The 55,290-nt window shown below is 72.1% G+C and carries 59 protein-coding genes (1 of these 59 only partly in view); 37 read left to right on the plus strand and 22 right to left on the minus strand.

The window, feature by feature from the left end; all coding sequences use genetic code 11:
• Together OTB16_RS22830 and OTB16_RS22835 are read right to left on the minus strand one after the other, a co-directional pair.
• A protein-coding gene (locus tag OTB16_RS22830; RefSeq protein ID WP_267722397.1) for a hypothetical protein crosses the window boundary here: on the minus strand, positions 1-160 show its 5' portion. Its footprint begins 62 nt before the window's first position; the window shows 160 of its 222 coding nt (coding positions 1-160); it begins with the start codon at positions 158-160; its stop codon lies off the left edge, out of view.
• A 25-nt stretch (positions 161-185) separates the two neighbouring features.
• Positions 186-1,460: an inorganic phosphate transporter gene (locus OTB16_RS22835; RefSeq protein ID WP_267722398.1), complete on the minus strand. Its 1,275-nt coding sequence runs from the start codon at positions 1,458-1,460 to the stop codon at positions 186-188.
• 330 nt (positions 1,461-1,790) lie between these two features.
• Between OTB16_RS22835 and OTB16_RS22840 the strand changes: the two genes are divergently transcribed.
• Positions 1,791-2,921 (plus strand): alpha/beta hydrolase family protein, encoded by a 1,131-nt coding sequence (locus tag OTB16_RS22840; RefSeq protein WP_267722400.1) that lies wholly within the window; start codon positions 1,791-1,793, stop codon positions 2,919-2,921.
• Between the two features lie 169 nt (positions 2,922-3,090).
• Complete coding sequence (locus tag OTB16_RS22845) at positions 3,091-4,533, plus strand: hypothetical protein (protein ID WP_384132395.1); 1,443 nt, start codon at positions 3,091-3,093, stop codon at positions 4,531-4,533.
• A gap of 68 nt (positions 4,534-4,601) precedes the next feature.
• On the opposite strand, the gene OTB16_RS22850 is transcribed toward OTB16_RS22845, so the two are convergent.
• Together OTB16_RS22850 and ypfJ are read right to left on the minus strand one after the other, a co-directional pair.
• Positions 4,602-4,997, minus strand: a complete 396-nt coding sequence (locus OTB16_RS22850) for a VOC family protein (protein ID WP_267722402.1) — start codon at positions 4,995-4,997, stop codon at positions 4,602-4,604.
• Positions 4,998-5,077: 80 nt separating this feature from the next.
• Positions 5,078-5,968, minus strand: a complete 891-nt coding sequence (ypfJ, locus tag OTB16_RS22855; RefSeq protein ID WP_267722404.1) for a KPN_02809 family neutral zinc metallopeptidase — start codon at positions 5,966-5,968, stop codon at positions 5,078-5,080.
• 267 nt (positions 5,969-6,235) lie between these two features.
• On the opposite strand from ypfJ, the gene OTB16_RS22860 reads away from it, so the two are divergent.
• From OTB16_RS22860 to amaP, 8 genes are all read left to right on the plus strand, one after another.
• A complete protein-coding gene (locus OTB16_RS22860; RefSeq protein ID WP_267722406.1) occupies positions 6,236-7,834 on the plus strand; it encodes an ABC-F family ATP-binding cassette domain-containing protein in 1,599 nt (532 codons plus the stop codon).
• A 365-nt stretch (positions 7,835-8,199) separates the two neighbouring features.
• Positions 8,200-8,421: a helix-turn-helix domain-containing protein gene (locus tag OTB16_RS22865; RefSeq protein ID WP_030010789.1), complete on the plus strand. Its 222-nt coding sequence runs from the start codon at positions 8,200-8,202 to the stop codon at positions 8,419-8,421.
• 157 nt (positions 8,422-8,578) lie between these two features.
• Positions 8,579-9,358 (plus strand): enoyl-CoA hydratase/isomerase family protein, encoded by a 780-nt coding sequence (locus OTB16_RS22870; RefSeq protein ID WP_267722421.1) that lies wholly within the window; start codon positions 8,579-8,581, stop codon positions 9,356-9,358.
• A gap of 192 nt (positions 9,359-9,550) precedes the next feature.
• Positions 9,551-9,985: an Asp23/Gls24 family envelope stress response protein gene (locus tag OTB16_RS22875; RefSeq protein ID WP_267722424.1), complete on the plus strand. Its 435-nt coding sequence runs from the start codon at positions 9,551-9,553 to the stop codon at positions 9,983-9,985.
• Between the two features lie 44 nt (positions 9,986-10,029).
• Positions 10,030-10,239, plus strand: a complete 210-nt coding sequence (locus tag OTB16_RS22880) for a hypothetical protein (protein ID WP_267722427.1) — start codon at positions 10,030-10,032, stop codon at positions 10,237-10,239.
• Positions 10,240-10,246: 7 nt separating this feature from the next.
• Positions 10,247-10,639 carry an Asp23/Gls24 family envelope stress response protein gene (locus OTB16_RS22885; protein WP_267722429.1) on the plus strand — a complete coding sequence of 131 codons (393 nt, stop codon included), beginning with the start codon at positions 10,247-10,249 and terminating at the stop codon, positions 10,637-10,639.
• Positions 10,636-11,208 (plus strand): DUF6286 domain-containing protein, encoded by a 573-nt coding sequence (locus tag OTB16_RS22890; protein WP_267722432.1) that lies wholly within the window; start codon positions 10,636-10,638, stop codon positions 11,206-11,208. Before OTB16_RS22885 ends, OTB16_RS22890 begins: the two co-directional genes overlap by 4 nt.
• A gap of 7 nt (positions 11,209-11,215) precedes the next feature.
• Positions 11,216-11,773: an alkaline shock response membrane anchor protein AmaP gene (gene amaP / locus OTB16_RS22895; protein ID WP_267722434.1), complete on the plus strand. Its 558-nt coding sequence runs from the start codon at positions 11,216-11,218 to the stop codon at positions 11,771-11,773.
• A 43-nt stretch (positions 11,774-11,816) separates the two neighbouring features.
• Here amaP and OTB16_RS22900 read toward each other — a convergent pair whose 3' ends face one another.
• The 5 genes from OTB16_RS22900 to OTB16_RS22920 all read right to left on the minus strand — a co-directional run bounded on the left by OTB16_RS22900 (position 11,817) and on the right by OTB16_RS22920 (position 15,615).
• The gene (locus OTB16_RS22900; RefSeq protein ID WP_267722436.1) at positions 11,817-12,572 is read right to left on the minus strand and encodes an SDR family oxidoreductase; all 756 of its coding nucleotides are present in this window, start codon (positions 12,570-12,572) and stop codon (positions 11,817-11,819) included.
• Between the two features lie 9 nt (positions 12,573-12,581).
• The gene (locus tag OTB16_RS22905; RefSeq protein WP_267722438.1) at positions 12,582-13,367 is read right to left on the minus strand and encodes an SURF1 family cytochrome oxidase biogenesis protein; all 786 of its coding nucleotides are present in this window, start codon (positions 13,365-13,367) and stop codon (positions 12,582-12,584) included.
• Between the two features lie 116 nt (positions 13,368-13,483).
• Entirely contained in the window at positions 13,484-13,717 is a 234-nt protein-coding gene (locus OTB16_RS22910; RefSeq protein ID WP_267722439.1) for a hypothetical protein, read from the minus strand.
• Positions 13,718-13,844: 127 nt separating this feature from the next.
• Positions 13,845-14,822, minus strand: coding sequence for a DEDDh family exonuclease (locus tag OTB16_RS22915; RefSeq protein WP_267722441.1), 978 nt, complete (start codon positions 14,820-14,822; stop codon positions 13,845-13,847).
• A 157-nt stretch (positions 14,823-14,979) separates the two neighbouring features.
• Positions 14,980-15,615: a TetR/AcrR family transcriptional regulator gene (locus OTB16_RS22920; RefSeq protein ID WP_267722442.1), complete on the minus strand. Its 636-nt coding sequence runs from the start codon at positions 15,613-15,615 to the stop codon at positions 14,980-14,982.
• A 112-nt stretch (positions 15,616-15,727) separates the two neighbouring features.
• Here OTB16_RS22920 and OTB16_RS22925 point away from each other — a divergent pair, with 112 nt between their 5' ends.
• The 7 genes from OTB16_RS22925 (at position 15,728) to OTB16_RS22955 (ending at position 22,912) form a co-directional block, all read left to right on the plus strand.
• Positions 15,728-16,525, plus strand: coding sequence for an acetoacetate decarboxylase family protein (locus tag OTB16_RS22925; protein WP_267722444.1), 798 nt, complete (start codon positions 15,728-15,730; stop codon positions 16,523-16,525).
• 1 nt (position 16,526) lies between these two features.
• The gene (locus OTB16_RS22930; protein ID WP_267722445.1) at positions 16,527-17,411 is read left to right on the plus strand and encodes an SDR family NAD(P)-dependent oxidoreductase; all 885 of its coding nucleotides are present in this window, start codon (positions 16,527-16,529) and stop codon (positions 17,409-17,411) included.
• 10 nt (positions 17,412-17,421) lie between these two features.
• A complete protein-coding gene (locus OTB16_RS22935; protein ID WP_267722446.1) occupies positions 17,422-18,729 on the plus strand; it encodes an amidohydrolase family protein in 1,308 nt (435 codons plus the stop codon).
• Entirely contained in the window at positions 18,726-19,949 is a 1,224-nt protein-coding gene (locus OTB16_RS22940) for an amidohydrolase family protein (RefSeq protein WP_267722448.1), read from the plus strand. The genes OTB16_RS22935 and OTB16_RS22940 overlap by 4 nt, the downstream gene beginning before the upstream one ends.
• 201 nt (positions 19,950-20,150) lie before the next feature.
• A complete protein-coding gene (locus OTB16_RS22945; protein ID WP_267722449.1) occupies positions 20,151-21,140 on the plus strand; it encodes a sterol desaturase family protein in 990 nt (329 codons plus the stop codon).
• A complete protein-coding gene (locus OTB16_RS22950) occupies positions 21,137-21,841 on the plus strand; it encodes a lysoplasmalogenase (RefSeq protein WP_420717777.1) in 705 nt (234 codons plus the stop codon). Before OTB16_RS22945 ends, OTB16_RS22950 begins: the two co-directional genes overlap by 4 nt.
• Positions 21,842-21,868: 27 nt before the next feature.
• The gene (locus OTB16_RS22955; RefSeq protein WP_267722450.1) at positions 21,869-22,912 is read left to right on the plus strand and encodes a zinc-dependent alcohol dehydrogenase family protein; all 1,044 of its coding nucleotides are present in this window, start codon (positions 21,869-21,871) and stop codon (positions 22,910-22,912) included.
• 126 nt (positions 22,913-23,038) lie between these two features.
• Here the strand turns inward: OTB16_RS22955 and OTB16_RS22960 are convergent, their stop codons facing one another.
• A complete protein-coding gene (locus OTB16_RS22960) occupies positions 23,039-24,589 on the minus strand; it encodes a S8 family serine peptidase (RefSeq protein ID WP_267722452.1) in 1,551 nt (516 codons plus the stop codon).
• A gap of 257 nt (positions 24,590-24,846) precedes the next feature.
• Here OTB16_RS22960 and OTB16_RS22965 point away from each other — a divergent pair, with 257 nt between their 5' ends.
• From OTB16_RS22965 to moaA, 3 genes are all read left to right on the plus strand, one after another.
• Entirely contained in the window at positions 24,847-25,215 is a 369-nt protein-coding gene (locus OTB16_RS22965; protein WP_267722454.1) for a DUF485 domain-containing protein, read from the plus strand.
• On the plus strand, positions 25,212-26,840 hold the full coding sequence (locus OTB16_RS22970; RefSeq protein WP_267722456.1) for a solute symporter family protein: 1,629 nt from the start codon (positions 25,212-25,214) through the stop codon (positions 26,838-26,840). Before OTB16_RS22965 ends, OTB16_RS22970 begins: the two co-directional genes overlap by 4 nt.
• A 176-nt stretch (positions 26,841-27,016) precedes the next feature.
• Complete coding sequence (gene moaA, locus OTB16_RS22975) at positions 27,017-28,006, plus strand: GTP 3',8-cyclase MoaA (protein ID WP_267722457.1); 990 nt, start codon at positions 27,017-27,019, stop codon at positions 28,004-28,006.
• A 70-nt stretch (positions 28,007-28,076) separates the two neighbouring features.
• On the opposite strand, the gene OTB16_RS22980 is transcribed toward moaA, so the two are convergent.
• Both OTB16_RS22980 and OTB16_RS22985 read right to left on the minus strand, forming a co-directional pair.
• Positions 28,077-28,355: a hypothetical protein gene (locus OTB16_RS22980; RefSeq protein ID WP_267722459.1), complete on the minus strand. Its 279-nt coding sequence runs from the start codon at positions 28,353-28,355 to the stop codon at positions 28,077-28,079.
• Between the two features lie 136 nt (positions 28,356-28,491).
• Complete coding sequence (locus OTB16_RS22985) at positions 28,492-28,770, minus strand: DUF3099 domain-containing protein (protein WP_267722509.1); 279 nt, start codon at positions 28,768-28,770, stop codon at positions 28,492-28,494.
• A 241-nt stretch (positions 28,771-29,011) separates the two neighbouring features.
• Here OTB16_RS22985 and OTB16_RS22990 point away from each other — a divergent pair, with 241 nt between their 5' ends.
• On the plus strand, positions 29,012-29,290 hold the full coding sequence (locus OTB16_RS22990; protein ID WP_267722460.1) for a GlsB/YeaQ/YmgE family stress response membrane protein: 279 nt from the start codon (positions 29,012-29,014) through the stop codon (positions 29,288-29,290).
• Between the two features lie 118 nt (positions 29,291-29,408).
• Here the strand turns inward: OTB16_RS22990 and tyrS are convergent, their stop codons facing one another.
• Genes tyrS through OTB16_RS23005 form a run of 3 tightly spaced genes read right to left on the minus strand, consistent with a single transcriptional unit; the run spans position 29,409 to position 33,653 of the window.
• A complete protein-coding gene (tyrS, locus tag OTB16_RS22995) occupies positions 29,409-30,677 on the minus strand; it encodes a tyrosine--tRNA ligase (RefSeq protein WP_267722461.1) in 1,269 nt (422 codons plus the stop codon).
• Between the two features lie 52 nt (positions 30,678-30,729).
• Positions 30,730-32,133, minus strand: coding sequence for a metallopeptidase TldD-related protein (locus tag OTB16_RS23000; RefSeq protein WP_267722462.1), 1,404 nt, complete (start codon positions 32,131-32,133; stop codon positions 30,730-30,732).
• Positions 32,130-33,653 (minus strand): TldD/PmbA family protein, encoded by a 1,524-nt coding sequence (locus tag OTB16_RS23005; protein ID WP_267722463.1) that lies wholly within the window; start codon positions 33,651-33,653, stop codon positions 32,130-32,132. Before OTB16_RS23005 ends, OTB16_RS23000 begins: the two co-directional genes overlap by 4 nt.
• 184 nt (positions 33,654-33,837) lie before the next feature.
• On the opposite strand from OTB16_RS23005, the gene fabG reads away from it, so the two are divergent.
• The 3 genes from fabG (at position 33,838) to OTB16_RS23020 (ending at position 36,041) form a co-directional block, all read left to right on the plus strand.
• Positions 33,838-34,557, plus strand: coding sequence for a 3-oxoacyl-[acyl-carrier-protein] reductase (fabG, locus tag OTB16_RS23010; protein WP_267722464.1), 720 nt, complete (start codon positions 33,838-33,840; stop codon positions 34,555-34,557).
• Between the two features lie 5 nt (positions 34,558-34,562).
• A complete protein-coding gene (fabI, locus tag OTB16_RS23015; protein WP_267722465.1) occupies positions 34,563-35,333 on the plus strand; it encodes an enoyl-ACP reductase FabI in 771 nt (256 codons plus the stop codon).
• Between the two features lie 222 nt (positions 35,334-35,555).
• Positions 35,556-36,041 (plus strand): hypothetical protein, encoded by a 486-nt coding sequence (locus OTB16_RS23020; protein ID WP_267722466.1) that lies wholly within the window; start codon positions 35,556-35,558, stop codon positions 36,039-36,041.
• A 91-nt stretch (positions 36,042-36,132) separates the two neighbouring features.
• On the opposite strand, the gene OTB16_RS23025 is transcribed toward OTB16_RS23020, so the two are convergent.
• Complete coding sequence (locus OTB16_RS23025) at positions 36,133-36,804, minus strand: FadR/GntR family transcriptional regulator (protein WP_267722467.1); 672 nt, start codon at positions 36,802-36,804, stop codon at positions 36,133-36,135.
• Positions 36,805-36,870: 66 nt separating this feature from the next.
• Here OTB16_RS23025 and OTB16_RS23030 point away from each other — a divergent pair, with 66 nt between their 5' ends.
• From OTB16_RS23030 to OTB16_RS23045, 4 genes are all read left to right on the plus strand, one after another.
• Positions 36,871-38,178 carry a CynX/NimT family MFS transporter gene (locus tag OTB16_RS23030; protein ID WP_267722469.1) on the plus strand — a complete coding sequence of 436 codons (1,308 nt, stop codon included), beginning with the start codon at positions 36,871-36,873 and terminating at the stop codon, positions 38,176-38,178.
• A gap of 5 nt (positions 38,179-38,183) precedes the next feature.
• The gene (locus OTB16_RS23035; RefSeq protein WP_267722470.1) at positions 38,184-38,303 is read left to right on the plus strand and encodes an SGM_5486 family transporter-associated protein; all 120 of its coding nucleotides are present in this window, start codon (positions 38,184-38,186) and stop codon (positions 38,301-38,303) included.
• Between the two features lie 158 nt (positions 38,304-38,461).
• On the plus strand, positions 38,462-38,797 hold the full coding sequence (locus OTB16_RS23040) for a hypothetical protein (protein ID WP_267722513.1): 336 nt from the start codon (positions 38,462-38,464) through the stop codon (positions 38,795-38,797).
• A gap of 98 nt (positions 38,798-38,895) precedes the next feature.
• Positions 38,896-39,417 (plus strand): SixA phosphatase family protein, encoded by a 522-nt coding sequence (locus OTB16_RS23045; RefSeq protein WP_267722471.1) that lies wholly within the window; start codon positions 38,896-38,898, stop codon positions 39,415-39,417.
• Positions 39,418-39,522: 105 nt separating this feature from the next.
• On the opposite strand, the gene serB is transcribed toward OTB16_RS23045, so the two are convergent.
• On the minus strand, positions 39,523-40,722 hold the full coding sequence (gene serB, locus OTB16_RS23050; RefSeq protein WP_267722472.1) for a phosphoserine phosphatase SerB: 1,200 nt from the start codon (positions 40,720-40,722) through the stop codon (positions 39,523-39,525).
• Between the two features lie 405 nt (positions 40,723-41,127).
• Between serB and OTB16_RS23055 the strand changes: the two genes are divergently transcribed.
• Positions 41,128-43,704 (plus strand): ABC transporter ATP-binding protein/permease, encoded by a 2,577-nt coding sequence (locus tag OTB16_RS23055; protein WP_267722473.1) that lies wholly within the window; start codon positions 41,128-41,130, stop codon positions 43,702-43,704.
• 146 nt (positions 43,705-43,850) lie between these two features.
• Here OTB16_RS23055 and OTB16_RS23060 read toward each other — a convergent pair whose 3' ends face one another.
• Positions 43,851-44,519 (minus strand): transglycosylase SLT domain-containing protein, encoded by a 669-nt coding sequence (locus tag OTB16_RS23060; protein ID WP_267722475.1) that lies wholly within the window; start codon positions 44,517-44,519, stop codon positions 43,851-43,853.
• Between the two features lie 498 nt (positions 44,520-45,017).
• Here OTB16_RS23060 and OTB16_RS23065 point away from each other — a divergent pair, with 498 nt between their 5' ends.
• The 3 genes from OTB16_RS23065 (at position 45,018) to OTB16_RS23075 (ending at position 47,244) form a co-directional block, all read left to right on the plus strand.
• Positions 45,018-46,205 (plus strand): GAF domain-containing sensor histidine kinase, encoded by a 1,188-nt coding sequence (locus OTB16_RS23065; RefSeq protein WP_267722476.1) that lies wholly within the window; start codon positions 45,018-45,020, stop codon positions 46,203-46,205.
• Positions 46,198-46,848 (plus strand): response regulator, encoded by a 651-nt coding sequence (locus OTB16_RS23070; RefSeq protein WP_267722477.1) that lies wholly within the window; start codon positions 46,198-46,200, stop codon positions 46,846-46,848. The genes OTB16_RS23065 and OTB16_RS23070 overlap by 8 nt, the downstream gene beginning before the upstream one ends.
• Positions 46,849-46,998: 150 nt before the next feature.
• The gene (locus OTB16_RS23075; RefSeq protein WP_324290867.1) at positions 46,999-47,244 is read left to right on the plus strand and encodes a chaplin; all 246 of its coding nucleotides are present in this window, start codon (positions 46,999-47,001) and stop codon (positions 47,242-47,244) included.
• Between the two features lie 355 nt (positions 47,245-47,599).
• Here the strand turns inward: OTB16_RS23075 and OTB16_RS23080 are convergent, their stop codons facing one another.
• Positions 47,600-48,373, minus strand: a complete 774-nt coding sequence (locus OTB16_RS23080; protein WP_267722478.1) for a hypothetical protein — start codon at positions 48,371-48,373, stop codon at positions 47,600-47,602.
• Between the two features lie 180 nt (positions 48,374-48,553).
• On the opposite strand from OTB16_RS23080, the gene OTB16_RS23085 reads away from it, so the two are divergent.
• The 4 genes from OTB16_RS23085 (at position 48,554) to OTB16_RS23100 (ending at position 52,008) form a co-directional block, all read left to right on the plus strand.
• Complete coding sequence (locus OTB16_RS23085) at positions 48,554-49,348, plus strand: ABC transporter ATP-binding protein (RefSeq protein ID WP_267722480.1); 795 nt, start codon at positions 48,554-48,556, stop codon at positions 49,346-49,348.
• Positions 49,349-49,456: 108 nt separating this feature from the next.
• Positions 49,457-49,885: an NfeD family protein gene (locus OTB16_RS23090; RefSeq protein ID WP_267722482.1), complete on the plus strand. Its 429-nt coding sequence runs from the start codon at positions 49,457-49,459 to the stop codon at positions 49,883-49,885.
• 154 nt (positions 49,886-50,039) lie between these two features.
• Positions 50,040-51,017, plus strand: a complete 978-nt coding sequence (locus tag OTB16_RS23095) for an SPFH domain-containing protein (RefSeq protein WP_267722483.1) — start codon at positions 50,040-50,042, stop codon at positions 51,015-51,017.
• Between the two features lie 208 nt (positions 51,018-51,225).
• On the plus strand, positions 51,226-52,008 hold the full coding sequence (locus OTB16_RS23100) for a sulfite exporter TauE/SafE family protein (protein WP_267722485.1): 783 nt from the start codon (positions 51,226-51,228) through the stop codon (positions 52,006-52,008).
• Positions 52,009-52,068: 60 nt separating this feature from the next.
• Here the strand turns inward: OTB16_RS23100 and OTB16_RS23105 are convergent, their stop codons facing one another.
• From OTB16_RS23105 to OTB16_RS23115, 3 genes are all read right to left on the minus strand, one after another.
• The gene (locus tag OTB16_RS23105) at positions 52,069-52,572 is read right to left on the minus strand and encodes an HNH endonuclease (protein WP_267722486.1); all 504 of its coding nucleotides are present in this window, start codon (positions 52,570-52,572) and stop codon (positions 52,069-52,071) included.
• A gap of 149 nt (positions 52,573-52,721) precedes the next feature.
• Positions 52,722-53,255, minus strand: a complete 534-nt coding sequence (locus tag OTB16_RS23110) for a YbhB/YbcL family Raf kinase inhibitor-like protein (RefSeq protein WP_267722487.1) — start codon at positions 53,253-53,255, stop codon at positions 52,722-52,724.
• A gap of 60 nt (positions 53,256-53,315) precedes the next feature.
• A complete protein-coding gene (locus OTB16_RS23115; RefSeq protein WP_267722488.1) occupies positions 53,316-54,098 on the minus strand; it encodes a sporulation protein in 783 nt (260 codons plus the stop codon).
• Between the two features lie 136 nt (positions 54,099-54,234).
• Between OTB16_RS23115 and OTB16_RS23120 the strand changes: the two genes are divergently transcribed.
• Entirely contained in the window at positions 54,235-54,876 is a 642-nt protein-coding gene (locus OTB16_RS23120) for a DNA-3-methyladenine glycosylase (protein ID WP_267722489.1), read from the plus strand.
• The last annotated feature ends 414 nt before the right edge of the window (positions 54,877-55,290 follow it).

Consider the following 55,290-nt stretch of genomic DNA (forward strand, 5'->3'; position numbering starts at 1 on the left):
ACGCCCCGCTGCGGGCCAGGGTGGCGCTGCCGCCCTGCTCGGTGGCGGCCTCGTGCTTGGACAGGCCCACCAGGCCCAGGGTGAACAGGGCCACGAGGGCGACGGTGGCGGAGAGGCTGACCCCGAAGACGGAGCCGAGTGCTTCCCAGTCGATCTTCATACTGCCGTTCCTCTGCAGATCTCGGTCAGACCGCGGCGGCCGGAGCCGCCGGGGTCGTCGTCGCGGCCGGGATGGTGGCCCGGAGGTCGTCGTCCGCCACGGTCGCCGCCGCGGCCGCGGCGGCGGCGGTCGGCGGGACGGTGACGGCGGCCATGGCCGTGGTCACGACACCCGGCTCCGGCTCCGCGGCGCCGGCCGGCTCCACCTCGTTGACGTTGTTGTGGTCGACGACCTGGCGGCGCGAGATGATCCAGATGGCGAAGCAGGAGGCGACCAGGAAGACCGTGACGCCGGCGATGCCGATGTCACCGGTCCGCATGACCAGCTCCGCACCGGCCGCGACCAGGGCGGCGGCCGGCAGGGTCAGGCCCCAGGCGATGAACATGCGGGTGGCGGTGGACCAGCGGACCACGCCGCCCTTGCGCCCCAGACCGGCACCCATGACGGCGCCGGAGCACGCGTGGGTGGTGGAGAGGGAGAAGCCGAGGGACGAGGAGGCCAGGATGACGCTCGCCGCGGAGGTCTGGGCGGCGAAGCCCTGCTGCGGCTGGAGGTCGGTCAGGCCCTTGCCCATGGTGCGGATGATGCGCCAGCCGCCCAGGTAGGTGCCCATCGCGATGGCCAGGCCGGCGGACACGATGACCCAGACCGGCGGGTTGGCGCCGGCGGGCAGCGCGTTGCCGGCGACGAGCGCCAGCGTGATGATGCCCATCGTCTTCTGCGCGTCGTTGGTGCCGTGCGCGAGGGAGACGAGGCCGGCCGAGGCGATCTGACCGGCGCGGTAACCCTTCGCGGAGGTCTTCTCACCGACCTTGTCGCCGAGCTTGTAGGTGACCTTCGCCGCCAGCAGCGCGGCCAGGCCGGCCACCAGCGGAGCGGCGATCGCGGGGATGAGCACCTTGGTGAGGACGACGCTGCCGTTGACCGCGCCCATGCCGGCCGAAGCGACCGCGGCGCCGATCAGGCCGCCCATCAGGGCGTGCGAGGAACTCGAGGGCAGGCCGACCAGCCAGGTGACGAGGTTCCAGAGGATGGCTCCGACCAGGGCGGCGAAGATCACCTCTGGCTGGATGCCTTCTTCGTTGACCAGGCCCTTGGAGATCGTCTTGGCGACCTCCACGGACATGAACGCGCCGACGAGGTTGAGTACGGCGGACATGGCCACCGCCGTCTTGGGCTTGAGGGCGCCGGTCGAGATGGTGGTGGCCATCGCGTTGGCCGTGTCGTGAAAACCGTTCGTGAAGTCGAACACGAGAGCGGTGATGATCACGATCCCGAGGAGAAGCGTTATGTGCTCCATTTACCCAGGCTTCTGTTTGACGTCAGTGGTTCGGCGACCGTAGGCAACCTGGATGAACGGAAGATGAACTGACCCCGGCGGAGCGGTGTACTGGTGCGCTACCCGATCGGACTCTTCATCCCGATTACGGACTAGATACATCGATTAATGCACGTCAAAGCCGGGTGAATGCGCGCCTCCGCCAACCGGGCCGCCTGCCCCGGACGGCCGTCCCGTCACTCGGAAGAGAGCTAGGTCACTCCGCCCCGGCCTCCGCGAGCAGACGCCGCGCCGCTCGCGGAGCGACCGCCTCCGGTGGCCCCCCGGAGTCCGGGCGCCGACACTGGAGCCGTGCGTACCGCCACAGCGACGGCAGCGGCCGTCACCACCACGCTCCTGGGCGCCGGAGCGGCCGCGGTCGCGGCCGGCCGGTACGCCGCCGACGCGGCCCTGCGGCCCGAACCCGGGCGCCCCCTGCCCGGCGGCCCCCGGCTCAGCGTCCACTCCACCGCCCCCGGGCGGGTCGAACTGACCCGGTCCCTCGGCTCCCTGCGCCCCGGAACATACGGCCTGGACGCCCCCGGCGTGCACGCCGTCGTCGGCCCCGTCCTCCCCGACGCCCCGCACGGCCCCGACACCGTGGTCCGCCGGCTCGTCGCCGTCACCCACGGCAGCCTGGACCCCGGCACCCGGGTCACCCTCACCCCCCAGGTCCACCTCGGGAACCCGCGCACCGCGCTCGGGCTCGACCACGCCGACGTGGACGTCCCCGGGGAGCTGGGCGCGCTGCCCGCCTGGTTCGTGCCCGCGGCCCGGGACACCTGGGTCATCACCGTGCACGGGCTCGGCAGCGGCCGCGAGCACCCGATGGTGGTCATGCCCTTCCTCCACCGCCACCAACTGCCCGTCCTCGACCTCGCCTACCGGGGCGACCTCAGTGCCCCCGCCCCGCCCGACGGCCTCGGACACTTCGGCGAATCGGAGTGGCGGGACCTGGACGCCGCCATCCGCTACGCCCTGCGCTACGGCGCCCGCCGCGTGGTCCTGCACGGCTGGTCCACCGGCGCCGCCATGGCCCTGCGGGCCGCCGAGCGCTCGGCGCTCGCCGACCGGATCTCCGGGCTGGTGCTGGACTCGCCCGTACTCGACTGGCGCTCGACGCTGCGCGCGCTGGCGGCCGCGCGCCGCATCCCGGCCGCGGTGCTCCCGCTGGCGGTCCGGGCCGCCGAGAGCCGCGCCGGGCTGAGCGCCGACCGGCGGCCGCCGGGCGCCGACCCCGGCGCGCTGCGCGTCCCGGTCCTGGTCTTCCACGGTCCCGACGACACGCTCGCCTCCTGGGAACCCTCCCGGCGGCTCGCCGCCGCCCGCCCAGACCTCGTCACCCTGCACACCGTGGCCGGGGCCGGGCACGGGGCGATGTGGAACGCCGACCCGGCCCGGTACGAGGAGGCCCTGCGCCGCTTCCTCACCCCGCTCGTGTGAGCGCGCCTCGCCTGCGCCTCACCTGAGCCTCCTGTGAGGCACCGTCATGTGAAGGCCGTGTGGCAGTCGGGGTACGTCGGGTGGCTTGTCCGGGTCTGTTCCCCGGGCCGGTGGCCGTAGGGGCTGGTTCCGTTTGGGCTTTCGGCCAGTCACGGGCGAGACTGCTTCCGTGACGTCCCGAAAGCCTGATGAGCAGTTGGCTCGCGACTCCAGACTCCGACTCGTCTCCCCGCGTTCCGTCGCCGCGGCCCGCAAGGCGGTGACCGACCGGCGGACCAGAACCGCCCCGCGGCCTCCGGCCGGTACGCCCGCCACGGCGGACCTCGCGAACCGGGCCAGGGCCTCGCTCGCCGACGCCGTGCGCCTGACCCGCTGGGCCGAGCTCAACCTCGGAGCCGGTGACGGCGGCCGCCCCGCTCCCGCAGGCGCGCTGCCGGCCTCCGACGTCGAACGGGCCGCCGGGGAACTGAACCTGACCCACGGCCAGATCCGGGTCGGCTGGGACCGCGCCCGGCTCGCCGGCCTCGTCGAGGTGCACGGCGGCCACGCCCGCCCCGGCTGGCGGCTGCGTGCCTGGGACCGCGACGACACCGCCGTACTGCGCGGCTGGGTCGCGCTCTTCGACGCCTGGTCGCTGGTCCACCCGGCCCCCGCCGACATCGCCCCCGCGGCCGTCGCCGAGGTCGTCGAGGCGATGCCCCAGCTCCTCTCCCTCCTCCAGCTGTCGGCCGGCCCGGTGACCGTGCCCGATCTCCTGGACCTGCTGGGACAGCGCGTCACCGAGCTGCGCGACGAGCGGTGCGAGGTCCCGTACGGCGCGGAATCCGGCGCCGCGCCGGCCGACCGGGTCCCCGGACCCGCCCCCGTGCCCGCCGCCGAGAGCCGTCCCGTCCCGCTCGCCCGGCTGCTGCGCTGGGCGCTCGGCGGGCTCGCCGCCGTGGACGCCGTCACCCTCGGCCCCGCCCGGGCCACCCTCACCCCGCTGGGGAGCTGGGCCGTCTGGGTCAAGCTGGAGCAGATCTGCGTCGCCGCGCAGAGCCCCGCCGGGAACATCGAGCAGTCCGCCGCCGCCATGCTGCACGGCTGCGCCCGCCTCACCCCGGGCCCGGCCCGCGCCGAGTACAGGGCCTGGCTCGCCGCCCGTCCCGTCGGCCACGCGGTCAGCGAGCTCCTGCACGCCGCCCGGGGCGAGGACGCGCTGCTGCGCGGCCTCGCCTTCGAAGCGCTGCGCGTGGTCGGAGCCCCCGCGGAACCCGAGGTCCGCGCCGCGGTCCGCGAGGCCGCCCTGCGGCCCTACGCCCTGCTCTGGCTCGCCGAGCACGACGGGGTCGACCCGGACGAGGCCCAGCACGTGCTCACCGCCGAGGAGTCGACCTGGCTCTGGGTCGACACCGCGGCCGCCATCGCCGACCACGGCGAGGCGGAACTGCTGGCCCGCCACCTCGACTCGGCCGTACGGACCACCGTTCCGCGGCTGCTGGACGAGGTCCGCGCGGTCGGGCACCCGCGCACCGTGCAGGTCCTGGTGGCGCTGGCCGCGGCCCACCCCGACCCGGCGCTCGCCAAAGCGGTCCGCCGGGCCGCGTTCCAGGTGCACACCGGCGGCGCGTAGCCCCACCCGCGCGGGGGAGCGGGCCGGAGCCGGAGCGCGTACGCGCCGGAGCGGACGCGCCGCGGGTGTCAGACCTGCGGCGCGTACGTACCGAAGCTCCAGACGTTGCCCTCGAGGTCCCGGGCCATGTAGTCCCGCGAGCCGTAGTCCTGGTCGGTGGGCTCCATCAGGATCTCCACGCCGTGCTCGACGGCCCGCCGGTGGTGGCCGTCCACGTCGTCCACCACCACGTAGACCCCGGTGGGGCCGGCGCCTTCCATGGCCTTGTCGAAGGCCCCGCCCCGGCCCTTGCTGCCGAGCATCACGGCGCCGCTGCCGTACGACAGCTCGGCGTGCGCCACCGTGCCGTCGTCCCCCTCGTACACGGCGACCTGGTGGAACCCGAACGCCTCCGTCAGCTGCCGGATCGCCGCCTTGGCGTCGCGGTAGAGCAGGGTCGGACAGATCGACGGAACGCCTGCCATGACGATCACTCCCTCTCACTGGTGCATGTCATCGGCCGTGAATGTGACCCACGGCACAGCATGGCAGGCGCCGCCGACAGTCAGCGGAAGGTGTTGCACTGGGCCATGTCCCCGGTCCGGTAGCCCTGGTAGAACCACTGCTGGCGCTGCTCGGCCGACCCGTGCGTCCAGGACTCGGGGGTCACCCGGCCCTGGAACTTCTCCTGGATCCGGTCGTCACCGACCGCGGCCGCCGCGTCCAGGCCGTCCTTGATGTCCTGGTCCGTCAGGCTCGTGATCAGCGGCCGGCCCGTGGACTCGTCCGGGGTCTTCGTCGCGTTGTGCGCCCACACCCCCGCGTAGCAGTCCGCCTGGAGCTCCACCTTCACCGCGTTGCTGTTCGCGCCCTGCTGTCCGTCCTGGGCCCGCTGGAGCGTGCCGGTCAGGTTCTGGATGTGGTGCCCGTACTCGTGGGCGACGACGTACGCCTGGGCGAAGGGGCCGCCGCTCGCCCCGAACTTCGTCCGCAGCTCGTTGAAGAAGCCCAGGTCCAGGTAGACCTTGCGGTCCGCGGGGCAGTAGAAGGGGCCGACCGCGGAGGTGGCCGACCCGCAGGCGGTGCCCACGCGGCCGGTGAAGAAGACCGTCTGCGCCGGGCTGTACTGCCCGCCGCGCCGGGTGAACTCCTGGCTCCAGAAGTCCTGCGTGCTGTTGACCACCGCGACCAGCCTGCAGTCCTCCCGCGCGTTCGCGTCCTGCCCCGTCCTGCAGGCCTGCTGCACCTGGTTGACGGAGGACGCCGCCGGGTCCGGCTCCTCGTTCCCCGAGGACAGCCCCAGCTGCTCGGGGCCCACGCCGAAGAGCAGCCCCATGATCAGCGCGATGACGCCGACGATGCCACCGCCGACCGTGGCCCGTCCGCCGGGGATGCGGCTGCCGCGCACATCGCTGACCTCGGAGGTGTCCAGATTGGCGTTGTCGTCGAACTGCATCCCGCACCGCCCTCGCATCCACGTGCCGTGTCCGCCCTTGCGGCGAGTATCAACCTGTTCATCCTGATACGCGCACCGGTCGGCCGGTGCGTTCCCTGGGCCGAACGGGGGACGCGGCGGACCGGGCGCCCGTAGCCCGCATGCCCGGAAAGTAGTTGCGGACCCCCGGTAGAATGGTCCTCATGGCAAATCTCCTCGCGGATTAGCGGCGTCGAAGCATCGCGTCCTGCCCCCCTTCCGCCGTCCACACCGCCCTGGAGTATTTCCGTGATCACCGCCACCGGCGTCGAGCTGCGCGCCGGCGCCCGCGTCCTCATCGAGTCCGCCTCGTTCCGCATCGCCAAGGGCGACCGCATCGGCCTCGTCGGCCGCAACGGAGCCGGCAAGACCACCCTCACCAAGTGCCTCGCCGGTGAGGGACAGCCCGCCGCGGGCTCCATCGCCCGCTCGGGCGAGGTCGGCTACCTCCCGCAGGACCCGCGCACCGGTGACCTCGACACCCTGGCCCGCGACCGCATCCTGTCGGCGCGCGGCCTCGACGTCCTCATCAAGAAGATGCGTATGAACGAGGAGCGGATCGCCACCGGCTCCGGCGGCACCCGCGACAAGGCGATGCGCCAGTACGAGCGCCAGGAGACCGAGTTCCTGACCAAGGGCGGGTACGCCGCCGAGTCGGAGGCCGCGACCATCTCGGCCGCCCTCGGCCTGCCCGACCGGGTCCTCGGCCAGCCGCTGCACACCCTCTCGGGCGGCCAGCGCCGCCGGGTCGAGCTCGCCCGGATCCTCTTCTCGGACGCCGACACGCTGCTCCTCGACGAGCCCACCAACCACCTCGACGCCGACTCGATCGTCTGGCTCCGGGACTACCTGAAGAACTACCGCGGCGGCTTCATCGTGATCTCCCACGACGTCGACCTGGTCGAGACCGTCGTGAACAAGGTCTTCTACCTGGACGCGAACCGCTCCCAGATCGACGTCTACAACATGGGCTGGAAGCTCTACCAGCAGCAGCGCGAGGCCGACGAGAAGCGCCGCAAGCGCGAGCGCCAGAACGCCGAGAAGAAGGCCGCGGCACTGAACTCGCAGGCCGACAAGATGCGCGCCAAGGCGACCAAGACCGTCGCCGCCCAGAACATGGCCAAGCGCGCCGACCGGCTGCTCGCGGGCCTGGACGCCGTCCGCGTCTCCGACAAGGTCGCCAAGCTGCGCTTCCCCGACCCGGCGCCCTGCGGCAAGACCCCGCTGACGGCCGAGGGCCTCTCGAAGTCGTACGGCTCGCTGGAGATCTTCACCGACGTCGACCTGGCCATCGACAAGGGCTCCCGCGTCGTGATCCTCGGCCTCAACGGCGCCGGCAAGACCACCCTGCTGCGCCTGCTGTCGGGCACGGAGAAGCCCGACACCGGGCAGGTCACCCCGGGCCACGGCCTCAAGCTCGGCTACTACGCCCAGGAGCACGAGACCCTGGACCCGGAGCGCACGGTCCTGGAGAACATGCGCTCCTCCGCCCCCGACCTGGACCTGGTCGCCGTGCGCAAGACGCTCGGTTCCTTCCTGTTCTCCGGGGACGACGTGGACAAGCCCGCCGGGGTGCTCTCCGGCGGCGAGAAGACCCGGCTGGCCCTGGCCACCCTGGTCGTCTCCTCGGCGAACGTGCTGCTGCTCGACGAGCCCACGAACAACCTCGACCCGGCCAGCCGCGAGGAGATCCTGGGTGCGCTGCGCACCTACAAGGGCGCCGTCATCCTCGTCACGCACGACGAGGGCGCCGTCGAGGCGCTGGAGCCGGAGCGGATCATCCTGCTCCCGGACGGCGTCGAGGACCTCTGGGGGCCCGACTACCGGGACCTCGTCTCCCTCGCCTGACCGGGCGCCCGATCGGGGTTCCGCTTCTGATCCAATCCCTTATGGATCATTCGGCTCAGCGGTGATCCATCATCTGAGTGAGGCGGTCTCGTACCGTCGCGCGTCGTTCGACGGCCCCGGCCGCACTCCTCACAGTGCGCGGCCGGGGCCTTCCGCTTATCCCCGCCGCGCCCCTGACCTGCCGGTTTCCGCCGGGGGCTGCGCAGTGTGACGGAGGTCATGCAGCGGAGGAGGAGATTCCGTTCTGCTCGCGCGTCCACCCCTCGGGAAATGCCGTCGCACCGACCTTGCGGAATGGGTGGCCAGGAAGCGTGGGAGGGGTGATCATGAGAAGTCCAGAGCGCACTTCCCACGAGGAGGCACGGGTGGCCGAGACTCTGAAGAAGGGCAGCCGGGTAACCGGTGCCGCGCGCGACAAGCTCGCGGCAGACCTGAAGAAGAAGTACGACTCCGGTGCGAGTATCCGGGCGCTGGCCGAAGAGACCGGCCGGTCCTACGGATTCGTCCACCGGATGCTCAGTGAGTCCGGGGTCTCGCTGCGTGGTCGCGGTGGCGCGACACGCGGCAAGAAGGCCGCTACGGCCTGACTCCCCGGTCCCATCGGTTCCGACGATCCACCGTTTCACCGCTTCACTGAACCAGCGGTTCCTTCGGTGACCCCCGGTCGGCCCTCCGGCCGGCTGGGTGGTTACTGTGCAGTCACTTAGGCCGGTTGGCGGCCGACTGCACACCGGAGGCATACAGATGGCTCTGCTCGACAAGGACGGCGTACGACTCACCGTCGACGACACGGTCGCCACGGTGACACTGACCAATCCGGCCAAGCGAAACGCCCAGTCCCCCGCGCTCTGGCGGGCATTGGCCGAGGCCGGAAGGTCGTTGCCGGGCACCGTCCGGGTCGTCGTGCTGCGCGGCGAGGGACAGTCCTTCTCCGCCGGGCTCGACCGGCAGGCGTTCACCCCCGAGGGTTTCGAGGGCGAGCCGTCCTTCCTCGACCTGGCACGCGGTTCGGACGAACTGCTCGACTCCACCATCGCCGAGTACCAGGAGGCGTTCACCTGGTGGCGGCGCAATGACGTCATCTCCATCGCCGCGGTGCAGGGGCACGCGATCGGCGCCGGCTTCCAGCTCGCGCTCGCGTGCGATCTGCGCGTGGTCGCGGACGACGTCCAGTTCGCCATGCGCGAGACCAGCCTGGGCCTGGTCCCCGACCTGACCGGAACCCAGCCCCTCACCTCCCTCGTCGGCTACGCCCGCGCGCTGGAGATCTGCGCCACGGGCCGCTTCGTGCACGCCGAGGAGGCCGAGCGCGTCGGCCTGGCCAACCTCGTCGTCCCGGCGGACGAGCTCGACGCCGCCGTCCAGGACCTCACGACCGCCCTGCTGGCCCCGCCGCGGGACGCCGTGATCGAGACCAAGACCCTGCTCCGCGGCGCCCCCTCCCGCCCGTACGACGAGCAGCGCGCCGCCGAGCGCGCCGCCCAGGCCCGCCGCCTGCGCGACCTGGCGGGCCTCTCCGACTGACCCGACCGGCTCCACACCGGCCGCCCCGTCCCCCGTCCGAGGCGGGGCGGCGGGGCGGCGGCATGTCCGGGCCGGTGCGGGGCAGGTGCCGGATGGACCGGGTGCGGCCGACCGGCGTAGTCCCCGGTGCGCCGCGGGGGGTACGGGCCTACCGTGGTCAGGAGTCCAAGCTTCCACTTCTAAGGACAAGCGATGACTGAATCCGCAGCAGGGGGACACATCACCAAGGAGCCCGGCGACCGGGGCCGTACGACCGTCGCCGACGGGGTGGTCGAGAAGATCGCCGGACTGGCCGCGCGCGAAGTCTTCGGGGTACACGCCATGGGGAGCGGCACCGGCCTCTCCCGTACGTTCGGGGCCGTGCGGGACCGGGTTCCCGGCGGCGCCAAAGCGGGCGTGAGCCGCGGGGTGAAGGCAGAGGTCGGCGAGGTCCAGACCGCCCTCGACCTGGAGATCGTCGTCGAATACGGCGTGTCGATCCGTGACGTGGCCCGGGCGGTCCGTGAGAACGTCATCTCGGCGGTCGAGCGGATGACCGGCCTGGAGGTGGTCGAGGTCAACATCGCGGTCAGCGACGTCAAACTGCCCGACGAGGAAGACGAGGAGCCGGAGTCCCGGCTCCACTAGGCCGTGCCCCCCTCCACCACTTCGCTCCGGCGAGAGGAGCCCGCATGAGCATGGCGGTCGTCGGCCTGTTGGCCGGCATGGCACTGGGGTTCGCCGGCTATTTCGGCGGCTTCGGGGCCTTCCTGCTGGTGGCCGCCCTCGGCGCCATCGGCTTCGTCCTGGGCCGGTTCCTCGACGGGGACCTGGATCCTGGCGATCTGTTCCGCCCCCGCGATCGCGGCCGGGTCCGCGGTCGCGACGACCGGGACAGGTGAGGCCCCGATGAGCACGTCCAAGACCACCGCGTCGGGGGTGGACCCCGGGGACCGGGGAGCCACCCGCATCGCCGACCGGGTCGTCGCGAAGATCGCTGCCCAGGCCGCCCGGGAGGCGCTCGCGGCGCGCCCGGGCGGGCCCGCGGCCGGCCATCGCTCCGGGGCGGCGGCCCCGCACGCCACCGTCACGGTGCACCACGACATCGCACGGGTCCGGATCAGCCTGGAGCTCGACTACCCCTCCGACCTCGCGGCCCAGTGCGCGGCCGTACGCAGTCAGGTCGCCCGGCGGGTCGAGGAGTGCGCGGCGATGTCCGTACCCGAGGTGGACATCGACATCGAGCACCTGCACTCCACGCACACCCGGCTTCCCGCCGGGCGGGACCGGCGGCTGCGGTGACGGCCCCGCCGCCCCCCGCCGGCACCGCTCCCTCCGCGCGGCTGCGTTCCGCGCGGCGCGTCCCGGCCGCCCTCGCCGCCGTCGCGGTGATGGGCGCGGCGGGTGTGCTTCTGTACGACCTGATCGCGGTACGGGCCCACCGCCCGGGGATGAGCTGGCGCCGCTACCTCGCCCACCAGCTGGAACGGCAGACCCCGGCCGACCCGGGCGTGATCCTCGGCGGCGGCGTGCTGGCCGCGGTCGGGCTGCTGCTCCTGGTGCTGGCCCTCGCCCCCGGACTCCGGTCGATCCTGCCGATGGGCACGCCCGACCCGGACCGGGCCACGGGCGTACGGGCCGCGCTCGGCCGCAAGGACGCGGCCCAGGTGCTGCGGGACCGCGCCATGGAGGTGCCCGGGGTGCGGTCGGCCCGGGTGAAGGTGGGCCGCTCCCGCATCAGGGTCCGGGCCACCTCGCACTTCCGGGAGCTGGACGACGTACGGGCCGACCTGGACGCGGTGCTCGCCGTCGGCGTCGGAGAACTGGGTCTCGCGCACCCGCCGCGGACGCGCGTACGAGTGGGGAGGTGAGCGCGGAGTGCTCGGGGTGGTGAACCGGATCGTGCTGGCGGTGCTCGGGCTGGTCCTGATGGCCGCCGGAGCCGCGGTGCTGACGGGGTCGTGGCCGTTCGGCGGGCGCAAGGCGCCACTGCTGAGCGCCGCCACCCGGCAGCGGTACGGGCACGGCGAGGGCTGGTACTGGTGGGCGGTGGCCGCCGGGCTCGGGCTGTGCGTGGTGCTGGCGCTGTGGTGGCTGCTGGCCCAGCTCAGGCGCTCGCGCCTGCGGGCCGTGGCCGTCGACACCGGGGACGGGGCCTTCGCCCTGCTGCGGGGCCGGGCGCTGGAGGAGGCGGTGGCCGCGGAGGCCGGCGCCCTCGACGGGGTCGCCGGCTGCCGGGTCGCGCTGCGCGGCCGGCGCGGATCGCCCGCGCTGCGGGTCGCGCTGGAGCTGGAGCCGCACGCGGTGCCCGCCGACGCCCTGGCGGCGCTGGCGGGCCCGGTGCTGACGCACGCCCGTAACTCGGCGGGACTCCCGGCACTGCCGGCGGAGGCCCGCCTGAAGGTGACGTCCCACCGGGCCCGGCGGGTGTCGTGAACCGGGCCCGGCGGCTGCGCCGGGCCCGGGCGGGCACGGCCGGTCAGAAGCCGTGCCGGAAGCCCCCGTCGACCGGGAGCATGACGCCCGTCAGGTAGGACGCCGCGGGGGACAGCAGGAACGCCGCCGTGCGGCCGAACTCCTCCGGGTCGCCGTAGCGCCGCAGCGGGATGCGGGACTCGTTCCCCGCCCGCGCGGTCGCCGCGTCGCCGGACAGCGCGTCGAGCTCGCGCACCCGGTCGGTGTCGATGCGGGCCGGGAGCAGGCCCACGACACGGATGCCGCGCGGACCGAGTTCGACGGAAAGGGACTTCGCGAAGCCCGCGAGGCCCGGGCGCAGGCCGTTGGAGATGGTGAGGCCCGGGATCGGCTCGTGGACCGAGCCCGACAGGACGAATCCGATGACCCCGCCCTCGCCCAGCTCGGCGGCGGCCGTCCGCGCGAGGCGGACCGCGCCCAGGAAGACCGACTCGAAGGCCGCCGACCACTGTTCGTCGGTGTTGTCCGCCGCGGTGCCCGGGGCCGGGCCGCCGACGCTGATCAGGATGCCGTCGAAGCGGCCGAAGCGCTCGCGGGCGGTGGCGACGAGCCGTCCCGCCGCGGCCGGGTCGGAGTTGTCGGCTGCGACGCCGGCCGCGTTCGGGCCGAGCGAGGCGGCGGCGTCGGCCGCCCGCTTCTCGTCCCGGCCGGTCAGCAGCACCTTCGCGCCGTCGGCGGCCAGTTCACGGGCGGAGGCGTAGCCGAGGCCGCGCGTGGCCCCGGTGACGACGTAGACACGGTCTTTCAGTCCAAGATCCATGCCGACACGCTACGCCGTCGCGGGCTCCCGCTCGGCGGATCGGGCGGCCTGCTCGTCGAGGTCGCGCTTCTCGCGGCGTACGAGGATCACCCAGCCCACCGGGACCGCGGCGGTGAACAGCCACCACTGGACGGCGTACGCCATGTGGGGTCCGATGGAGTCGTGGTCGGGGTCGCCGATCATCCGGGGGCTGCCGTCCGCGGGGGCCGGACCGGTGAGTTCCATGTAGCCGCCGAGGACCGGCCGGCCCAGGTACTCCGCCTGCCCTGCGCTGTTGATCAGCATCACCTGACGGTCCGGAAGCCCCTTGCGGTCCTTGATCCCGCTGCTGCCGCTCGTCTCGTCGGCCTTCAGCCGGCCGGTGAGCGTCACCTCGCCCGCGGGCGCGGCGGGCACCGGCGGGAACGCCCGGGGATCGTCGCCGCCCGGCACCCAGCCCCGGTTGACCAGGACGGCCCGGCCGTCGGCGAGCACCAGCGGGGTCAGGACGTGGAAGCCGACCTTGTCGTCCCCGTCGGTCCGCATCCGCACGACGACCTCGTGCGCGGTGTCGTACGTACCCGTCGCGGTGACGGCGCGCCAGAAGTCCGCGCGGGGGACCCGGTGGCCGGGAGAGGTGACCTCGGTCACGGGGACCGGCTCGTCGCGCAGGTTCGCCTCGATGAGCTCGTTCTGCGCGACCCGGTGCTCATGGCGGTGGAACTGCCAGAACCCCAGCTTGATCGTCGCGGGGATGAAGGCCAGGGCGACGAGGGTCAGACACACCCACTGCCGGGTCAGCACAAAGCGGTACACGCCCACGACGGTACCCCCAGCCGGAGGGACCCCGGTGGCCGGGTGGCCGTCCGGGGTCCGGCCGGCGGGAGCCGCGCCGCGCGGGCGGGGCGGCCCCCGCCGGCCGGGGAGGGGAGTCAGACGCGGTCGACGACGCCCACCTTCCCTTCCGCACGGGCGCAGTGCGCCCCGCAGAACCACTGGCCCTCGACCTCGACGCCCTGCCCGATGATCTGGACCCGGCAGTGCTCGCAGATGGGCGCCATGCGGTGAATGGCGCAGGAGAAGCAGTCGAAGACGTGCACGGCGCCCTGCGCGTGCACTTCGAACGACATGCCGTAATCGTTTCCGCAGACCTCACAACGTGCCATGCGCCGAATGCTGCGCACGGCAGCGGAGCGGAACAAGATCCACCGGGGTGAGTCGCCGCGCCTGCACCCGGCCGGAGCAACGCGGCCCGGCCCCCGGCCGTGCGCCGCCGGCCCCCCGGCGCGGCCCTCAGTCCTGCGCGGCGGCCACGTCGCGCAGCAACTGCGTGAAGGCCGCCTCGTCGACGACGGGGGTGCCGAAGGACCGCGCCTTGACGGTCTTCGATGTCGCCGAGTCGGGGTCGTTCGTCACCAGCAGGCTGGTGAGCCGCGACACGCTCGTCGCCACGTGCAGTCCCGCCTCGACGGCGCGGTCCTCCAACAGCTCGCGGTCCACCGAGGTGTCGCCGGAGAAGGCGACGCGCATGCCCTGCTTCAGCGGCTTGCCGTCCTCGAAGCGGCCCGGGTTCGGGTGCGGGCACGCCGGCCGCCTGCGCGAGGGGCGCCAGCTGCCGCTTCCGTACGAGGCCTGGTGGCCCACCCGCGGGGTGACGGGGGAGTCCGACCACTCCGTCAGCGGCCGGCACTCCAGCAGGGGCAGCCGTACGCCGTCCCGGGCGGCCGCGTGCAGCGAGGGGCGGAAGGCCTCCGCGAGCACCCGGGCGTCGTCGAGCGCGTGGTGGGCGCGCTGCTGGACCACGCCGAAGTGCGCGGCCAGCGACTCCAGCTTGTGGTTGGGCAGCGGGAGGTTGAGCTCCTTCGACAGGGCGATGGTGCACAGCCGCTGACGGACCGGCGCGGTCGCGGCGGCCCGCGCGTACTCCCGGGCGATCATCTGCCAGTCGAAGATGGCGTTGTGCGCGACCAGGACGCGGTCCGCGAGCCGCCCGGCGAACTCCTCGGCGATGTCCCCGAAGAGCGGGGCGTCCTGGAGCAGGTCGCTGGTCAGGCCGTGGATCCACACGGGTCCGGGGTCCCGCTGCGGGTTGACGAGGGTGTACCAGTGGTCCTCGACATTGCCCTGCGCGTCGAGCCGGTAGACGGCGGCGGAGACTATCCGGTCGTCGCGAGCGAGCCCGGTGGTCTCCACGTCGACGACCGCGTACCCCTGTGGGTACGCGGTCGGCCACATCGTGTCTGCGGTCGTACGGTCGTCGAGCATGGTCACAGAGGATATCGGCCCCGACCGACAGCCTTGTCCGCGACGGGTGCGCACGGTCGCCGCGCGCCCCCCGGCCCGGGCCGGCGACGCGGTCCGGCGGCCGGGAGCCGTCCGAGTCCGCGGCCGTCAACGGGCTCTGGCGGCGGGCGGGATGCGCGGTGCCTCACCGGGGCGTTCCGGATGCCTCCGGGAGCAGGGCCGTGACCAAGGACTTCACCGAGATCAGGAAGATCCGCTCCGGATCGGCCGGGCGGGCCAGCGCACGGGCGAGGGCGGGATCGCGGGGCGCGGCGGCCGGGTCCCAGAGGTCGCTCTCGGCGGGGGACTGGGCGGGGGAGCGCTCGCGGTTGCGCTCGACGAGGAGGAAGCCGATGACCTGGAACTGGATCACGCGCACCGCGTCGGCCGCCCGGGCGCCGCGCAGCCCGGCGGCGTGCACCTCGTGGACGAGGGCCTGCTGCGCGGGCAGGAACATCCGCTCGGTGAGACCGCGTTCGTGGACCATCGCGATCAGGTGCGGCCGCTCCCGCAGTTCGCGGCGCAGGATCCGCGCCACCGACAGGATGCGGGCGCCGGGGGTGCGCCCGGCCGGGCGGATCGCGCCCATCTCCTCCACGGTCCGCTCCACGAGGGCGTCGAGCAGTGATTCGCGGTTGCCGACGTGCCAGTAGATGGAGGTCACCGCGGTGCCCAGCTCGGCGGCGAGTTTGCGCATGGTGAGGGCGGCCGGGCCGTGCCGTTTGACCAGGAGCACGGCGGCGTCCAGCACCTCCGCTCGGGTCAGTGTGCTTCTGGCCATCCCCGGTTCGCCCGTCTGTCGATCCGTCAGTTCTGTTGCGTGCAAGGGTATTTACCCTTCATCGGTGGCGGTGTAACTGTGTTACAGAACCGACCGAAGGGTGGTGCGAGAGATGGCACGCGTACGGTACGGAGCGCGGACCGAGGCCGAGATCGCGGCGTCGCGCGAGAAGAGCTCCAAGCTTCCCGACATCTGGTCCACGGGCGTGGTGGCCGTCTGGGAGAGCGACCCGGACGTGGTGGCGGCGGTCCTGCCGCCGCCGCTCAAGCCGGCCGACCGGCCCCTGGTACGGGCGAACATCAGCAAGGTCGACCTCCCCGGCTACCCGCTCGGGGCGGGCTCGGTGGCCGTCGCCGCCCGGCACGGCGGCGTCGAGGGCTGGTACCCGCTGGTCATGCCGATGACCCACGAGCGCGCGCTGATCGGCGGCCGCGAGGTCTTCGGCGAGCCGAAGAAGCTGGGCGAGGTCACGGTGGAGCGCGACGGGCTCGTCGTACGGGCCTCGCTCGCCCGGCACGGGATCGCGTTCGTGGAGGTCCGCGGGGCGGTGGACCGGGTGCTGCCGCTGCCCGAGCCGGCCCGCAAGACCGACTTCTACTTCAAGTTCTCCCCGGCCGTCGACGGCGCGGGCTTCGACGCGGATCCGGTCCTCGTCCACTGCACGCGCAACGAGAAGGTCCGCAAGCTGGAGCACATCACGGGTGACGTGGTGCTCCGGGAGTCGATGTTCGACCCCGTCGCCGACCTCCCCGTCCTGCGGATCGTGGAGATCACCATCGGCGAGAAGACCACCGACCAGCGGGGCCGGGTCGTCGAGCGGGTCAGCGCCCAGGCCCTGCTCCCGTACATCCACCAGCGCTACGACGACCCCCTGCAGATCCTCGACGGTCCGCCCGAGGGGAGCGTCTGACATGCGGCTCGAACCGGGACAGGTGGCCGTCGTCACCGGCGCCGCGAGCGGCATCGGCCTCGCGATGGCCCGCCGCTTCGCCGCCGAGGGCCTCAAGGTCGTCCTCGCCGACGTCGAGGAGGGCGCCCTGCGCAAGGCGGCCGGTGAACTCGCCGAGGACGGGGCCGAGGTACTGGCCAAGACCGTCGACGTCAGCGACCGCGACTGCGTGCTCTCCCTCGCGGACGCGGCCTACGACGCCTTCGGCGCCGTGCACGTGCTCTGCAACAACGCGGGCGTCGGCTCCGGCGCCGAGGGCCGGATGTGGGAGCACGAGCCCAACGACTGGAAATGGGCCTTCTCCGTCAACGTGTGGGGCGTCTTCCACGGCATCCAGGCCTTCGTCCCCCGCATGATCGCGGCCGGCGCCCCCGGCCACGTCGTCAACACCTCCTCCGGCGACGGCGGCATCGCCCCGCTGCCCACCGCCTCCGTGTACGCCGTCACCAAGGCGGCCGTGGTCACCATGACCGAGTCGCTGTACGCCCACCTCAGGGCGGAGGGCGCGGACGTCGGCGCCTCCGTCCTCTTCCCCGGACCGCACATGCTGCGCACCGGGCTGTGGGAGTCCCACCGCAACCGGCCCGACCGGTACGCGAAGGAGCGCCCGCGCAAGTCGCCGTACCGCAGCCTGGACCAGTACGAGGCCGCCATGAGACAGGCCGGGCACGCGGTGGAGTTCACCCCCGTCGAGGAGGTCGCCGAGCACGTCGTCGACGGCATCCGCGCCGACCGCTTCTGGATGCTCCCGGCGAGCGAGCACAGCGACCGGCAGATCCGCGCCCGGTCGCGGTCGATGCTCGACCGCGCCAATCCCGCCTACCTGGAAAGCTTCATCCTCGACTGAGGGGCCCGCCGTGCCTGACGAGACGCCTGTGCGAGACAACGCCGAAGACCCGTACCTGATCATCTCCTCCGACTGCCACGCGGGCCTGCCGACCGAGCGGTACCGCCCCTACCTGGACTCCCGCTTCCACCGACAGTTCGACGAGTTCCTCGGCCAGCGCGACGCCCGCCGCGCCGAGGCCACCCGCCTCGGCGTGCGCAACGAGGCCTTCGCGGAGAAGTGGTTCCACGACCACGAGGAGGGCCTCAAGGGCGGCTGGGACACCGGACAGCGACTGAAGGAACTCGACGGCGACGGCGTGGCGGCCGAGGTCGTCTTCCCCGACGCGGACGCCGTCGACAGCCAGACCGCGGCCCCCTTCGGAGTGGGCCTCGGCCTCTCCGGCGACCAGGACCCCGAACTCGGCATGGCGGGCGCGCAGGCGCACAACCGGTGGCTGGCCGAGTTCGTCTCGGGGACCCCCGAGCGCCACTGCGGCGTCGCCCTGCTGCCCATCACGGGTGAGCCGGACACGGTCGTCGCGGAGATCCACCGGGCCAAGGCGTCCGGGCTGGGCGCGCTGATGATCCCCGCGATGTGGGTCGACAAGGCGCCCTACCACGACCGCCGTTACGACCCCGTATGGGCGGCGGCGGCCGAGACGGGGATGCCGGTCGTCACCCACTCCGGATCCTCACCGCGCCACGAGTACGGCGACCACCTGGGCATCTTCGTCTCCGAGGTGACCTGGTGGCCCGCCCGGCCGCTGTGGTTCCTGCTCTGGTCGGGCGTCTTCGAGCGGCACCCCGGCCTGAAGTTCGGCGTCGCCGAGTCGGGCTGCTGGTGGCTGCCGAACCAGCTGTGGTTCATGGACCGCCTCTACCTCGGCGCCCACGGCGGCAAGAAGCTCTCGCCGTTCGAGGAACTGAAGCGCCCGCCCAGCGAGTACCTGGACCGGCAGGTGTTCATCTGCGCGACCAACACCAAGCGCAGGGAGCTGGCCCAGCGCTACGAGATCGGCGTGGACAACATCCTGTGGGGCTCGGACTTCCCGCACCCCGAGGGGACCTGGCCGAACACCCGGGCGTGGCTGCGGAACACCTTCCACGACATCCCGGTCGCCGAGACCCGGCGGATGCTCGGCCTGGCGGCCGCGGAGGTGTTCGGCTTCGACACGGACGCGCTCGCCCCGATCGCCCGCCGGATCGGCCCCCGCCCGGCCGACCTGGGCCAGCCCGCCGACCAGGGCGCGGTGGAGGCCTCCTGGTCCCGCTCCCGGGAGGTGGGCCGGCACTGGCTGACCGAGCACGACTTCCCGGTGCTGGGGGTGAACCCGTGAGCGGAGCGGACCGGTACACCGTCATCTCGGCGGACTGCCACGCGGGCGCCGCCCTGCTGGACTACAGGCCGTACCTGGAGAAGCGCCACCACGACGAGTTCGACGCCTGGGCGGCCGCGTACACCAACCCGTACGAGGACCTGCTCGCGGACACGGCGGACCGCAACTGGAACTCCCGGCGCCGGCTGGCCGAGATGGAGGCCGACGGGATCGTGGCGGAGGTGCTCTTCCCCAACACCATCCCGCCGTTCTTCCCCAGCGCCTCGCTGATGGCCCAGCCCCCGACGGCCGCGGAGTTCACCCTGCGCTGGGCCGGGCTCCAGGCCCACAACCGCTGGCTGGCGGACTTCTGCGCGGACGCCCCGGGCCGCCGGGCGGGCGTGGCGCAGATCCTGCTGAACGACGTCGACGCGGCGGTGCGGGAGATCCGCCGTACGAAGGAGGCCGGCCTGACGGGCGGCATCCTGCTGCCGGGCGCCCCGCCCGGCAGCGGGGTCCCGGAGCTCTACTCGGCCGCTTACGATCCGATCTGGGCGGTCTGCGACGAGCTGGACGTCCCGGTCAACCACCACGGCGGCTCGGCGTCCCCGCCGCTCGGCGACGAACCGGCCGCGCGGGCCGTCTTCATGGTGGAGACGACCTGGTTCTCGCACCGGGCCCTGTGGCACCTCATCTTCGGCGGCGCGTTCCGCCGCCACCCGGGCCTCAAGCTGGTCCTGACGGAGCAGGGCTCCGGCTGGATCCCGGGCGTGATGCAGATGCTGGACTACTACCACGGCCGCCTGGTCGCGGCCTCGGCCACGGCCGAGTCCAAGTTCGGCGCGGGCCTCGCCGACTCGATGGGCAAGGGCCCGAGCGAGGTGTGGCGGGACAACTGCTTCGTGGGCGCGAGCTTCATGCGCCCCCACGAGGTCCCGCTGCGGGACCGGATCGGCCTCGACAAGATCATGTGGGGCAGCGACTACCCCCACGACGAGGGCACCGCCCCCTTCTCCCGCGAGGGCCTGCGCATCGCCTACGCCGGCCTCCCGCGCGAGGAGGTCGCGGCGATGGTCGGCGGCAACGCGGCCCGCGTCTACGGCTTCGACCTCGCCCTGCTGGACGCGGTGGCCGCCGAGCACGGCCCGCTGGTCTCGGAGATCGCCGAGCCGCTGACCGAGATCCCCCCGCAGGCCACCAGCCCGGCCTTCGCCCCCGGCGGCTCGGTCCGCGTCTGGTGACACCGGGGGTGCCCCGCCGGAGCGGCCGCGCGGCCCGTCGTCAGGCACGTCGCGCACCGCTCCGGCGGGCCGGACCGGGCCCGCGGGCGGCGTCGTGGGCCGGTGCTCCCGCGGCTTCGGGTGAACCGCCGGTAACACCGATGAATACCGATCGGTAACAACCCCTAGCGGCACCCCGGAGAGCGCCTCTATGGTGCGGGCATGCCGAACCTGCCCGATGTCGTGCTGTGGTCCATACCAGCCTTCGTGCTGCTCACCGTGGTGGAGCTGGTGAGCTACCGGATCCATCCCGACGAGGACGCCGCCGGGTATGAGACCAAGGACGCCGTCACCAGCCTCGGCATGGGGATCGGCAGTCTCGTCTTCGACTTCCTCTGGAAGATCCCGATCGCCCTGATCTACGCGGCGGTCTACGAGCTGACCCCCCTGCGCGTCCCCGTGCTGTGGTGGACCGTCCTGCTGATGCTGCTCGCGCAGGACTTCCTCTACTACTGGCAGCACCGCGGCCACCACGTGATCCGCATCCTGTGGGCCTGCCACGTCGTGCACCACAGCAGCCGCAAGTTCAACCTCACCACCGCCCTGCGCCAGCCGTGGACCAGCTGGACGTCCTGGCCGTTCTACCTGCCGATGATCGCCCTCGGCGTGCACCCGGCCGCCGTGGCCTTCTGCTACTCGGTCAATCTCGTCTACCAGTTCGGGATCCACACCGAGCGGATCGGCAAGCTGCCGCGGCCGGTCGAGTACGTCTTCAACACCCCCTCCCACCACCGTGTCCACCACGCCTCCCAGGGCGGATACCTGGACCGGAACTTCGGCGGGATCCTGATCGTCTGGGACCGGATGTTCGGCTCGTGGGTGGGGGAGGGGGACAAGCCGATCTTCGGCCTCACCAAGAACATCAGCACCTACAACCCGTTGCGCGTGGCCACCCACGAGTACGCCTCCATCGCCCGGGACGTCCGCGCCGCCGACAGCTGGCGCGAGCGCGCCGGCCGGGTCTTCGGCGGCCCGGGCTGGCAGCCGGCCACGGCCGGGGTGCGGGCGCCGGCGCCGTTGTCGCCGTCGCCGTCGGCCAAGGCCCCGGCTCAGGCGGAGTCGCCGGCTCAGGCCCCGGTCCCGGTCCCGTTCCCCGTTCAGGCGACCGACGCCGCCGACGCCCCCCAGCCCGTACGGGAGACCACCGCGTGAGCACCGCAGAGTCGCCCGGCCGCCCCGCCCCCGCCCGGGCCGACGGCCGGGCATCCGCCGGGCGGGAGCGGCTCGGCCGGGCCGCCCTCGCCGGGTTCGCCCTGGCCACCGCCGCCGACCTCGGCTCCCTCCTCGCCGGCTGGGACCCCGGCCACCTGGTCTTCAAGCCGCTGCTGATGCCGCTGCTCGTCGCGTACGCGCTCACCCGCGGCGCGCCCCGGCTGCTGGTCGCGGCCCTGCTGTTCGGGTGGGGCGGGGACCTGGCGCTGCTCTTCGACGCGGAGCCGGCCTTCCTCGTCGGCATGGGCTCCTTCGCCGTCGGGCACGTCTGCTATCTCGTGCTCTTCGGCAAGCGGCCCGCGAACCCCCTGCTCGCGGGCGGGTACGCGCTCGCCCTCCTCGGGACCGTCGGCCTGATGTGGACCGACCTCCCCGCCGACCTGCGCATCCCCGTCGCCGGCTACAGCCTGCTGCTCACCGCCATGGCGCTGCGCTCCAGCGCCCTCGGGCTCCGGGCCGGCCTCGGCGGCGCGCTGTTCCTGCTCTCCGACACGCTCATCGCCACCGGGGTCGCGGAGTGGCCGCAGCTGCCCCGCCCGGACTTCTGGATCATGGCCACCTACCTGGCCGCCCAGTACCTGCTGGCCACGGGCGTCCTGGCCGCGGGGCAGGCGTACCGTAGGGAAGTCGTACGAGACTGAACCCCTGAGCCGGAGGACTGCACCACCATGCGCGCCACCGTCATCCACGCCCCGCACGACATCCGCGTGGAGGAGGTGCCCGACGCCGCGGTCCAGCGTCCCGAGGACGCCGTCGTCCGCGTCCTGCGCTCCTGCATCTGCGGCAGCGACCTCTGGGCCTACCGGGGCGAGGCCGCGCGCCAGCCCGGGCAGCGCATCGGCCACGAGTTCCTCGGCGTCGTGGAGGAGACCGGCTCCGCCGTGTCCGGCCTGCGCGCGGGCGACCTCGTCGTCGCGCCCTTCATGTGGTCCGACGGCACCTGTGACTTCTGCTCCGAGGGCCTCTACACATCCTGCGAGCACGGCGGCTTCTGGGGCTCGGTCGGCCACGACGGCGGCCAGGGCGAAGCCGTCCGCGTACCGCACGCCGACGGCACCCTGGTGAAGCTGCCCGCCGCGGCAGCCTCCGACGACCACCTGCTGACCGGGCTGCTCGCGCTCTCCGACGTCCTGGGCACCGGGCACCACGCCGCGCTGGGCGCGGGCGTGCGCCCCGGCTCCACCGTCGCCGTCGTCGGCGACGGCGCGGTCGGCCTGTGCGGGGTCCTCGCCGCCAGGCGCCTGGGCGCCGAGCGGATCATCGCGCTGGGCCGCCACACCGCCCGTACGGACATCGCCAAGCTCTTCGGGGCCACCGACGTCGTCGCCGAGCGCGGCGAGGCCGCCGAGGCGGCCGTGCGCGAGCTCACCGGCGGCCGGGGCGCCCACGCGGTCATCGAGGCGGTCGGCACCGAGGTGTCCATGCGCACGGCCGTGAACATCACCCGCGACGGCGGGGCGGTCGGCTACGTCGGCGTCCCGCACGGCAGCGGCACCGGCCTCGACCTCGGCATCATGTTCGACCGCAACATCACCCTGCGCGGCGGCGTCGCCCCCGTCCGCGCGTACATCCCGGAGCTGCTGGAGGACGTGCTCAGCGGCGCGATCGACCCGGCTCCGGTCTTCGACCGGGCGGTGACCCTGGACGGGGTCCCGGACGGCTACCGCGCGATGGACGACCGCTCCGCGCTGAAGGTCCTGATCAAGGCCTGACGCGAAGCGCGCGACGCCGGGCGACGGCGGGCGACGGCGGGCGCGCGAGCCCGCCGGACGTGCGGGAGGGCCGGGCGGGGGTGAGCCCCGTCCGGCCCTCTCACGTACCGGATACAGCGTGACGTGTTACTTGACGGCCTTCAGCGCGTCGACCACGCCGTAGCCGTAGTAGCCCGTCTGGCCCCACTTGCTCTCGCAGGTGGTGGCGTCGATCAGGACGCCCTTGGCGTCGTAGACCTGCGCCGGGCAGGCCGTCTTGGTGGCCTGGCCCTTGAGCATCGTCTGGAGCTGCGCGGGAGTGGCCTTCGGGTGCGCGCTCTTCAGGAGCGCCGCGACGCCCGCCACGTGCGGGGCCGCCATGGAGGTGCCCTGCTTGTAGCCGTAGCCGCCGGGGATGGTGGACAGGATGCGGCCGTTGGCGTCCGGGGTGCCCGGGACCTGCCACTTGTCGCCGCCGGGGGCGGAGACGTCCGCGACTCCGAGGCCGTAGCTGGAGTAGTAGGACTTGAAGCCCTTGTCACCGGTCGCGGTCACCGTCACCACGCCCGGGAGCTGCGTCGGGACGTCCAGGCAGACGCGCGGGTCGATGGTGCGCGGCACCGGGGTGGTGTCGTTCGGGCTGGTCTCGTCCGTTATCGAGTCGGCGGAGAGGTCGAAGTTCTCGTTGCCGGCCGCGGCGACGTTCAGCACGCCCTTGCGCTCGGCGTACTTGCTCGCCCGGCTGAGGGCCTCCACCAGCGCCTTCTGGTCGTCGTCCGTCTTGCAGTTGAAGTACCAGGGGTCGACGTAGTAGCTGTTGTTGGTCACCTCGATCCCCTTCTCGGCGGCGAACATGAAGCCGCAGACGACCGCCTCGGTGTAGAACAGGCTGGTCGCCGGCTCGCTCACCTTGATCGCGGCGATCTGCACGCCCGGCGCGACACCGCTGACACCGACGCCGTTGCGCGGGGCCCCGATCGTGCCGGCCACGTGCGTGCCGTGGTCACTGCCGTCGGCGTACGGACGCCACGCGCCCTCGGAGGTGTCCGCGACGCCGCCCACGCAGTTGGCGGACTGCTCCTTGGAGAAGTTCGGCGCGAGATCCGGGTGGGTGTCGTCGACACCCGTGTCGATGATCCCCACCGTGACGTTCCGGCTGCCATCGTTGATCTTGTGAGCCTCGTCGGCCTTGATCGCCCGCAGGTCCCACTGGTTGGACTCCAGCGGCTCCTGCCCCGGCTCGGCCTGCGCCGCCGCCTTGGCTGCGTCCGCCGCGCCCAGCCGCTGCGTGGTGCCCTCCTCGGTGGTCTGCACCGTCGTCAGCGGGGCCGTACGAGTGGCACCGACCGACACGAACAGGCTGCGCTGTGCCCGCAGCTGCTTGGCGAACTCCGGGTTCTGGGAGTGGGCGACGACGACCCCGATCTGCGGGTGGGACGTCACCACCGTGCCGCCGGCCCGCTCGATGGCCTTCTTCGCCTGCTTCACCGTGCCGTACGCGGTCAGGTTCGCCACGTACGAGAGCTTGGGCCCCGAGGTGTCGGGCTTCGAAGCCGTCGCCGTGGCCGCCGTGTTGCCCAGCGGGGCCGCGGAGGCGGCGATCGAGGGCAGGAAGGCGAGCGAGGCGGTGAGCGCCAGGCCGACCGGAACGGCCAGGCGGCCGTGCTTCCGGGCGGTACGCGGTCCCAGATGCGCCATGGGTTCTCCACATCATCCGTGAAAAAGCCGCCCTGACGCGGTTGCGTCGGACGGGTTCATGACACAGAAACCTAGTACCGCTGTTCCCTTCTGTGCCATCAGTTCGAGAAATCAGTCCCTAAAGAAACAGTGGGTGTTGAACCGTCCCGACGCGCCGGCCGTGCCGTTGACAGGGGGGCTCAGCGCCACCGTCCCCCCGCACGGAGGTTGTTTTGTCCGTCATCCCGACCGCACCCGCGCCGCAAGGAGAGCCCCCCGTGACCACCGAAGCAGCAGCGCCACCACCGGAGGCCGGGGGTGCGCCCCAGGCGGGTCCCACGGCCGAGGAGTTCACGCGGGTTCAGGACAGCGCCGAGTTCGCAGAACTGCGCCGCTCCTTCCGCTCGTTCGCCTTCCCGCTCACCGTGGCCTTCATCGTCTGGTACCTGCTGTACGTCCTGCTCTGCAGCTACGCGGCCGACTTCATGGGCACCAGGCTCTTCGGGAACATCAACGTCGGCCTCGTGCTCGGCCTCGCCCAGTTCGCCACGACCTTCCTGATCGCCTGGCTGTACTCGCGGCACGCTGCCACCAAGCTCGACCCCAAGGCCCTCGCGATCAAGTCCCGCATGGAGGCCGGAGAATGAGCAGCACCCTCCACCTGACCACGACCGCCGCGGGCGCCACCGAGCACCAGCCGCTGATCATCACCCTGTTCGGCCTGTTCGTCGTCGCCACCCTGATCATCACCGTGTGGGCCGGCCGCCAGACCAAGAGCGCCGCCGACTTCTACGCGGGCGGCCGCCAGTTCACCGGCTTCCAGAACGGCCTCGCCATCTCCGGCGACTACATGTCCGCCGCGTCGTTCCTCGGCATCGCCGGCGCCATCGCCCTGTTCGGTTACGACGGCTTCCTGTACTCCATCGGCTTCCTCGTCGCCTGGCTGGTGGCCCTGCTGCTCGTCGCCGAGCCGCTGCGCAACTCCGGCCGCTACACGATGGGCGACGTCCTCGCGTACCGGATGCGCCAGCGGCCCGTACGGACCGCCGCGGGCACCTCCACCATCGTGGTCTCGATCTTCTACCTGCTGGCCCAGATGGCCGGTGCGGGCGTGCTCGTCTCGCTGCTCCTGGGCATCACCAGCGACGGCGGCAAGGTGGCCGTGGTCGCGCTGGTCGGCGTCCTGATGATCGTCTACGTGACCATCGGCGGCATGAAGGGCACCACCTGGGTGCAGATGATCAAGGCGGTCCTGCTGATCGCGGGCGCCCTGCTGATCACCGTGCTCGTGCTGGTCAAGTTCAACTTCAACGTCTCCGAGCTGCTCGGCAAGGCCGCGGAGAACAGCGGACAGGGCGCCAAGTTCCTCGAACCGGGCATGAAGTACGGCAAGGACTCCACGACGAAGCTCGACTTCATCTCGCTGGGCCTCGCCCTGGTCCTCGGCACCGCCGGACTGCCGCACATCCTGATCCGCTTCTACACCGTCCCGACGGCCAAGGCCGCCCGCAAGTCCGTGAACTGGGCCATCGGCATCATCGGCGCCTTCTACCTGATGACCATCGCCCTCGGCTTCGGCGCCGCCGCCCTGCTGGGCCGGGCCGACATCCTGGCATCGAACAAGGCCGGCAACACCGCGGCGCCCCTGCTCGCCCAGGAGATCGGCGGCGGCGCCGGCTCCACCGGCGGCGCCGTCCTGCTCGCCGTGATCTCGGCGGTCGCCTTCGCCACCATCCTGGCCGTGGTCGCCGGCCTCACCCTCGCCTCCTCCTCGTCCTTCGCGCACGACCTGTACGTCAACGTCATCCGCAAGGGCAAGGCCACCGAGAAGGAGGAGGTGCGCGCCGCCCGCTGGTCCACCGTGGTGATCGGCGCTGTCGCCATCGGGCTGGGCGCCCTCGCCCGCGACCTGAACGTGGCCGGACTGGTCGCGCTCGCCTTCGCGGTCGCCGCCTCCGCCAACCTGCCGACGATCCTCTACAGCCTCTTCTGGAAGCGCTTCACCACCCAGGGGGCGCTGTGGTCCATCTACGGCGGCCTGATCTCGGCCGTCGGCCTGGTGCTGTTCTCCCCGGTCGTCTCCGGGAAGCCCACCTCGATGTTCAAGGACGCCGACTTCTACTGGTTCCCCCTGGAGAACCCCGGTCTCATCTCCATCCCGCTCGGTTTCCTGCTGGGCTGGCTGGGAACCGTCCTGTCCAAGGAGAAGGCCGACGCGCGGAAGTTCGCCGAGCTGGAGGTCCGCTCGCTCACCGGAACAGGGGCTCACTGAGATCGTCCGAACACCCAGCGTGGCCGCGTCGTACGTCCCTACGACGCGGCCGCGCCGCCTCTCGTTCTTTCGGGCACCCCTGTGCGCCACCGGTGTCGCGTAGGCTCGAACACAGCGCACGCGGTACATCCTCAGCTGCGCGAACCCTACTGACCGGACAGGGGAGGGGGCCCACAGTGCTTCTCGACACCTACGGCCGCGTGGCGACCGACCTGCGCGTCTCGCTCACCGACCGGTGCAATCTCCGCTGCACTTACTGCATGCCCGAAGAGGGCCTGCAATGGCTCGGAAAGTCCGATCTGCTCAGCGACGAGGAGATCGTCCGGCTGATCCGCATCGCGGTCACCCGGCTCGGCATCACCGAGGTCCGCTTCACCGGCGGCGAGCCGCTGCTGCGGCCCGGCCTGGTCGGCATCGTCGAGCAGTGCGCGGCCCTGGAGCCGCGGCCCCGGATGTCGCTCACCACCAACGGCATCGGCCTCAAGCGCACCGCGCAGGCCCTGAAGACCGCCGGCCTGGACCGAGTGAACGTTTCCCTGGACACCCTGCGGCCCGAGGTCTTCAAGACCCTCACCCGCCGCGACCGGCACAAGGACGTCATCGACGGCATGGCGGCCGCCCGCGAGGCCGGCCTCACCCCGGTCAAGGTCAACGCCGTACTGATGCCCGGCCTCAACGACGACGAGGCCCCCGACCTGCTCGCCTGGGCCGTGGAGAACGCGTACGAGCTCCGCTTCATCGAGCAGATGCCGCTCGACGCCCAGCACGGCTGGAAGCGCGACGGCATGATCACCGCCGGGGACATCCTCCAGTCCCTCCGCACCCGCTTCACCCTCACCGAGGAAGGCGCCGACGAACGCGGCTCCGCCCCGGCCGAGCGCTGGGTCGTCGACGGCGGCCCGGCCACCGTCGGCGTCATCGCCTCGGTGACCCGGCCCTTCTGCGGAGCGTGCGACCGCACCCGGCTCACGGCCGACGGCCAGATCCGAACGTGCCTGTTCGCCACCGAGGAGTCGGACCTGCGGGCCGCCCTGCGCTCGGGCGCACCGGACGAGGAGATCGCCCGGCTGTGGAAGGTGGCGATGTGGGGGAAGAAGGCCGGTTCGGGTCTGGACGACCCGTCCTTCCTCCAGCCCGACCGCCCGATGTCGGCGATCGGCGGCTGACACCACCCGCGACCGCGGGCGGGGTGCGTCACGCCCGGCCGTTGCTCCGCGCCGGCTCCGCCCGCTCCGGTCAGATCCGCTCCGAGCCCTCCGGCTGCACCCATTCGTCGAGCTTCACGACGTCCTTGAGGAAGCCGCGTACCCCCAGGAACTGGGACAGGTGCTCGCGGTGCTCCGCGCAGGCCAGCCAGGTCTTGCGCCGCTCCGGCGTGTGCAGCTTGGGGTTGTTCCACGCCAGGACCCAGACGGCCGCGTCGCGGCAGCCCTTGGCGGAGCAGGTGGGGGAATCGGCCTCGGGGCCGGAGGATCCGGGGCCGGGAAAGCCGCCGGGAAAGCTGGGGAAGTTCACGGCTCAACCCTAGAACGGAAAGGCGACGCCGGGCAGCCACGGGGGGAGCTGCCCGGCGTCGGTCCGTCGCTCCGACGGGGGATGCGGAGCGCGTAGGCAGTATGTCACGCAGGACCCTGTGCGGTGCACTGGAACTTCACGATTGATCTGAGCTGTTCTTGAGGTTTCCGGCGTCCAGTGCGGGGTGCACAGGGGCCGGGATGAAGTGCGAGGGCAGCGAGGGTGTCGACTCGCGCCCCGCGTTGGCGATGACCACGGCGATGTACGGCAGGAGGCCGCCGGCGACGAGCGTCACGATCGCCACAGGGCGCTGCACGTCCCACAGGACCACCGTCGCGATGACCGACAGGGTCCGGATGACCATCGAGATCACGTACCGGCGCTGCCGTCCCCGCACGTCCTCGGCGAGCCCCATGCGGGCGCCGGTGATGCGGAAGACCTCGGCCCCGTTCCGCTTCTGCCGCTTGGTCCGCTCCACACTCCACCACCCGATCACCCGCCGGACGCTCACGGTCCGGACCCCTTCCACGGTACGCCGCCTCCCCCGGGGTGGGGAGAGGGGGTGTCCCCCCGATGGCTCTGTCCGAAATGCACCCTACGCGTCACTGATCGAGACTGGGCGCACATGCGCACAACGCGCCAGGAGGAGGCTCGACATGAGTTGGTTGTGGGCGATCATCGTCGGTTTCGTTCTGGGCCTGCTTGCCCGGGCCATCCTGCCGGGCAAGCAGCACCAGCCCCTCTGGCTGACCACGATCTTCGGCATCCTCGGCGCCGTCCTGGGCAACGCCGTCGCCACCTGGATCGGAGTCAACGAGACCAAGGGCATCGACTGGATCCGGCACCTGCTGCAACTGGCCGGAGCGGTCCTCATCGTCGGCCTCGGCGACCTGCTCTACAACGCGGTCCGCGGCAACAAACGGCAGATGACCTGAGGGACCCCGGCGGTCCCGGATCCGCCCGCGCGGGCGGGTCCGGGACACGACGGAGGGGCCGGCCGGACCACGTGTCCGAACCGGCCCCTCCGTCGTACCCGTGACGGGGCGGTGGGCGTCAGGCGCCCGTGACCTCCACAGCGGCCAGGTTCTTCTTCCCGCGGCGCAGCACCAGCCAGCGCCCGTGCAGCAGGTCCGCCGCGGCCGGGACCGCGTCCTCGGCGGTGACCTTCACGTTGTTCACGTAGGCGCCGCCCTCCTTCACGGTCCGGCGTCCGGCCGACTTGCTCGCGACCAGGCCGGTCTCCGCGAACAGGTCCACGACCTGCCCGAGCTCGGCCACCCGGGCCTGCGGCAGTTCGGAGAGGGCCGCGGCCAGAGTGGCCTCGTCCAGCTCCGCCAGCTCGCCCTGGCCGAAGAGCGCCTTCGACGCGGCGATGACGGCGGCGCACTGGCCGACGCCGTGCACCAGCGTCGTCAGCTCCTCCGCCAGTGCCCGCTGCGCGGCACGTGCCTGCGGCCGCTCGGCGGTCTGCGCCTCCAGCTCCTCCAGCTCCTCCCGGCTCCGGAAGGACAGGATGCGCATGTAGGTGGAGATGTCGCGGTCGTCCACGTTCAGCCAGAACTGGTAGAACGCGTACGGCGTCGTCATCTCCGGGTCGAGCCAGACGGCGCCGCTCTCGGACTTGCCGAACTTGGTGCCGTCCGCCTTCACCATCAGCGGGGTCGCCAGCGCGTGCACGACCGCGCCCGGCTCCAGCCGGTGGATCAGGTCGAGCCCGGCCGTCAGGTTGCCCCACTGGTCGGAGCCGCCCTGCTGCAGCACGCAGCCGTAGCGCCGGTACAGCTCCAGGAAGTCCATGCCCTGGAGCAGCTGGTAGCTGAACTCGGTGTAGCTGATGCCCTGGTCGGACTCCAGCCGGCGGGCGACCGAGTCCTTCGTCAGCATCTTGTTGACCCGGAAGTGCTTGCCGATGTCCCGGAGGAACTCGATGGCGGACAGGCCCGCCGTCCAGTCCAGGTTGTTCACCATGATCGCCGCGTTCTCGCCCTCGAAGGACAGGAACGGCTCGATCTGGGTGCGCAGCCGGGCCACCCAGTTCGCGACGGTCTCCGGGTCGTTGAGGGTCCGCTCGGCCGTCGGCCGCGGGTCGCCGATCTGCCCGGTGGCCCCGCCGACCAGCGCCAGCGGCCGGTGCCCGGCCTGCTGGAGCCGGCGTACGGTCAGCACCTGGACCAGGTGCCCGACGTGCAGCGAGGCCGCGGTCGGGTCGAAGCCGCAATAGAACGTGACAGGACCGTCCGCGAACGCCTTGCGCAGCGCTTCTTCGTCGGTGGACTGGGCGAACAGCCCGCGCCACTTCAGTTCGTCGACGATGTCCGTCACGGTCTCTCGACTCCTTCGATGCCTTGCATTGCCGTGGCTCAGTCTAGGTGGGTCAGACACCCTTGCTGACCGAGCTCATGTTGAAGTCAGGGATGCGCAGGGCGGGCATCGCGGCCCTGGTGAACCAGTCGCCCCACTCGCGCGGCAGGGTCTTCTCGGTCCGTCCCGCCTCGGTTGCCCGCGACAGCAGGTCCACCGGCGACTCGTTGAACCGGAAGTTGTTGACCTCCCCGACGACCTGCCCGTTCTCCACCAGGTAGACGCCGTCCCGGGTCAGGCCCGTGAGCAGCAGGGTGGCCGGATCCACCTCGCGGATGTACCAGAGGCAGGTCAGCAGCAGGCCCCGCTCGGTGCCCGCCACCATCTCCTCCAGCGACTTGTCGCCGCCCCCGTCCAGGACCAGGTTCCCGAAGCCCGGGGCGAGCGGCAGGCCGGTCAGCGCCGCGCTGTGCCGGGTCGTGGTCAGCCGGGCCAGCTCGCCGCCCCGGATCCACTCGGTCGCCGGAACCGGCAGGCCGTTGTCGAACACCGAGGCGTCGTCGCCCGAGCTGTGCGCGATCACGAACGGCGCGGACTCCAGGCCCGGCGCGTTCGGGTCGCTGCGCAGCGTCAGCGGCAGCCGCGACAGCCGCTCGCCGACCCGGGTGCCGCCGCCCGGCTTGGCGAAGACCGTACGGCCCTCCACCGCGTCGCGGGCGGCCGCCGACCACATCTGGTAGATCAGCAGGTCGGCCACGGCGGTCGGCGGCAGCAGCGTCTCGTACCGTCCGGCGGGCAACTCGATTTTCCGCTCGGCCCAGCCGAGGCGCACGGCCAGCTCCGCGTCCAGCACGGTCGGGTCCACGTCCTTGAAGTCCCGGGTGGCGCGGCCCGCCCAGGCCGAGCGCTGCCGGTCCGGGGACTTCGCGTTGAGCTCCAGGGTGCCGTTCGGCTGGTCGTGGCGCAGCCGCAGGCCCGTGGAGGTGCCGACGTACGTGGACACCAGCTCGTGGTGGGCGAACCCGTACAGCTCCCGCCCGCCCGCCCGGGCCCGGGCGAAGGCCTCGCCGAGGGCCGGCGCGAAGTCCGCGAACACCGCCGAGGAGGTCTCGGCCGGAGCGTCGGCGAAGTCCGGCGAGGCCGGGGTCCCGGTCACCAGCGGCCGCGCGTCCTCGGCGGGACCGGCCCCGCGGGCGGCCGCCTCGGCGGCCCGTACCAGCGGCTCCAGGTCCGCGGCGGTGACGGCGGAGCGCGAGACGACCCCCGAGGCCGTGCCCTCCTTGCCGTCGACCGTGGCGATGACGGTCAGGGTCCGGCCGCGGGTGACGCCGTTGGTGGTCAGCGCGTTGCCGGCCCAGCGGAGGTTGGCGCTGGACTCCTCGTCCGCGATCACGACGCAGCCGTCGGCGGTGGAGAGCTCCAGCGCCCGCTCGACGATCTCGTGGGGCTTGGTGCGTCCGGTGGAAAGCGTGCTCATCGGCCGGCCTCCTGCGTGGTGTTCAAAATGTTCACGTCGCGGAACAGGGCGGACGGGCAGCCGTGCGAGACCGCCGCCACCTGCCCCGGCTGGGCCTTGCCGCAGTTGAAGGCGCCGCCCAGGACGTAGGTCTGCGGGCCGCCGACCTTCTCCATCGAGCCCCAGAAGTCGGTGGTCGTCGCCTGGTACGCGACGTCGCGCAGCTGCCCGGCCAGCCGGCCGTTCTCGATCCGGAAGAACCGCTGCCCGGTGAACTGGAAGTTGTAGCGCTGCATGTCGATCGACCAGGAGCGGTCGCCGACCACGTAGATGCCGCGCTCCACCCCGCCGATCAGGTCCTCGGTCGACAGGCCGCCCGGGTCCGGCCGGAGCGAGACGTTCGCCATCCGCTGGACGGGCACGTGCCCGGGGGAGTCGGCGTACGCGCAGCCGTTGGAGCGGCCGAGGCCGGTCAGCTTCGCGATCCGGCGGTCCAGCTGGTAGCCGACCAGGGTGCCGTCCTTGACCAGGTCCCAGCTCTGCGCCGCGACGCCCTCGTCGTCGAAGCCGACCGTGGCCAGCCCGTGCTCCGCGGTGCGGTCGCCCGTCACGTTCATGATCGACGAGCCGTACTTGAGCTTGCCCAGCTGGTCGAAGGTGGCGAAGGAGGTCCCCGCGTACGCCGCCTCGTAGCCCAGCGCCCGGTCGAGCTCGGTGGCGTGGCCGATGGACTCGTGGATCGTGAGCCACAGGTTGGAGGGGTCCACCACGAGGTCGTAGCGCCCGGCCTCGACGCTCGGGGCCCGCATCTTCTCGGCGAGCAGGCCGGGGATCCGCTCCAGCTCGTCGTTCCAGTCCCAGCCGGTGCCGGTCAGGTACTCCCAGCCGCGCCCGGCGGGCGGGGCGATGGTGCGCATCGAGTCGAACTCGCCGGTGGTGGCGTCCACGGCGACCGCCGTGAGCTGCGGGTGCACGCGCACCCGCTGCTGCGTGGTCGAGGTGCCCGAGGTGTCGGCGTAGAACTTGTTCTCGTGGATGGCGAGGAAGGACGCGTCCACGTGCGCCACCCCGTCGGCCGCCAGCAGCCGCGCGCTCCAGTCGGCGAGCAGCGCCGCCTTCTCCGCGTCGGGGACCGCGAAGGGGTCCACGTCGTAGGCGGAGATCCAGGTCTTCTCGGAGTGCACCGGCTCGTCGGCCAGCTCGACGCGCTCGTCCGAACCGGCCGCCTTGATCACCTGGGCGGACAGTTTCGCCATGGCCACGGCCTGGGAGGCCACCTTCGCGGCCGCGTCCATGGTCAGGTCGACGCCGGAGGCGAAGCCCCAGCTGCCGCCGTGCACCACCCGGACCGCGAACCCGAGGTCGGTGGTGTCGGAGCCGCCGGAGGGCTTGGCGTCCCGCAGCCGCCAGGAGGCGCTGCGGATCCGCTCCAGCCGGAAGTCGGCATGCTCGGCGCCCAGTGCGCGCGCCCGGGCGAGCGCCGCGTCGGCGAGCGCCCGCAGGGGCAGCGCGGTGAAGGCCGCGTCGATGGAATGGGGCACGGAAGTCCTCCCGGGGTCGGGGCCGGTCGCCCTGATCATGTCGCGATCGGAGCTCTAGTACCTACATGTTTCTGTAGGGATTCGACAGAGCGCGTCGTCAGGCCCTGTGGGAGCTCGATTCTCCGTACAGGGGGTGCGACCTATAGGTTTTTGGTATTCAGACCGCTAGCGAAAGGGTGATCCGTTGAGCCGCTCGGTTCTCGTCACCGGAGGAAACCGGGGCATCGGCCTCGCCATCGCCCGTGCCTTCGCGGAAGCCGGAGACAAGGTCGCGATCACGTACCGCTCGGGTGAGCCGCCGGAGGCGCTCACCTCCCTCGGCGTTCTGGCGGTCCGCTGCGACATTACCGATTCCGAGCAGGTGGAGCAGGCCTACAAGCAGGTCGAGGACGCCCACGGTGCGGTCGAGGTGCTGGTGGCCAACGCGGGCATCACCAAGGACACGCTGCTGATGCGCATGTCCGAGGAGGACTTCGCCTCGGTGGTCGATACGAACCTCACCGGTACCTTCCGTGTGGTCAAGCGCGCGAACCGTGGCATGCTCCGTGCCAAGAAGGGCCGCGTCGTCCTGATCTCCTCGGTCGTCGGACTGCTGGGCTCGGCGGGGCAGGCCAACTACGCCGCATCCAAGGCCGCGCTGGTCGGCTTCGCCCGTTCGCTCGCCCGTGAACTGGGCTCGCGCAACATCACCTTCAACGTGGTCGCCCCCGGCTTCGTGGACACCGACATGACGAAGGCGCTCACCGACGAGCAGCGCGCGGGCATCGTGGGCCAGGTGCCGCTGGGCCGCTACGCGCGCCCCGAGGAGATCGCGGCAGCCGTGAGCTTCCTGGCGTCCGACGACGCCGCGTACATCACCGGAGCCGTCATTCCCGTTGACGGCGGATTGGGCATGGGTCACTGATCACCATGAGCGGAATTCTCGAGGGCAAGCGCGTCCTCATCACCGGAGTGCTGATGGAGTCCTCCATCGCGTTCCACGCCGCCCGGCTGGCCCAGGAGCAGGGCGCAGAGGTCGTCCTCACCGCGTGGCCGCGCCCGTCGCTGACCGAGCGCATCGCCAAGAAGCTGCCCAAGCCGGTCAAGGTGATCGAGCTCGACGTCACCAACGACGAGCACCTGGCCCGTCTCGAGGGCCTCGTCCGCGAAGAGCTCGGCGGCCTCGACGGGGTCCTCCACTCGATCGGCTTCGCGCCCCAGGACGCGCTCGGCGGCAACTTCCTGAACACGCCGTTCGAGTCGGTGGCCACCGCCATGCACGTCTCGGCGTTCTCGCTGAAGTCGCTGGCCATGGCCTGCAAGCCGCTGTTCCCGGCGGAGGGCGCCGCCATCGTCGGCCTCACCTTCGACGCGCAGTTCGCCTGGCCGCAGTACGACTGGATGGGCCCGGCCAAGGCCGCTCTGGAGGCCACCAGCCGCTACCTCGCCCGTGACCTGGGCAAGGAGAACATCCGCTGCAACCTGGTCTCGGCCGGTCCGCTCGGCTCGATGGCCGCGAAGTCCATCCCGGGCTTCTCGGACCTGGCCGACGTCTGGAACACCCGCTCCATGCTGGAGTGGGACATGACCGACCCGGAGCCGACGGGCAGGGCCATCGTGGCCCTGCTGTCGGACTGGTTCCCGAAGACCACCGGCGAGATCGTCCACGTGGACGGCGGCCTGCACGCGATGGGCGCCTGACGGCTTCCCCCCTCCGTACGGCGGCGGCCGCGCCTCCCTTTCCGGGAGGCGCGGCCTCCGTCGTTCCCGGCGCCGTTTTCGCGGTGGGGGAGCGGTGCGGCCCCCGCGTTCGATCGGATGTCCACGGCCGGACGGGATCCTCCCGAGTCGAAAACCGGGACATAAGCCTGCAAACTGGCCAAGTCGGGATCTTCCCGGTTCCTGCGGGGAGGAGGTACGGGCGTGCGCGCGAGGCCGAGCCGGACGGTATCCCTCCTGATCACCTCGGTGATCCTGACCGCGTTCCTGGCCCCCGGAGCGGCCGCGAGGCCTCCGGGCGGCGACCCCGCGTCCGGGCCCGGAGCGGCCCCCGGCGCCGTGCTCCCCGAAGCGGTGGCCCCCGGGGTGGCGCCCGGAGCGGTGGCCCCCGAGGTCGTGGAACTCGCCGTGATCCCCGTCGAGCCCCCCGTGCAGCCCGCGAAGCCCCGCGCCCAGGAGCTCTTCGGTGCCGACTGCGACATCGGGACCGAGGGCTCCACGGTGACGGCGTACTGCCACAACAGCTACCCGGACACCGACCTGGTGCGGCTGCACGTGGAGTGCGACCGCTGGTGGGACGTGGACGGCGACGGCGCGGCGGTTGCGGTCGGCCCGGCCGGGCGGGCCGAGATCACCGGCCGCTGCTGGAAGGAAGTCCGCTCCACCTGGGTCACTCACCAGCGGCCCTGACCGGCCGATCCCTGACCGGCCGATCCCTGACTGACCGACCCCTGGCCGTCGGCCGATCCCGCCCCGCGCTGCCCCCCGCCCCCTGCCCCCGCTACTCCCCGCCCAGGCAGGCGAACGGGTAGCCGGCCGCCTCCGAGGCGGCCGCGTCCCCGTCCCCCCGCCGGATGGCCTCGATCAGCCGGGCGTGGTCCAGGTGGGCCGCGGGGTCGAGCACCGTGCCCACGTCGCCGCGCAGCCAGTCCGCCACCAGGTCGCCGAGGTCCGCGTACAGCTCGATCAGTACCTCGTTGTGGGAAGCGGTCACCACCGCCATGTGCAGGCTCACGTCCGCCGCCACGAACCGCTCCGCGTCCCCGCCGGCCCAGGCCTCCTCGCGCCGCGCCAGCAGTGCGTCCAGCTGTACGAGGTCCCGCTCGGTCCGCCGCTCCGCCGCCAGCCGGGCCGCCGCGGACTCCATGGTCGAGCGCAGCTCCGCGATGTCCCGCGGCTCGGCGTTGGCGAAGCGGCGGTGCATCACGCCGGCCAGCTCGCTCGTGGCGATGACGTACGTGCCCGAACCCTGGCGGATGTCGAGCAGGCCGTTGTGCGCCAGCGCCCGTACGGCCTCGCGGACGGTGTTGCGGGCGACGCCGAGCAGCTCCACGAGCTCGGGCTCGGTGGGGATGCGCGAGCCCACCGGCCACTCTCCGGAGGTGACCTGGTTCCGCAACTGTGCGATCACCTGGTCGACGAGCGCGGAGCGCCGGGGCGAGGTCAGCGGCATGGGTTCCTCTCGAGAACAGCGTGCGCGACTGGACAACCAATCATCCCATGATTCTATGATGGTTGAATGTCCGACGATGAAATCCAGACCCTGAACCGCCCGCAGGTCGTGCGCACCCCCGCCGACCGGCGCCTTCCCGTACCCGCCCACGTCGCCCCCACGTGGCTCGGTCCGGTGCTCATCGTCGGAATCGTGCTGGCCGCCCTCAACCTGCGTCCCGCCATCACCAGCCTCGGCGCCCTCTTCGAGGAGACCCGTACGGGCCTCGGCATGAGCGGCACCGTCGCCGGACTGATCACCTCCGTACCGGCCCTCTGCTTCGCCGTCTTCGGCATCACCGCCCCCCGGCTCTCCCGCCGCTTCGGCCCCGCCGCCGTCGTCTGCGCCGGCATGGCCGCCATCGCCACCGGCCTGCTGATCCGGCCCTTCGCGTCCGGCGCCGCCGGATTCCTCGCCGCCAGCGCCCTGTCCCTGGCGGGCATAGCCCTGACCAACGTGCTGCTCCCGGTGATCGTCAAGCGCTACTTCCCCGACCGCGTCGGCACCATGACCGGCCTGTACTCCATGGCCCTGGCCGCCGGCACCTCCCTCGCGGCCGCCGCCACCGTCCCGCTCACCGGCGCCCTCGGCGGCAGCTGGCGCACCGGCCTGCTGATCTGGGCCGTCCTCGCCCTGATCGCCGTACTGCCCTGGCTGCCCATCGCCCGTGCATCCCGGCGCGCCGCGCGGGCCGCCGCCGCCGAGCAGGCCGACGCGGGCACCGCCGTACGGGCCGACGCGGGCCCGCGCATCGCCCGGAGCCGCACCGCCTGGGCCCTGGCCTGCTACTTCGGCCTCCAGGCGACCGGCGCCTACGTCACCATGGGCTGGCTCCCGCAGATCTTCCGCGACTCCGGGGTCTCCGCCTCCACCGCCGGCGTGCTCCTCGCCGTCACCATGGTCATGGGCGTACCGCTCGCCTTCGTCATCCCCCGCCTGGCAGGCCGGATGAAGAACCAGGGGGCCATCGCCGCCGCCCTCGGCCTCTTCGGCCTCGCCGGATACCTCGGCCTCTACTTCGCCCCCGCCGCCGGCGCCTGGGCCTGGGCGCTCCTGCTCGGCATCTCCAACTGCGCCTTCCCCCTCGTCATCACCCTCATCGGCCTGCGCGCCAAGTCCCCGGCGGGAGTCGTCAAGCTCTCCGCCTTCGCCCAGAGCATCGGCTACCTCATCTCGATCCCCGGGCCGCTGCTCATCGGCACCCTCTACCAGCACAGCGGCGGCTGGGACCTGCCGCTCGCCCTGATGGCCGGACTCCTCGTCCCGCAGATGGTGCTGGGCGTCCTGGCCGGACGGGACCGCACGATCGAGGACGAATGCGGCATGCGAGACTGACCGGCATGTCGCCCGTACTTGAACCGAACCCCCAGAACGGCCGCAAGAAGCTCGGCCTCGTCCTCGGCGCGATGCTCGCCGTGGGCGTGATCATCGCCGTCATCGCGACGATCGCCTCCCCCTGACGCCGGGCCCGGCCGAGGGGTGGTGGGGATAACCCCCCTACCCCTAGGGGGTCAGGGTCAGGGTGAAGTGGGGTGTGCCCCGGATGGGAAGCGCACCTTCGAATCCATAGATTCGAAGCCAGCGAGCCCGTTCCGACCGCACACCCACGGAGGCGGCCATGTCGGCCCCCACGCCCACCCGGTCCCTCCCGACCCGCCCCCGCTCCGCCGCGCCCTTCGCCCACGGCATCCGCCCGGACGGGGCCGAGACCGGGCGCGCTGACATCGGCCGCCCTCTCACCGGCCGCCCTCTCACCGGCCGCCCCCTCGGCGCCCGTGCCCGCGGGGGCGCCGACGCCCGCCTGCACTGGTGGGCCCTGGCCCTGCCCGCACTCGCCTTCGGCCTCCTCCTGCTGCTCCTCGCCGGATCCGGCGAAGCCCGGGCGGCCACCCCGGACGGCGGCGGCCCGGGCCTGGTCCAGGTCGCGGAACAGCTCCTGCGCGCCGTCGGCTGACCCCGCGCGCCCTTACGTGCCGGGACGCGCCCCGCGCCGGCCGACGAGCCTCCCAACAGCCTGCGCCCCGTGGCTCGTTTCATGCGAAGCTGGGAGTCATGAGCGCCGACACACCCCGCAGGATCGCCCTCCTCCGGCACGCCAAGGCCGACTGGCCCCAGGTGTCCGACCACGATCGCCCGCTGGCGGAACGAGGCCGCAAGGACGCGCCGGCCGTCGGTCTGAAGCTCGCCGAAACCGGCATCGCCTTCGACCTGGCCCTCTGCTCCACCGCCGCCCGCACCCGCGAGACCTGGAAGCTCGCCGTCCAGGAGATGCCCCACCGGCCGAAGACCTCGTACGAGGAGCGGCTGTACGACGCGTCGCTGGGCGAGCTCATCGCCCTCCTGAACGAGACCTCCGACGACGTCACCGACCTCCTCGTCATCGGCCACAACCCCGGCATGCACGCCCTCGCCGACGCCCTCTCCGGGCGCGCGGAAGGCCACGCCCTGGCGCGAATGAGCCGTACGGGGTTCCCCACCGCGGCGCTCGCCGTCGTCTCCTTCACCGGCTCGTGGAAGACCCTGGAGCACGGCGCGGGCACGCTCCTCGACTTCTGGACCCCCAAGGACCACTGACCGGGCTCCGGCCGCCCGACGCGAAGGGCCCCGGCGGGCACGCTGCCCGCCGGGGCCCTTCACGTCACGTCGTACGGGGTTCCGGGCCCGGACCGGCGCCCCGGGTCACGCCAGGTCGGCGGCCTCGATCTCCTCGCGGGTGATCCCGAGCAGGTACAGCACGGCGTCGAGGAAGGGCACGTTCACCGCGGTGTGGGCGGCCTCGCGGACCACCGGCTTGGCATTGAAGGCCACGCCCAGCCCGGCCGCGTTCAGCATGTCCAGGTCATTGGCGCCGTCGCCGATGGCCACCGTCTGGGACAGCGGCACGTCGGCCTCGGCGGCGAACCTGCGCAGCAGCCGCGCCTTGCCGGCCCGGTCCACGATCTCGCCGGTCACCCGCCCGGTCAGCTTCCCGTCGACGATCTCCAGGGTGTTGGCGGCGGCGAAGTCCAGTCCGAGCCGCTCCCGCAGGTCGTCCGTGACCTGGGTGAACCCGCCGGAGACCACGCCGACCTGGTAGCCGAGCCGCTTGAGGGTCCGGATCAGGGTCCGGGCGCCCGGCGTCAGCTGCACCTCGGCGCGGACCTTGTCCACGACAGAGGCGTCCAGCCCCGCGAGCAGCGCCACGCGGGCGTGCAGCGACTGCTCGAAGTCCAGTTCACCGCGCATGGCCCGCTCGGTGACCTCCGCGACCTCGGCCTCGCAGCCGGCGTGCGCGGCGAAGAGCTCGATGACCTCGTCCTGGATCAGCGTCGAGTCCACGTCCATGACGACGAGGCGCTGGGCCCGGCGGTGCAGCCCGGCCGAGACCACGGCCACGTCCACGCCGATGTGCGAGGCGGCGGTGGCCAGCGCGGTGCGCAGCGGCTCGGTCTCGGTGCCGGAGACGGCGAACTCCACTGCCGTCACCGGGTACTTGGCGAGCCGGAAGATGCGGTCGATGTTGCCGCCGGTGGCCGTGATCCGGGCGGCGATCTGCGCCGTGGACTCGGCGGTGAGCGGGTGCCCGAGCACGGTGACGTGGGAACGGCCGCTGCCGCGCGGCCGGTTGTCGCCGGTACCGGAGAGAATCTCGGCCTGGAGCTTGAGCGATTCGGCCCAGCTGTGGACGGTGGCCCGCAGGTCGCCCTCGGTGGCGCCGACGGGCTTGGTGACGAGGGCGCACAGGACGATGCGGCCGCGGGTGACGACCTGCTCGATGTCGACGACGTCGACGGAGTAGGCGGCGAGGGTGTCGAACAGCCCGGCGGTGATCCCGGGACGGTCCTTGCCGAAGATCTTGACGAGGAGGGTGGGGACGTCGGAGGTCTGCGATGCGCTCATGGTGACCTCACCGTATCTTCCCGGGGCCGGTGACAGGACCCCCGTCCCACTCCCTGAACGCGGCGGCGGCCGATGGCGGCCGCCTCCCCCGGGGGCCGCGCCGGGGGAGGCGGCCCCCGGCCCCGGTGCCGGTGCCGCCGCCGACGCGGTCGCGGGACCCGGCCGGGTCCGCGTACGTGCCCTGACGTCTCGCCGTCCGCCCCGGGACGGGGCGGCGTCCTGGCGAGACGTCCCGTATCTCATGCTCCGGGTGCTTTCGCCCCCGTCGTCGCGTGGACGCGGACGCCCCGGCTCGGCCCCGATTCCACATGTGGCCGTGGGCCTGAAATAGTTCCCCCGGATGTTCGCCATACCTAGACTCCCTGACGTCATGGGGGATTCTCGGGGGACTTAAGTGGGGCTGGAGTGCCGGAACTCGTACTGGAACTGAACGGAAGGACCTGGACGCTCGATCCGTCCAGGTCGTACTCGCTGGGGCGCGACCCCCAGGGAGATGTGGTGATCGACGACGCCCGGGTGTCGTGGCGTCACGCCACCATCAGCTGGAACGGCCGCGGTTGGGGCATCGAGGACCACGGCAGCACCAACGGCACCTACGTGCGCGGGGCCCGGGTCCAGCAGGCCGAGCTCGTGCCCGGTACGCCGGTCCACCTCGGCAACGCCACCGACGGCCCGCGGCTGAACCCGGTCGGCGCCGCCGCCCCGGCGGCGCAGCCGGCGCAGCCGGCCCAGCAGGCCCAGGCTCACGCCCCGGCGTACCAGGCACCGCAGCAGCAGCCCCAGCAGCAGGCCTGGGAACAGCAGCACGCGCCGCAGCAGCACCAGCAGTACGCGCCGCAGCAGCACGCACCACAGCACCAGGTACCGCAGCAGCAACCGCAGCAGCCGCAGCCGCACCTCCCGCACCAGCAGGGCGGCGGCCCGGCCGCGTCCCGGCCGGCGCAGGGCGGGGCGCCCGGCTACGCCGACCGCAGCCCCACGACGTTCCACCAGCTCTCGCTGGGCCACGTCATGCGGATCGGCCGCGCCCTGGAGAACGAACTGGTGGTCTCCGACCTCCAGGTCTCCCGCCACCACGCCGAGTTCCGCTCGATGCCGGGCGGCCGCTTCGAGATCCACGACCTGGGCAGCCACAACGGCACCTACGTCAACGGCCAGCCGGTGGCCAAGTCCGGCACCGCCCTGCTCGGCCCGAACGACATCGTCGGCGTCGGCCACTCGACGTTCCGGATCGTCGGCGACCGCCTCGAGGAGTTCGTCGACACCGGCGAGGTCTCCTTCTCGGCCCGTCACCTCACGGTCACCGTCGACGGCGGCAAGCAGATCCTCAAGGACGTCACCTTCGGCGTCCCGGAGAAGTCCCTGATCGGCGTCATCGGCCCCTCCGGCTCCGGCAAGTCGACGCTGCTCAAGGCGCTGACCGGCTACCGGCCCGCCAACCAGGGCGACGTCCTCTACGACAACCGCAACCTGTACAAGCAGTTCGCGGAGCTCCGCCAGCGCATCGGCCTGGTCCCGCAGGACGACATCCTGCACAAGGAGCTGCGCGTCCGTACGGCCCTCAAGTACGCCGCCAAGCTCCGCTTCCCCGGCGACACCGCCGAGTCCGAGCGTGCCGCCCGCGTCGACGAGGTGCTGCGCGAGCTCAAGCTCGACATCCACAAGGACAAGAAGATCACCGCGCTCTCGGGCGGTCAGCGCAAGCGCGTGTCCGTGGCCCTGGAGCTGCTCACCAAGCCGTCGCTGATCTTCCTGGACGAGCCGACCTCCGGCCTCGACCCGGGCATGGACCGCGACGTCATGCAGCTGCTGCGCGGCCTCGCCGACGACGGCCGCACGGTCCTCGTCGTCACCCACTCCGTCGCCGAGCTCGCCATCTGCGACAAGCTGCTGGTCATGGCGCCGGGCGGCTCGGTCGCGTACTTCGGCCCGCCGGACGAGGCGCTGAACTTCTTCGGCTACACCACGTGGGCCGACGTCTTCTCCGCCTTCGAGAACTACCGCGAGTACGACTGGGCCGAGCGCTGGAAGAGCTCGCAGCACTACCAGCTGTACGCCGCCGACATCGACGCGGTCGCCCCGCAGTCGGTCGCGATGCCGCCGGCCCAGCAGATGCGCCCGCCGAAGCCGCAGGGCTGGGGCTCCCAGCTCCTCACGCTGATGCGCCGCTACGTCTCGGTGATCGCCTCCGACAAGGGCTTCATCGGCCTGATGCTGATCCTGCCGGCGGTCCTGGGCGTGGTCTCCACGGTCATTCCCGCGAAGTTCGGCCTCGCGCCGCCCGTGGCACCGTCCCGCTTCAACGGCGACGCCGGCACGATCATGCTGATCCTCGCGGTCGGCATGTGCTTCTCCGGCGCCGCCAACTCGGTCCGCGAACTGATCAAGGAACGGGTGATCTACGAGCGCGAGCGCGCGACCGGCCTGTCCCGGTCGGCGTACCTCATGTCGAAGGTGATCGTCCTCGGCGTCATCACGGCTGTCCAGGGCGTGATCATCTGCGGCATCGGCTTCTTCCCGCGCGACCTGCCCGCCGAGGGCCTGCTCATGCCGCCGGCGTTGGAGATCTGCCTGTCGGTCATCGCGCTCGGCTTCACCTCGATGATGTTCGGCCTGGTGATCTCCTCGCTGGTGAAGACCTCCGAGAAGACCATGCCCCTGCTGGTCATGTTCGCGATCGTCCAGGTCGTCTTCACCGGCATCCTCTTCCAGCTCTACGACTCCCCGGGCCTGGAGCAGTTCGCCTGGCTCATGCCGTCCCGCTGGGCGATCGCCGCCGCCGGCACCACCCTGAACCTCGGCGTGCTCATGCCGCCGTGGGACGCCGAGAACCCGACCAACACCGACCCCCTCTGGGACGCGACGGTCGGCCAGTGGAGCCTGAACATCACCGTCCTGCTGCTCATCGGCATCGCCTGCGGCTTCGCGGTGCAGCGGCTGCTGCGCCGCCACGAGCCCGAGGTGATGCGCGCGGGCAAGTAGGCCCCGGCCCCCACAGCCGCACAGCCCCCTACAGCCCCGCAGCCCACCCCGTACGCACGCACGAACGCCTCAGGGCGGCACCCGGTACTCCGGGGGCCGCCCTGAGGCGCATGGGGGGTCGGGCGGGCCGACGGACCGTGCCAGGCCTAGTAGGCGCTGTTGACGTTGTCCATCGAGCCGTAGCGGTCGGCCGCGTAGTTGCAGGCGGCGACGATGTTCGCGACCGGGTCGTACTGGTCGAACTTGGTGCCCTTGACGTGGTACGCCTTGAAGGTCGGGGCGATGACCTGGAGCAGGCCCTTCGACGGGATGCCGTTGCGGGCGTTGATGTCCCAGTTGTTGATCGCCAGCGGGTTGCCGCTGGACTCGCGCATCACGTTGCGGTGAATGCCGTGGTAGGAACCCGGAATGCCCTCGCGCTTCATGATGAAGAGGGATTCCTTGATCCAGCCGTCGAGGTTGTTCGCGAAGACCGGGGTGCGGGTCGCGGAGCGGCTCGCGGCCGTCTTCTGCCCGCGGTCCTTCTTGGCGTCCGCCGCGGCCTTGGCCTTGGCCTTCGCCGCCGCGTCCGACGCCGCCTTGGCCGCGACGACCTGCTGGACGGAGAGGTTCTGCTGTACAGCCTTCGTCTGGGCGCCGTCGACGACCTGGGTCCAGGCGACGGGGGCGGCGGAGATGGCGGTCTCGGTCTCAGCGGCACCGGCCGGGACGAGGGAGAAGGCGAGCGCGGCGGCACCGAGCGTGGCGACACCGGAGATGGACAGCTTGTGTGCCTTCGTCAGACGACTGTGACCGGGAGTGCTGGAAGCAGACATGGCGGGGCAACCTCTTCGACGGGGGGCCACCCCCGGGCAGTCTGAGGGCGGGGCCGCAGGAAAGCGCCGCGCTGATCCGGGATCTGCGGCGCTGTGCGACGGGAGCAATTCTTAGCGGCGGCAAAATCGCCTGGCAAAGGTGTGACGTACGATCCCGCTTAGTGGATCAGGGGGCGCCGCCTCGCCCCGCTCTGCCGCATCGGAGCTACGCGCGCCCGTGCTCACAGGACCTTTACGCATCCACTAGGGAGCTTCGTAAGTGACCTGCGTCCTATGTGCGGGCTCACATCGGGCACGTAACAATCTGACCCAACGTTGCGGAAGCAACGCGAAGGGTCACGCGCATGCGACCTGAGGACCACGTCTGCGCCCCCGACCGTCATCCCCAAGACAGAGCCGGACCCGGCCGCCCCCCGCCCCCAGCAGTAGGCCGACCGGCCCCCACCCCTCGGTCCAACGCCCGATCCCGCAGGTCAGAGCCGCGAGTACGGTGAGGCCATGACAGCCAGTCCCGGGTACGGCGGACCCCGCAGCGGCCTCGCGGCCGTGAGCACCGCACTCCTCGCCATGAGCCGCACGCTGGAGGTCCGCGACGTCCTGCGCACGATCGTCGCCTCGGCCCGCGAACTCCTGGACGCCGAGTACGCGGCCCTGGGCGTCCCCGACGACCACGGCGGCTTCGCCCAGTTCGTCGTGGACGGCATCAGCGAGGAGCAGTGGCGCGAGATCGGCCCGCTGCCCCGCCAGCACGGCATCCTCGCCGCGATGCTCCACCAGGACGGCCCCGAGCGGCTGACCGACGTACGCGAGGACCCGCGCTTCGGCGGCTGGCCGCCCGCCCACCCCGACATGTCCGACTTCCTCGGCCTGCCCGTCCGCGACGGCGAGGAGACCCTCGGCGCCCTCTTCCTCGCGAACAAGCGGGGCGCCCCGGGCGGCGGCACCGGCGGGACCCGCGGCGCCCACGCCACCGGCTTCACCGACGAGGACGAGGAGCTCCTCTCCCTCCTCGCCCAGCACGCGGCGATCGCCCTCACCAACGCCCGGCTCTACGAACGCAGCCGCGAGCTCACCATCGCCGAGGAACGCTCCCGCCTCGCCCACGAGCTGCACGACGCCGTCAGCCAGAAGCTCTTCTCCCTCCGGCTCACCGCCCAGGCCGCGGCGGCCCTCGTGGACCGCGACCCGGCCCGGGCCAAGGGCGAGCTGCAGCAGGTGGCCGTGCTGGCGGCGGAGGCCGCCGACGAACTGCGGGCCGCCGTGACCGAGCTGCGCCCGGCCGCCCTGGACGAGGACGGTCTCGTCGCGACCCTGCGCACCCACGTGCACGTGCTCGACCGCGCGCACGCCGCGCACGTCACCTTCACCTGTGACGGCGTACGGGCCCTCCCCGCGACCCAGGAGGAAGCGCTCCTGCGCGTCGCCCAGGAGGCCCTGCACAACGCCCTGCGGCACTCGGGCGCGGACCGCGTCGAGGTCGCACTGGCCCGCACTCCCGGCGGTGGAGCGGTCCTCAGCGTCACCGACGCAGGCCGCGGCTTCGACCCCCTCACGGTCCGCAGCGCGGGCCGCCACCTGGGCCTGGTCTCCATGCGTGACCGCGCGGGAGGTGTCGGCGGCCGGCTCGACGTGCACGCGGCGCCCGGCAAGGGCACCACGATCGAGATGGAGGTCCCCGGTGGCTGACACCCCCGGCCGAATCCGCGTCCTGCTGGTCGACGACCACCAGGTGGTCCGGCGGGGCCTGCGCACCTTCCTGGAGGTCCAGGACGACATCGAGGTCGTCGGCGAGGCCTCCGACGGCGAAGAGGGCCTGGCCCGCGCCGAGGAGCTGCGCCCGGACGTGATCCTCATGGACATCAAGATGCCGGGCACCGACGGCATCGAGGCCCTGCGCGGACTGCGCGGGGCGGCGAACCCCGCACGGGTGCTGATCGTCACCAGCTTCACGGAGCAGCGCACCGTGGTACCCGCCCTGCGGGCCGGCGCTGCTGGGTACGTCTACAAGGACATCGATCCCGACGCCCTGGCCGGAGCCATCCGCTCCGTCCACGCCGGACACGTACTCCTCCAGCCGGAGGTGGCGGAGGCGCTGCTCGCCCAGGACGACCAGGGCCCCCCGTCGGGCCGCGGGGGCTCGCTGACCGACCGGGAGCGGGAGGTCCTCGCGCACATCGCGGACGGCCGTTCGAACCGCGAGATAGCGCGGGCCCTCGTCCTGTCGGAGAAGACCGTCAAGACGCACGTCTCGAACATCCTGATGAAGCTGGATGTCGCCGACCGCACCCAGGCCGCGTTGTGGGCGGTCAGGCACGGCCTCACCGACTGAGGGGGCCCGGCCGGAGGCGTCGGGCAGACCATCGGAGATTCATACGGTCGGGTGTATGTAGCCCACATGGCGTATCCCCGGGGCCGGGCGGCCGTTCTCCATGGCATGCCGCGACGGCTGGTCGTGGCGGACGTACGGAGGAAGAGAAACGTGAAGAACTTCAAGAAGGCCGCAGCCGTCACCATGATCGCGGGCGGCCTCCTCGCCGCCGGCGCCGGTGTCTCCGCGGCGCACGGCGGTGCGTCGGCGGAGGGCGAGGCCCTGAACTCGCCCGGCGTGGCCTCCGGGAACCTGCTCCAGGTCCCCGTGCACGTCCCCGTGAACGCGGTGGGCAACACGGTCAACGTGATCGGCCTGCTGAACGGAGCCTTCGGCAACACGGGCGTCAACGCCTGACGCACCGCGACCGGCGGTCCGGCGCGGTCCTCGCACCGCTCCGCGCGGCCGGACCCCGAGAACCGCGCCGACGGCCCCGCTTCCCCACCTCTCCCCGGGAAGCGGGGCCGTCCCGCTTCCGTGCCGGAGCGGCCGCCCCCGGCCCACCGGCCGAACCGAACCCCGAGGCCGCACCCGCCCCGCGCAGGAGCCCTCCCCGCCGCCCCGGAGCCGGACCGCGTACCCGCCGAAGGTCTGCCCGTACCCGTACCCGACCGCGTACCCGGCCCGGAGCCGGACGGCGTACCGCCGGATGCCTACGCGCGGCCGTCCTCGTACCCGTACCCGTACCCGACCGCGGACCCGGCCCGGAGGGTCAGTGCTGCTCCACCGCCGCGTTGTACGCCGCCACCAGCGCCCGCCGGGCCACCCGCTCCACCGGCCGCAGCGCCTCCGACCGCGCCGCCATCTCCGAGGCGGCCACCGCGCCCCCCGGCCCGTGCTCGTACGCCAGCGACACCAGCAGGTCCACCCGCTGCGCCAGCGACAGCACCCGCACCGCCCGCGGCGGGTACCCCGGCGCCAGGACCTCCCGACCGGCCTCCGCCCGCGCCCGGTACGCCGACAGCGCCGCGTCGGCCACCGGCCCCGACCCCGCCACGTCGAGCCGGGTCAGCAGCACCGTCGCCTCGCGCAGCGCCTCCGCCAGCTCCCGCTCCGCCTCGCCCAGCGACGGGACGTCCGCCGGCGGGGCCTCCCGTACCGGCAGGCAGTGCCAGGTCACCGACACGTGCACGTCCCCGGCCGGGCCCGCCTCGAAGACCTCCGGCACCAGCCCCAGGGCCGCGCCCACCGCGACCACCGCCTCCTCGGCGTCGAGCGCCCGCGCGTTGAACTCCGGAGGGCCGCTCAGCCCCAGCGGATGCCCCGGCGCCGGCAGCGCCACCCGCAGCCCGGTCACCCCCAGCGCCCGCATCCGGCCGAGCGCCAGCGTGAGCCCCACCGGACCGGGTTCCCCCGGCAGGCCCTCCACCCGGTGCACGGCGTCCTCGCCCACGATCGACGACACGGCCTCGTCGGGCGAGACCAGACCTGCCAGCAAAGCGTTCCCCCAGGCGGCCAGCCGCCCTGAACGTGGTTCGAAAAGCATCCCCCAACTCTACGGACCCCACCCCGGGCCCGACCCCGAACCCGGCCCCCGGCCCCAACCCGTTCCGGACCCGGACCCGGCCCCGGCCCCGGACCCCTCTCCGAGTGGCGTAGGTTTTCCCCTGGGGCTGCGCCTGCCGGCGCACAGAGAACCGTGACTGCAAGGGGTGACAACACGCTCATGAGCGATGTTCTGGAGCTGGTGGACGTATCCGTGGTCCGCGAGGGCCGGGCTCTGGTGGACCAGGTCTCCTGGTCGGTGAAGGAGGGGGAGCGCTGGGTGATCCTCGGCCCCAACGGCGCCGGCAAGACCACCCTGCTGAACCTCGCCTCCAGCTACCTCTTCCCCACCAAGGGCGCCGCCACCATCCTCGGCAGCACCCTCGGCAAGGTTGACGTCTTCGAGCTGCGCCCCCGCATCGGCATCGCCGGTATCGCGATGGCCGACAAGCTGCCCAGGGGGCAGACCGTCCTGGAGACCGTCCTCACCGCCGCGTACGGCATGACGGCGACCTGGCAGGAGCAGTACGAGGACATCGACGAGCAGCGCGCCCGTGCCTTCCTCGACCGCCTCGGCATGACCGGATACCTCGACCGGAAGTTCGGCACCCTCTCCGAGGGCGAACGCAAGCGCACGCTGATCGCCCGCGCCCTGATGACCGACCCCGAGCTGCTGCTCCTCGACGAGCCCGCCGCCGGCCTGGACCTCGGCGGCCGCGAGGACCTCGTACGCCGTCTCGGGCGCCTCGCCCGCGACCCGCTCGCGCCCTCCATGGTCATGGTCACGCACCACGTCGAGGAGATCGCCCCCGGCTTCACCCACGTCCTGATGATCCGCCAGGGCAAGGTCGTCGCGGCGGGTCCGATCGACCTCGAACTCACCCCGCGCAACCTCTCGCTCTGCTTCGGCCTCCCCCTGGTCGTCGAGCGCAACGGCAACGACCGCTGGACGGCCCAGGGCCTGCCCCTCCGCTAGCCCGGAAACACGGAACACCGACACCCCGGACGGGGCGGGACGGGGCCGGGCGGACCGAACCGCCCCGCACCCTGTCCCGACCGCGCCCACCCGACCTACCATGACCATGTGGACATCGACGCGTGGGTGTGGTGGCTCATCGGCGCGGTCGGACTGGGCATCCCCCTCGTCCTGACCGCCATGCCGGAGTTCGGCATGTTCGCCATCGGCGCGGTGGCGGCCGCCGTCACGGCGGCGCTCGGCGGGGGAGTGGTGGCGCAGGTCCTGGTCTTCGTGATCGTGTCGGTCGCGCTCATCGCCGTCGTCCGCCCGATCGCCAACCGCCATCGCGACCAACGCCCCCAACACCGCAGCGGCATCGACGCGTTGAGAGGCAAGAGCGCCGTCGTCCTCGAACGCGTCGACGGCAGCGGCGGCCGCATCAAGCTCGCCGGCGAGATCTGGTCCGCCCGCACCCTCGACGCGGACAGCAGCTTCGAACCAGGCCAGTCCGTCGACGTCGTGGAGATCGACGGGGCGACCGCGATCGTCATGTGACCGGTCCCGCAAGCGACTTGGGAGCCGTCGCGCGGACGGAGTGTGAGCCGTCACGCAGCCGTCATGTCAGCAACCAGCCGACTCGCGGCCCCGGGGTCTGCGAGACTCCGCTCAACGGGGCAGCACAGACAGCCGGAAGGGCACGGGGAACCGCATGCAACCGATCATCATCGTCCTGATCATTCTGGTGGTTCTGGTCTTCATCGCACTGGTCAAGACGATCCAGGTGATCCCGCAGGCCAGCGCAGCCATCGTCGAGCGCTTCGGCCGCTACACCCGCACCCTCAACGCGGGCCTGAACATCGTCGTCCCGTTCATCGACTCGATCCGCAACCGGATCGACCTCCGCGAACAGGTCGTCCCCTTCCCGCCGCAGCCGGTCATCACCCAGGACAACCTGGTCGTCAACATCGACACCGTCATCTACTACCAGGTGACCGACGCCCGGGCCGCGACCTACGAGGTGGCGAGCTACATCCAGGCCATCGAGCAGCTCACCGTCACCACGCTCCGCAACATCATCGGCGGCATGGACCTGGAGCGGACCCTCACCTCCCGCGAGGAGATCAACGCCGCGCTGCGCGGGGTCCTCGACGAGGCCACCGGCAAGTGGGGCATCCGCGTCAACCGCGTCGAGCTCAAGGCCATCGAGCCGCCGACCTCCATCCAGGACTCGATGGAGAAGCAGATGCGCGCCGACCGCGACAAGCGAGCCGCGATCCTCCAGGCCGAGGGCGTCCGTCAGTCCGAGATCCTGCGCGCCGAGGGCGAGAAGCAGTCCTCCATCCTCCGCGCCGAGGGCGACGCCAAGGCCGCCGCCCTGCGCGCCGAGGGCGAAGCACAGGCGATCCGTACGGTGTTCGAGTCCATCCACGCCGGTGACGCCGACCAGAAGCTCCTCGCCTACCAGTACCTCCAGATGCTCCCCAAGCTCGCCGAGGGCGACGCGAACAAGCTCTGGATCGTGCCCAGCGAGATCGGCGACGCGCTCAAGGGCCTCTCCGGCGCCATGGGCAACTTCGGTCCCATGGGCGGCGGTTCGGGCTTCAACCCGCAGAACTCGGGCAAGGGCAACGGTGACCCGGGCGACAAGGCCACCCCGGACCGCCGCGAACAGCCCCCCATCGACTGACAGCGCCCCCTGAAGCACGGACCTGACCGCGGCCCCCGGACTGCAGACCCCCGGACTGCAGACCCCCGGACTGCAGACCCCCGGACCGCGGACCCCCGGACCCCCGGACCGTGGACCCCGGCCCACCGGACGGCCCGTGCCGTCCTGCATGATCGGGTGAGGCCCCTCGACCTTCACGGCGGGGAGGCGACCCACTCATGCAAAGGGGATGGCCCCTCCCGTGTCCATCTGGGAATCACTCGCGGTCTTCGCCGCCGGCATCGGCGCCGGCACGATCAACACCATCGTCGGCTCCGGCACCCTGATCACCTTCCCGGTGCTGCTGGCCACCGGCCTGCCGCCGGTCACCGCCAACGTCTCCAACACCCTCGGCCTGGTCCCCGGTTCCATCAGCGGAGCCATCGGCTACCGCAAGGAGCTCCAGGGCCAGCGCGCCCGCATCCTGCGGCTCGGCGCGGTCTCCCTCGTCGGCGGATGCGCCGGAGCCGTCCTGCTCCTCACCCTGCCGTCCGACTCCTTCGACACGATCGTGCCCGTCCTCATCGGACTCGCCCTCGTGCTCGTCATCCTCCAGCCCCGCCTCGCCAAGGCCCTGCGCCGCCGCCAGGACGCCGCCGGAGGCGACACCGGCCACCCCGACGGCGGCCCCGCCCTGCTCACCGGAATGCTCTTCTCCAGCGCATACGGGGGCTACTTCGGCGCCGCCCAGGGCGTGCTCTACCTCGGCCTCATGGGCCTGCTGCTCCGCGACGACCTCCAGCGGATCAACGCCGTGAAGAACGTCATCGCCGCCATGGTCAACGGCGTCGCGGCCGTCGTCTTCCTCTTCGTCGCCGAGTTCGACTGGACGGCCGTCCTGCTCATCGCGGTCGGCTCCACCATCGGCGGCCAGATCGGCGCCAAGGTCGGCCGCCGCCTCCCGCCGACCGCCCTGCGCGCGGTCATCGTCACCGTCGGGATCCTCGCGATCGTCCAGCTGCTCGTCCGCTGAGCGACGTAGCGAAGTTACGTCGCCCAGCGCGGCCGAGTACGCGCGGCCCGGGGCCCGCGGCTAGGCGGAACGCTCCAGCCACTCCGGCAGGACGTCCCGCCCCGCCACCCCCAGCGCGAGCAGCATGGCATCGGCCGGGGACGGCACGAAGGGCTTCCGGAGCAGGGGCATTCCCGCCTCCTCCGGAGTCCGGGCCGCTTTGCGGTGGTTGTCCTCGGCACAGGAGGCCACCGTGTTCAGCCAGGTGTCGCCACCGCCCTGGGCCCGCGGGAGCACGTGGTCCACGGTCGTCGCGCGCTTCCCGCAGTACGCGCACCGGTGCTGGTCCCGGACCAGCACCCCCCTCCGTGACCAGGGGGCATGTCTTCGGAAGGGCACCCGTACGTACCTGCAGAGCCTGATCACCCGAGGCATCGGCAGCTCCATCGTGGCAGCTCGCACACGCAGCTCGGGATGGGACTGCTCGACCACGGCCTTGTCCTGGAGCACCAGAACCACCGCCCGGTTCAACGTCACCGTCGACAGCGGCTCGAAGCTCGCATTCAGCACCAGCGTGTCCCGCATCTCGCCCACCTCCCGTGTGCAGGCCCGCGACCACACCGGCAGCAGGGCCCGCGACCACTCTGGCCGCGCGCGCCACGCGGGACAACGCAATAAAAATGCCCGGTCCTGGCCGTCTTTAGACCAGGACCGGGCAAACGCTCGGAGAACGATCAGCCGGCGGGCGCCTCGTACTCGCCGATCAGCTGGGCCCGCCCCAGGGTGTGGAAGCGCAGATTGAACCCGACCACGGCGGGGGAGGCGTCCGCGTCGGGGCCGAGCTCCTCCTGGTCCACCGCGTACACGGTGAACACGTACCGGTGCCGCTCCCCGGCCGGCGGGGCCGCCCCGCCGAAGTCCTCGGTCCCGTAGTCGTTGCGCACGTGCACCGCTCCCGCGGGCAGCCCCTCGAACTTTCCGCTGCCCGCCCCGGCCGGCAGCTCGGTGACGGAGACCGGCAGGTCGAAGAGCACCCAGTGCCAGAACCCGCTGCCCGTGGGCGCGTCCGGGTCGAAGCACGTCACGGCGAAGCTCTTCGTCCCCTCCGGGAAGCCCTCCCACCGCAACTGCGGGGAGAGGTTCCCGCCCGACAGGACCTGGGCTTCACCCAGGTCCGCTCCGGGCGCCAGGTCCGTACTCGTCACGGTGAAGGCGTGCACCGCGGGATGGAAATCGTGCGGCAGGGGCGCCCTGCTCTGCTCGTTCACTGCTGACCCTCCTGGTCGGGATGGCTGATCGGACACGTGCCCTGGAAGGAACTTAGGAGACTAGAGCCAGTTGCGCGTGGAGCCGACGGAGGCGATCCACTGGTTCAGGTACGCCGCCCAGTCGGTCTCCTGGTAGGAGTGCAGCCCCACCTGGAAGCAGCGGTAGGTGTCGCTGCCCTCGCTGAACAGCCCCGGCTTCTTGTCCATCTCCAGGACGACGTCCATCTCGCGGCCGTCGGACACGAAGGTCAGCTCGACCTGGTTCAGCCCCCGGTACTGCGACGGCGGCACGAACTCGATCTCCTGGTAGAAGGGCAGCGTCTGCCGCGTCCCGCGGATGTGCCCGCGCTCCATGTCCGCGCCGCGGAAGGAGAAGCCGAGCTGGCGGAAGGCGTCGAGGATCGCCTGCTGCGCCGGAACCGGGTGCACGTTGATCGCGTCGAGGTCACCCGCGTCGACCGCGCGCGCGATCTCCAGCTCGGTGCTGACCCCGATGTTCATCCCGTGCAGGTGCTGGCCCCCGAAGTGGGTGATCGGCGTCTCCCACGGGATCTCCAGCCCGAACGGCACCACGTGCAGCGCGCCGGCCTGGACCTGGAAGGCACCGCCGAGGCGCTGCTTGTTGAAGACGACGTCCTGCTTGTACTCCTGGTCGCCGCCCTCCACCTCGACCCGCGCCTGGAGACCGACGGACAGCCCCTCGATCTGCTGGTCGACGGACCCGCCCTGGATCCGGACCTCACCCTGGACGATGCCACCCGGCACGACGTTCGGCTCGGTGATGACCGTGTCCACGGACGCACCGCCGGCACCCAGGCTCGCGAACAGCTTCTTGAACCCCATGTTCAAACTCCCCTGATGAAAGATCTAAGGACCTGAGGACCCGGCGACGACGCCACCACGGCACCGCGCCTACCCCTACCAACGCGGAACACTAGGCCCCGGTTGCACGCGCGCCCGTTCCACTACCCTCGGCCGGATGAGCGCGCGCCCCGACCGTACGCCCCTGACCCGGGCCTTCTTCGACCGCCCGGTCCTCACCGTGGCCCCGGACCTCCTCGGCCGCACCCTGGTCCGCAACACCCCGGAGGGTCCCCTCGAACTGCGCATCACGGAGGTCGAGGCGTACGAGGGCGAAGCCGACCCCGGCTCCCACGCCTACCGGGGCCCCACCTCCCGCAACGCATCGATGTTCGGCCCACCCGGACACGCGTACGTCTATTTCATCTACGGCATGTGGTTCAGCCTCAACCTGGTGTGCGGTCCGCCCGGACACGCGAGTGGGGTCCTCCTGCGCGCGGGGGAGGTGACGGAGGGAGCCGACCTGGCGGCCAAACGTCGGCATTCCGCCAAAACCCCGAGAGAACTGGCCAGGGGGCCGGCCCGGCTGGCCACGGCCCTGGCCATCGACCGCACCCTCGACGGCACCGACCTCTGCACCGGCCCCGATTCCCCGCTCTCCGTCCTGGAGGGCACCCCCACCCCGCCCGACCTGGCGAGCAGCGGCCCCCGCACCGGAGTGGGCGGCGCCGGCGCCCACCACCCGTACCGCTTCTGGATCACCCACGACCCGACGGTCAGCCCGTACCGTGCCCACGCACCACGCCGCCGCTCAACTTGACTCGGTCCCTCGGGACGCCTAACGTTGCCCGAGCCGCTTGAACGGGGCACTGCCATCAGCAGACCTCCGGAGCGGCCAACCCACTACCTACGACGAACCCCTGGCGGGGTCCTATTCGGCATGTCCGAATTCCACGCCGGCAGCTCGATTATGAGCAGCGAAGGGAAAGCGTTAACGTAGTGGAGCGCCGAAAGGCCAAAGACCTCTCCGACGGTCGCCGAATTCAAATCCAAGCCGGAAACGACATGGAAATGATCTGGTAGAGTCGGAATCGCCGGAAAGGAAAGCGCGAAAGCGAATACCTGGAAAGCGAATCCCGCTTCGACCGGGAATCGGGCCCGAAAGAGTCTGATAGAGTCGGAAACGCAAGAACAGAACGAAAGCCCGGAGGAAAGCCCGAGAGGGTGAGTACAA

This window comes from Streptomyces antarcticus (assembly GCF_026627255.1).
Classification (GTDB): Bacteria; Actinomycetota; Actinomycetes; order Streptomycetales; family Streptomycetaceae; genus Streptomyces; species Streptomyces antarcticus.

What these genes read in the sequence shown, in the direction of transcription:
- OTB16_RS22835 (WP_267722398.1), bottom strand. Translation starts at nt 1,460, where the DNA reads ATGGAGCACATAACGCTTCTCCTCGGGATCGTGATCATCACCGCTCTC.
- OTB16_RS22850 (WP_267722402.1), bottom strand. Translation starts at nt 4,997, where the DNA reads ATGGCAGGCGTTCCGTCGATCTGTCCGACCCTGCTCTACCGCGACGCC.
- ypfJ (WP_267722404.1), bottom strand. Translation starts at nt 5,968, where the DNA reads ATGCAGTTCGACGACAACGCCAATCTGGACACCTCCGAGGTCAGCGAT.
- OTB16_RS22870 (WP_267722421.1), top strand. Translation starts at nt 8,579, where the DNA reads ATGGCTCTGCTCGACAAGGACGGCGTACGACTCACCGTCGACGACACG.
- OTB16_RS22875 (WP_267722424.1), top strand. Translation starts at nt 9,551, where the DNA reads ATGACTGAATCCGCAGCAGGGGGACACATCACCAAGGAGCCCGGCGAC.
- OTB16_RS22880 (WP_267722427.1), top strand. Translation starts at nt 10,030, where the DNA reads ATGAGCATGGCGGTCGTCGGCCTGTTGGCCGGCATGGCACTGGGGTTC.
- OTB16_RS22885 (WP_267722429.1), top strand. Translation starts at nt 10,247, where the DNA reads ATGAGCACGTCCAAGACCACCGCGTCGGGGGTGGACCCCGGGGACCGG.
- OTB16_RS22900 (WP_267722436.1), bottom strand. Translation starts at nt 12,572, where the DNA reads ATGGATCTTGGACTGAAAGACCGTGTCTACGTCGTCACCGGGGCCACG.
- OTB16_RS22910 (WP_267722439.1), bottom strand. Translation starts at nt 13,717, where the DNA reads ATGGCACGTTGTGAGGTCTGCGGAAACGATTACGGCATGTCGTTCGAA.
- OTB16_RS22920 (WP_267722442.1), bottom strand. Translation starts at nt 15,615, where the DNA reads ATGGCCAGAAGCACACTGACCCGAGCGGAGGTGCTGGACGCCGCCGTG.
- OTB16_RS22925 (WP_267722444.1), top strand. Translation starts at nt 15,728, where the DNA reads ATGGCACGCGTACGGTACGGAGCGCGGACCGAGGCCGAGATCGCGGCG.
- OTB16_RS22930 (WP_267722445.1), top strand. Translation starts at nt 16,527, where the DNA reads ATGCGGCTCGAACCGGGACAGGTGGCCGTCGTCACCGGCGCCGCGAGC.
- OTB16_RS22945 (WP_267722449.1), top strand. Translation starts at nt 20,151, where the DNA reads ATGCCGAACCTGCCCGATGTCGTGCTGTGGTCCATACCAGCCTTCGTG.
- OTB16_RS22955 (WP_267722450.1), top strand. Translation starts at nt 21,869, where the DNA reads ATGCGCGCCACCGTCATCCACGCCCCGCACGACATCCGCGTGGAGGAG.
- OTB16_RS22960 (WP_267722452.1), bottom strand. Translation starts at nt 24,589, where the DNA reads ATGGCGCATCTGGGACCGCGTACCGCCCGGAAGCACGGCCGCCTGGCC.
- OTB16_RS22970 (WP_267722456.1), top strand. Translation starts at nt 25,212, where the DNA reads ATGAGCAGCACCCTCCACCTGACCACGACCGCCGCGGGCGCCACCGAG.
- OTB16_RS22985 (WP_267722509.1), bottom strand. Translation starts at nt 28,770, where the DNA reads ATGGGGCTCGCCGAGGACGTGCGGGGACGGCAGCGCCGGTACGTGATC.
- OTB16_RS22990 (WP_267722460.1), top strand. Translation starts at nt 29,012, where the DNA reads ATGAGTTGGTTGTGGGCGATCATCGTCGGTTTCGTTCTGGGCCTGCTT.
- OTB16_RS23000 (WP_267722462.1), bottom strand. Translation starts at nt 32,133, where the DNA reads ATGAGCACGCTTTCCACCGGACGCACCAAGCCCCACGAGATCGTCGAG.
- fabI (WP_267722465.1), top strand. Translation starts at nt 34,563, where the DNA reads ATGAGCGGAATTCTCGAGGGCAAGCGCGTCCTCATCACCGGAGTGCTG.
- OTB16_RS23025 (WP_267722467.1), bottom strand. Translation starts at nt 36,804, where the DNA reads ATGCCGCTGACCTCGCCCCGGCGCTCCGCGCTCGTCGACCAGGTGATC.
- OTB16_RS23030 (WP_267722469.1), top strand. Translation starts at nt 36,871, where the DNA reads ATGTCCGACGATGAAATCCAGACCCTGAACCGCCCGCAGGTCGTGCGC.
- OTB16_RS23035 (WP_267722470.1), top strand. Translation starts at nt 38,184, where the DNA reads ATGTCGCCCGTACTTGAACCGAACCCCCAGAACGGCCGCAAGAAGCTC.
- OTB16_RS23040 (WP_267722513.1), top strand. Translation starts at nt 38,462, where the DNA reads ATGTCGGCCCCCACGCCCACCCGGTCCCTCCCGACCCGCCCCCGCTCC.
- OTB16_RS23045 (WP_267722471.1), top strand. Translation starts at nt 38,896, where the DNA reads ATGAGCGCCGACACACCCCGCAGGATCGCCCTCCTCCGGCACGCCAAG.
- serB (WP_267722472.1), bottom strand. Translation starts at nt 40,722, where the DNA reads ATGAGCGCATCGCAGACCTCCGACGTCCCCACCCTCCTCGTCAAGATC.
- OTB16_RS23060 (WP_267722475.1), bottom strand. Translation starts at nt 44,519, where the DNA reads ATGTCTGCTTCCAGCACTCCCGGTCACAGTCGTCTGACGAAGGCACAC.
- OTB16_RS23065 (WP_267722476.1), top strand. Translation starts at nt 45,018, where the DNA reads ATGACAGCCAGTCCCGGGTACGGCGGACCCCGCAGCGGCCTCGCGGCC.
- OTB16_RS23080 (WP_267722478.1), bottom strand. Translation starts at nt 48,373, where the DNA reads ATGCTTTTCGAACCACGTTCAGGGCGGCTGGCCGCCTGGGGGAACGCT.
- OTB16_RS23085 (WP_267722480.1), top strand. Translation starts at nt 48,554, where the DNA reads ATGAGCGATGTTCTGGAGCTGGTGGACGTATCCGTGGTCCGCGAGGGC.
- OTB16_RS23095 (WP_267722483.1), top strand. Translation starts at nt 50,040, where the DNA reads ATGCAACCGATCATCATCGTCCTGATCATTCTGGTGGTTCTGGTCTTC.
- OTB16_RS23100 (WP_267722485.1), top strand. Translation starts at nt 51,226, where the DNA reads ATGGCCCCTCCCGTGTCCATCTGGGAATCACTCGCGGTCTTCGCCGCC.
- OTB16_RS23105 (WP_267722486.1), bottom strand. Translation starts at nt 52,572, where the DNA reads ATGCGGGACACGCTGGTGCTGAATGCGAGCTTCGAGCCGCTGTCGACG.
- OTB16_RS23115 (WP_267722488.1), bottom strand. Translation starts at nt 54,098, where the DNA reads ATGGGGTTCAAGAAGCTGTTCGCGAGCCTGGGTGCCGGCGGTGCGTCC.
- OTB16_RS23120 (WP_267722489.1), top strand. Translation starts at nt 54,235, where the DNA reads ATGAGCGCGCGCCCCGACCGTACGCCCCTGACCCGGGCCTTCTTCGAC.